Here is a 55450-nt window from a genome sequence, read left to right as displayed (position 1 = left end):
GCTATAGCCGCGCACCGCCGACGCCGCCAGCGCGTCACCCTGCTGGTCGAGCGCGCCAGCGATGGCGTTGAGCAGGCCGGCCACCCGCACCGGCGTCTGCAAGTCCGGGTATTCGATGCCGGCCACCACCTGCGCGGCAACCAGCTTGCGCACCTCGACATCGGTCTCGGCGGTCAGTCGGCGACCGCCGGCCAGGAGGCGCACATTGAGTGGAAACAGGCCGGCAAACAGCTGGCCCTCGCTATCCCCCTCAAGACCGAACACGGTGGGCTGGAAGGCGGTGGTCGCCAGCACGCTGGACTGTGCGGCGCTGCGTGCCAGGAGCTTGCCGGGCTTGTCGCTGAAATTGAGCGCCAGCAGACGGCTCGGCGTGGCCATGCCGAGCGTCACCTGCACCGAATCGCGCGGCGCGCCGAGATCGCTGGCGCGAAACTCGAAGCGATCGTCCACCCAGGCCTTGCTGCCGGCCAGAACCCGGATCTGCAGATTTTCGGGCGCGCGATTACGCGCGAGGCTGGCCAATACCTCCGATTCCGCCGCATCAAAATTGGCGCCGCCACTCAGACAGCCGCCCGCGACCCGCGCGGCATCCATGGCGGCCAGGTCAGCCAGCCTCTGCAGGTTGCGCTGCGCGTTGTAGAGACGCCCGGTGTCGATGGCCAGCGCCACCGAGGCCAGCAGCGCGATCAGCGAAATAGCGACGAATACCGCTGCGGCTCCGCGTTGTCGCTGTCGGCTAGTTGCTGCTACTGCCATTGCCGCCGCCCTGCGAGCCGCTGCTCTCACGCGGGAACTGCGCGGGGATCGGGTGCTTGAAGCTGTTGAGGTAGCGCTGATAGACCGCGTCGGCCACCTCGCCAGGCAGCGGGCGGGCGCCACCGGCGGCGGCGCTGCCGCTGGCCTGCAAGTCGATCCAGGCATGGGAGTCGGCGCCCAGCACCGGCTCGCCACTGGGCGCGGACTTGGCCGACGGCTCGCTGCCGGCATCGGCGGAGAACTGCCGCTGATCGGTCTGGGCGGCGGCCAGCGTCGCCCAGCTGCTGAGCGTCAGAGCGGCGATCAGGGACGCCAGGCCCGAAAACAAGTTGGCTGAGAGTTTCATCCGGCACCTCCGGTGCGGCTGGTGGTCTGGCTGCTGCCAGATTTAGGGGAAGTCGTGTTCTGTTTCAGACTCTGCGCCTGGGTCCGCAGGCGCGCAAGCGCGGTGGCATCGATGCCGGCCTTGTCGGCAACGCGTCGTACCGCGGCCTCGTCGCGCATCAGAATCAGCAGGATGATCAGGTTGTTGCGGGCCTTGGCTTCGTTCGGCGCCAGCTCGGCGGCGGTGGCCAGCTCGGGCTTGGCCTCGCTGTACCGGCCGGCCTGCATCAGCGCATAGCCCAGGTCGTTGCGGACGTCGACATCGGTCGGGCGCAGCAGCGAAGCCTCACGCAGATAGCGGATGGCGGTAGCGAGATCGCGGCTGGCGTAGAGCCGCCCCAGACCGTGCTTGGCCGCCCCCGCTTGCGGGCCAGTCAGCAGCCCCTTGTAAAGCGCCTCCGCCTCACGCGGCTGGCCCAGATTGCGACGGGCGTCGGCCTCCAGCAGGCGCAACTCGGAGGAGTCGCCATGGGCGCGCCGGTCTTCCTGGATGTGCGCCAGCGCCGCGTAGAACTGCCCCTGGGCCATCAAGGAGCGCACCGCATCGAGGTAGAGCGCGGCTTCGGAGCTGGCCGCCTCCGGCTTGCCGGAACCGATGGGGTTGTCGAGGGTGCGCAGGCCGCTACAGGCGGTCAGCGCCAGCAGGCAACTGCTCAGAGCCAAGCGAGCAAGGCCCAGGCCCCGCCGAGATGCCCGAGGATCAGCCACTAGCCGCCCCCGGCGACGTGGCCCATTGCCTTCATGATCGCAACCACTGCCGGCCCGGCCACAAAGATCAACAGCGCCGGGAAGAAGAACAGCACCATCACCACGGTCATCCGACCGGAAATTAGGTTGACCTTCTCACGAAGATCAAGACCTCGCCGCTCCTCGATAAGCGCCATGGCCTCAAGCAGAGGGCCACGCACTTCACCACCGTAGCGATCCATTTGCCGCAACACCGAAAGCACACCGCTGAGGTCATTGACCTCCATCGCCTCACCCAGGCTCTTCAGCACGGCCGCGGTTTCGGCGCCAGCCTCCAACTGGCGCAGCACCATCTCAAACTCCGATCCCAACTCCGGCAACACTCCTCCGCCATCACGCACGATGCTGGCAAAAGCTTGGCGTGTGGACAGTCCCGCCTCAAAGAGCAGCACCAGGAGATGCACGAACAGAGGCACTTCGCGTGCGATGCGCTCCCGCCGAGAATTCGCCGCGCCGCGCAGTACCCAACGGGGGATTAGAAAAGAAAGCGCCAGCAGCGCAAAGGCATACAGCAGGATCATGAGGCCGGGCGCCTTACCGAGCAGCCAGAGGGCGGCCAAGATCAGAACAGCCAATATCGGCATCAATGCCTGGAACACGTAGAAAACCAGCCGACGCTCGGCACCGCGCCAACCGGCCTGGGCCAGGAGCCGCGGCGTTTCGCCCTCCTTGTCCACCCACTGTTCGACGCTCTTGCCGGTGCGCGCCAGGCCCTGCACCGCAGGATTGGCGGTGGCCTCCTCGTAGTCCTCGACCGGCGCGTCCTGGCCCAACACCCGCCGCTTCAGACGGCTGTCCTGGCGTGCGCGCAGGCCCAACACGAACAGCACCGACAAGCTGATCACTGCCAGTACGATGGCGACCGCGACGATCACCCCAAAACTGGCGGCGTTCATGCGTCGGGATCCTCGGTGGCGTTCATCATGCGGAACAGGATCGCCACGCCGATCACCTGCAGCACCACAGAGGCAACCAAGAACCAACGCCCGGTGGAGTCGTCCCACATGGCCTCGTAATAGGCCCGGTTACGACTGAATATGTACAAGGACAATGACACCGGGATAATCGCCAGCACCATCGCCGAGAAGCGGGTTTCGGCGGTTAGTGCACGCAGCTCGCGGGCAGCGACGTCACGCTGGCGAATCGAGGTGATCAGGCTCTTCATCACCTGCTTGAGCGAGCCGCCATACTTGCGATTGATCGACGCCGCCAGACCGATAACCTTGAGATCACGTAAGCGGTGAATGTCGCCCGCCTCGGCCAACACCGTTTCCACCGGCGCGCCCAGACGCACCTGACGACCAATGCTGACAAATAGCGGGCGTATAGGATCAGGTGCCTCGCGAACAGCAGCGGCCAGCGACTCCTCCAGCGTATTGCCAGCGGTCAGCACGCGCATGGCCGCCTCAAGGAACATCGGCAGCTGCTCAACGATCTTTGCCCGGCGTCGGGCGGCGTTGCGGGACAGCACACCCAGCACAATAACCACGGCCAAGCCAATTGCCAGCGAACCGGCCAGAACGCCGAAGATCAGCAACAGCAAGGGGATCAGGGCGACAGCAACAATCAGCCCTTTGCCAACAGTCTCCGTCGGCAGGTCAATGCCGGCGCGCCAGAACAGACGGCTGAAGAAGCGCACCAGAAAATTGCCCTGCGCTTGGCTACGGGCAATCAGCTCCTCTGCGTTGGCGTCGTCTCCCAGTACCCGAAGCCGCAGATCAACGTCAGCGCGACGGGTACGGCTGGCGGCTCGCAGCAACAACAGTACAGCGCCACCGCCCATTAGCAGGGCCAGCCCGAAGAAGACCAGAGCCTGGATCGGCATTTAGCCCCCTCCCCGCAGATCCTGGCGCTGACCACTCACCGGATCAAAGCGGAACAGGTCACGCAGCTGCAGGTTCTCGCCCTCGAGCCCCAAAACCTCGGTAACCGCCATCAGCTTGCGCGCGCCCGTGGGCAGGCGAGCGACATGCACGAAGAGGTCGATGGAGGAGGCGATCTGGCCACGAAAAGTAGCGCCGCTGCCCTTGAAGCCGGCAAAGCCGGCCAACAGTTCCAGTCGGTGGATGGCATCGCGGGTGGAATTGGCGTGCAGGGTGGTCATCGAGCCGTCGTGGCCGGTGTTCATCGCCTGCAACATGTCCAGCACTTCGTCGCCGCGTACCTCGCCGACGATGATGCGGTCTGGGCGCATGCGCAGGGCGTTGCGCACCAGATCGCGGGCAGTCACCGCGCGCTGGCCCTCCAGATTTGGTGGCCGGGTTTCCAGCCGCACCACATGGGCGTTTTCCAGCCGCAGTTCGGCGGCGTCTTCGACCGTGATCACCCGCTCTTCGGCCGGGATCCACTGACTGATCAGATTGAGAAAGGTGGTCTTGCCGGAGCCGGTGCCACCCACCACGATCAGGTTGGCACGGTCCAGCACCCGCTTGCGCAGGTAGTCGATCTCAGCGCGGCTGACCGTGTCGGACCGCAGCAGATCGTCGGCGGTGAGCGCGGTCTTGCGAAACTTGCGGATCGACAGACAAGGTCCGTTGAGCGCGATTGGCGGGATGATGGCGTTGACGCGAGAGCCGTCGGGCAGGCGGGCGTCGACCATCGGCGTGGATTCGTCCACCCTTCGGCCGATCGGCGCCAGGATGCGCTGGATCACCCGGATCACATGATTGTCGTCGGTAAACCGCACCGGCGCGCTTTCCAGCACGCCGCCGCGCTCGACGAACACCGCGGAGGGACCATTGACGACGATGTCGTTGACGGTGTCGTCCTCAATCAGATGCTGGATCGGCCCGAAGCCGGTCAGCTCGTGGCGGGCGTCGGCGGCCAGCGCCTCGCTCTCGCGCTGGTTCACCGGCAGGCGGTTGTCGAGCACGTAGCGACGCACCTGCTCGCCGACGAAACGCTCCAGCTTCTCGTCAGCCCAGCTGGAAATGTCGAGATCGCGCTCCTCGATCTGCTGGATCAGGAAGCGGTGCAGATTGCCCTTCAGCTGCTGGTATTGATCCGAGAGCCGGAAGCGCTGGACGGGATCGACAAGGGCGGACATGAGCGTCAATCCCTTACCGGAACAAACGGCCCAGCAGACCGCCATTGGCCGCTTCCACCGGCGCGGCGGCGCCAACCAGCAGAGCGCCGGCGAGCTTGCGCACCGCATCACAGTAAGGGTCTTTGGGTGCGATCGAGAACAGCGACTCGCCGGAATTCATCGCCTGGATGCGGTTGTAGCCCTCGGTGGTCAGGGTCGCCAGTAGCGGCAAATCAAACAGTTCGGCCAGATTGGCCGGCTCCAGGCCCAGCCGGCGGCGATAGTTGTCGATCACCAGTCCGGCGCGGTCGAGGCCGACATCTTCCAGCCGCAGGGCGCGCAGCAGGTACTTGGTCTGGCGTGACTTGAGGATCGACTGGTCGGTCAGCACCAGTACCCGGTCGGACTGGCTGATGGCCCCGCGCAGGAACGGCGTGCCGCTCTGCCCATCGAGCGCCACCACCACAACCTGGAACAGGCTGCGAAGCACCCCCAGCAGGCGGCCGAAATCCTCGGCCGGCAACGCCGGTCGACCGATGCCGTCTTCCGGCAGCGAAAGCAGGTAGACGCCGCTGGAATGGCGGGTGAAGGCGGTATCCACCAGGGTCTGGTCGCAGCGGTGCACATCGGCCACCGCGTCGATCAGGCTGTAGGTGGGCGAGAGGTTGAGAAAGATCGCGCCGGCACCGGCCGGCATCGCCGCATCCACCAGCAGAACCCGCTCGCCATTGCGGGCGCGCTCGGCGAAGCACAGCGCCAGATGTGTGCTCAGAAAGGCGATCGCCTCGTAAGGCTGAGCGCCTACCACCGAATACAGCTTGCCCTGGCCAACATTAGCCGCCACCGCCACCTGGGCAGCGGCGCCGGCCCGGCGCAGCAGCTTGCCAACCTGGATGGCAAGCTTGCTGTCGTCGCGGCGAAGCACGAAGAAATCGCGGGCACCGGAGCGCATCGCGGTCAAGACCGTGGCGGCGTCCTCGCTGGAACCCATGCCGACCACCGGCAACTCCGGAAAGCGCTCGACCACCGCTTCGACCAGCAGCGCACGCTCGGCAGCGTTGTAGTCCTCAAAATCGCAGAACAGCAGGTCGACCTTGCCAGCACGCTCCAGCCGGCCAAGCAGGTCGGCGGCGTCGATCGGACGTGTGAAGCTGCAATCGACACTGGAACCCAGTGCCGTCTGCAACCAAGGCTGATAGGCCGGATCGTCGGCGATGACGAAGGCAGTGGCTTTTGAGCTCATGAAAGGGAGGGCAGGTGGCGCTACTTGCTGAAGCCGAAGGATTCCGTCTCGAACTTGCCACTCTCGAACAACATCAGCTGCCCGAACGAAGGCTTGTAGGCCTCCAGCTCGGCACCCGGCAGCGCCGGACGGCGCGCATCGCGCGCAATCGGCCGCACCAGCCGCGGCGTCACCACCATCACCAGCTCCCGCTGCTCGCGGTTGACGCTGGAGTTCTTGAAGAAGGCACCGATCACCGGCAGATCGCCCAGCCAGGGCACCTTGTCGATGCTGTTGATCATCGTATTGCTGACCAAGCCGGAAATCACGAAGCTCTCGCCATCGCCCAGCTCCACCGTGGTGTCGGTACGCCGTACCGAGAGTGCCGGCACGGTGACGCCACCGGAGGTGATGCCCGCGGAGAAATCAAGGTCGCTGACTTCCGGCGCCACCTTTAGTGCGATGCGGTCGCGCGACAGCACAGTAGGCGTCAGCGACAGGCGAATGCCGAACTCCCGGTAATTGACCGTGACACTGCCATTGGTGCCGCCCTGGCTGACTGGGATCGGGAACTCGCCGCCGGCCAGGAAGCTGGCAGTCTGGCCGCTCATCGCGGTCAGCGTCGGCTCGGCATAGGTGCGCGCCAGTCCGCGGTTCTCCAGCACACTGAGGATGCCCAGCAGGCCGTCGGCGGGATTGCCGATCACCAAGTTGAACGCATTGCTGATCGGGGACGGGACCGACAGGGAACCACCACTACCTGGAACACTGGGCGCGCTGACCGAGGAGCTGGACGAAAAAAGGCCGGCCGTTGTGTTGGACGAGTTCTTCAGGAGATTGAGCCCGAACTGTTGCAGAGCGCTGCGCTTGACCTCGACGATCTTCACCTCGGTCATCACCTGGGTGTCGAGGTCGACGCTGCTGCGGTCGGGCACGGCGGCAGACTTGCCGGTCTGGTTGAGCGCCTGCAGATCGGCGGCGATCTTGGCGCGACGGTGCGCCAACAGGCTGTCGGTGCTGCCGGTCAGACCATCCTGGGCGTCGGCCTTGGCCTTGGCGGTTTCGGGATCAACCAGCTTGGGCTTGAGCGGATCGACCACCGGCCCGACGCGCAGGCGGTACTCCTGCGCGGTAGCGGCCCCCTTGGGCCAGATCAATAGGCTGGTGATACCCACCTTCTTACCGGTGACCAGCACCTCGCGACGGTTGACCACGGTGACCTCGGCGACCGCCGGATCGCCGACCGCAACCCGGGTCACTTCCTGCGGCTGACGCAGCAGCTTGTGGACGCCGGCCTCCACCGCGATGACCCGGCTGTCGGAAGACGCCTGCGCCGTGGCGGTGGCCGTACCCAGCAACAGCATGCAGGCCATGCCGCATGCGGCGAATACCGATTGCATCGATGCGTTCCTTGCGCGTTTCATTGGGATACCTTGGTGACCTGCGAGCCCTGGATAACTTCCACCACGGCGGGCGAGCCGAACTTCCGCTCTAGAGCCGGCGGCGGCTTGACCCTGGACAGCTCGGCGGCGGTGATGGCCTTGTCCGGCACCTTCTGATCCTTGGCGGCGGTCTTGGCGGGCTCGGACAGCGGCAGCCCGCCTTCGGTCACCTCGGCAGGCGCCTCTTCGGCGGTCGCGGTCTGCTGCCCGCGCAAGGCTAGGCGGATGTCGCCCAGGCTCATACCCAGCATCACCCGAGTGGTGTCGGCATCGGGCACCGCGATCACCGCGGTGCGCTGACGGCGGCGGTTGGCATCCTGCTTCTCATCTTCCTTGAGCCCCTGAGGCCGCTCGATGATCTGCTCCTCGAAGGCCAGTACCCGGGCGTTTTCCAGCAGCACCCGCGACTGCGCATCGGTGACGCCGGAGCCGCCGCGGAAATAGACCAGCACATCGACGTTGTCGCCGGGGCGCACGAAGCCGCCGGTAGCGATCACCTCGTTGACCTCCAGGGCCAGCGCCTGGTGGCCGGGCGGAATCACCTTGGCGAGGATGTTCCCTTCCTTGAAATAGCGGTGGGTGATCGGCGCCCCGGCATCGACATCCACCAGCGGCACCCGGCCGACCACTTCATCCAGGTTGGCGTAGTAGTCGGTGGGGGTGACCGCCACCGGCACCAGGGACACATCGTCCCGGCCGATGATCTTGTAGGCGGCCAGCGGCTTGAGCGCCACTACGGCCAGCGTCTGAGGCGCCTGCTGCCCGACGACCTTGGCGGCCTCCGCCTCGGCCTTGGCGGCGCGAGTGGCGTAGTTTCGGCTCATGCTGAACCCGAGTGCGGCCAGCACCAGGGTCAACAGCACCAGGATTACCGCTGCCACTTTCAGCGCTGTGCTGCTCATGTTCTGTCGATCCCTCGAAATCCCACTGCTGGATTCTTACACGTCCGCGCCATTCTTAGGTCGTGGAGCGTGGACAACTTTAATCAAATGCGCGCCGTCGCCTGCGCCACCAAGCTATCGGGCATCGGCGGGATCGAAAAGCCACCTGGGAAGGTAATCGCCGGAAATAGATCGGGGTTTTTTAACGGCAGCTCAAGCCGTATGACGACAACATCACTCCCATCGATGACCTGGAACTGAGGCACGACTTTCTCGCCGTTCTCACCGACCACCAAGCTGCGTTGCTGCAGCCACTGCAATTGTTGGGCAGCCAGTTGCTGCACGCGGGTCTGGATGCGCGCGGTATAACTGGAAGCCGGGGTTGGATTTACGGCAACCGCCGACTCCGCCAGATGCTGGGCGGTGTAGGTGATCGCCTGCTGCAACACATAAACGTAGGAATATGCGATTACTGCATAAACCAGCGCGAACAGAACCGGGAACACCAAGGCGAATTCCACCGCAGAAGCACCGAATTGCCGCCTCCGGGAATGTCCGCTTTTGAGTTCCTTCTTATTCATGCGCCACTCCATTGAGACAGCAGCATAGCCGCAACGAACCCTCCACCGAGAGCCACCGCCGCAGGTAGGCGCAGGCCTCTCGCTCTCCGCAGGCCTAATCCCACCAGGACCAGCAGTGATATCAGCCCCAGTAACAGCGCCGAAAGCAGCAAGGCCTGCAGCACCCCCACAACTCCGAGCAGCACCCCGTGAACTGCGGCCAGTTTAACGTCGCCCGCACCCAACTTAGCGCTGAGATAGCCCGGCATCAGCAGACCGCCGCCAACGCAAGCTCCAAACAGGCTGTCGATTGGAGTCGCCCCCAGTAAACCCTCGCCGCGCACTAGCACGGCGAGGGCCGCCGGGAACAGAACCACTAGTAGAGTCCAATTTGGAACTCGTCGTTGCCGCCAGTCGAAGACGGCGACCACCACCACCCAAAGCAGCAGGGCCGCGACTACCGCATCGCGACCTTGCACGAGATCATTTGACCGTCGTGAGCTTGGCGGAAATGGTATCGAACGCGCCCGACAGACCGCCACTACCGGTAAACGCCGCCATGATGACCACCAAGGCCACGGCAATCAGACCAACCACCAGACCGTATTCGACGGCACTGGCACCTTCTTCGTCTTTGAGGAACTTCTTGATGTAGTTCAGCATGGCACTGCTCCTGGATAAGTGAGTAACCGAGTTACGAAAACTGCGGAAATTAACCCCCCAACTCCGCGAAGTCAGTATGGATCACAAATGGGGGGTGTCAAAGACGCCCGAACGTCAAAAAACCGCCGCCTGTCCGCCGCTCTCTGATCGACTATTACCCAGCAAATGAGCCACTACGCAATCGGCGACCTGCAAGGCTGCTTCGAGCCACTGCAACGCCTGTTGGACCGTCTGAATTTTGACCCCGCCAAGGACCAGCTCTGGTTCGCCGGCGACCTGGTGAATCGCGGCCCCGACTCCTTGCAGGTGTTGCGCTTTATACGCAGCCTGGGGGAGCGCGCAGTGAGCGTGCTTGGCAACCACGACCTGCACCTCCTGGCTCGCGCCTGCGGTGGCCGCGCCGGCCGCCGCGACACCCTGGATGCGCTGCTGGCCGCCCCGGATCGGCAGGAACTGCTGGACTGGCTGCGCCATCGCCCACTGCTGCATGAGCACGAACACTGGCTGCTGCTGCACGCCGGCCTGCCGCCGCAGTGGAACATCGCCCAGGCGCGCCGGGCGGCGCGGCAGGTAGAGGGCCTGCTGCAGGGGCCAGATCATGCACGCTTCCTATCCAGCATGTATGGCGACGAGCCCAGCCTCTGGAGCCCCAGCCTGCGCGGCAGCCGGCGCAGCCGCTTCATCGTCAATGCCTACACCCGGCTGCGCTACTGCGATGCCGATGGCCGCATGGACCTGCACCCCAAGGGCGCCCCCGGCAGCCAGCCCAAGGGCCTGATGCCCTGGTTTGCGGTGCCGGGACGCGCCAGCCGCAAGGCCGAGATCCTGTTCGGGCACTGGTCCACCCTGGGCCAGGTGCATTGGCCGGAGCACCGGGTCTGGGGTCTGGACACCGGGGCGGTGTGGGGCGGCCGGCTGACTGCCCTGTGCCTGGAGACCCGCAGTCTTACCCAGGTGGAATGTCCAGAGTACCGACGCCCCGGCGGCACTGACGCCGACTAAGACCCTCGACAAACGAAAGGCCACAAAAAAAGCCCGGGCAATGCCCGGGCCTTTTTATGTTCCGGCCTCAGTGACGCGGCTTGAACACCGGCTGCTCGCCGGGCGCCAGTTCCTTCGGCTTCAGCAGGAACGTGGCGATGGCCGGCAACAGCAACAGGGCGCCGAACATATTGGCGATGAACATGAACATCAGCAGCTTGCCCATATCCCGCTGGAACTGCAGCCCCGACCACAGCCAGGTCGCCACACCGAAGGCCAGCGTCAGGCCGGTGAAGGCCACGGCCTTGCCGGTCATCTTCAGCGTCTTGAAGTAGGCCTCCTTGTAGCGATAGCCGGCGGCCAGGGCGTCGGCGAAGGTCGCGTAGATGTAGATGCCGTAGTCGACGCCGACACCCGCCGCCAGCGCCACCACCGGTAGCGTCGCCGTCTTCATGCCGATACCGAGAATGGCCATGACCGCATAGGCCATCCAGCTGACCAGGGCCAGGGGCATCATGATGGCGACAATCGACTGCCACTCGAAGAAGCTCAGGAACACGCAGATCGCGATGCCGATGTAGACGATGTAGAGAATCGGCTTTTCCAGGCGATGCACCTCTTCGTTGGTCGCGGCCATCACACCCACCTGGCCGGAAGCCAGCGCGAAGTTCACCGGGCAAACCTTGTCGAAGCTCTTGTGCTTCTCGTCGGCGGCGCCGATGGCGGCGGTCAGCTCCTGGATCTTGGCGTTTTCTGCCACCTGCTCGTCGCTGATGCCCTTGTTGGACTTCCTCAGCTTCTCGGTCTGCCGTTGCAGAGCGACCTTGGCCGCACCCAGCTCGCGCCGGGCGGTGAGTTTGTCGGCGCAGTACTGGCCGTTGACGTCGTCGTGCACCTCGTAGAACTCGGTCGCGTTCTCCTGGTTGTAGATGCCCACCTCATGGACGATGCGCTCCAGCGTGGAGGCCTTGTGATCGCGGGTGAACACCATCACCGCCATCGCCGAGCAGTTGGCCGACAGCAGGCCGGACGAGGTCGGGATCGGAGTGATCGCCTGCACCATCGTGTACTGGTTGCGGGGCAGCACCTTGTACTTGGGGCTGGCTTCGGAGAAGGCCAGGTTGACCTGCCGCGCGGCCCAGGGCAGCGAGATGGTGGACTGCACGCCCTCGGTGTTGTCCATGCGCCAGCCGAAGCGGTCGATCTGATCCATCACCTCGTACTTCACGCAGGCTTCCGGCTCGGTCTCGGCGATCACCTTGATGATGTCGGTGCCGATTGCGAAGTTGGCCTGCACCGCCGCGGTGTCATTGTTGTAGCGGGAATCCGGCAGCAGTTCGGGGACGCCGGCCTGACTGTCACCTACCTGGAGTTCCTTGCCCTTCCACAGACTCCAGCCCAGGAGCAGCCCCGCGATCAGGATGGCGACGATGGCCGGCTTGGCGTTGGTCATCAGCGACAGCAGACGCCAGAGTGGATCAAAGATCGCGTCGCGCTTTTCCTGCTTCTCGGCAAAGGCCTTGGGGTCGCCGATGTCGATCCAGGTCAGCCAGATCGGCATCATCACCTTGTTGGTAACGACGATGGCCGCCATGCCCAGGCAGGCGTTGAGTGACATCTCGCGGATGATGTCGATCGGGATCAGGCCGATCAGCGCAAAGCCGACCACGCCGGTCATGATCGCCATGGTTCCGTAGATCGCCAGACGGCGCCAGGTTTCCAGCGAGGCATCGAAGCTGTTGCGCTTGTTCATCGAAATCTCGCTGACCCAGGCGTTGCAGTACTGCACGCCGTGCGAGACCGAGATCGAGAGGATCAGGAAGGGCACCAGGATGGCGAACGGGTCCAGGCCCTTGCCGAACAGCTTGAGCAGGCCGAATTCCCAGATCACCGCGGTGATCGAGCACACCAGGGGCAGTAGGGCCAGCTTGAAGCTGCCCAGGTAGGCCCAGAGCAGCAACTGGGTCAGCACCAGGGTGAGCAGGAAGAAGCCGACCACCGGCACCAGTTCCTCAATGATGTCGCCGACCACCTTCGCGAAACCAATGATGTGGACGTTGACGTCGGGGTTGTACTGCGGGTTGTCGATTTCCTCGTAGCTGGTGTGCTGGATGCCGATACGGACCAGCTGCGGCGCCTCGTCGGGACTGGGCTGGTACTTGTAGTCAAACTTGTAGAGCCGATCGAGCGCCTTGTTGAGGAAACCCTGCGGCAGGCTGAAGCGCTCGCCGACCACGGTGCCAGCCGGGATCGATTCATAGTCGCCGGTGAGCTTGTAGACGTATTTCTTCGGGCTCATGAAGCGGCCGCGCACCTTGTCTTCCAGGATGCGGGCCACCGAGCCGTAGTCGAGCTTCTCGCCACTGACCGGATCGACCTCCAGCAACTCGGAATAGATCGCCGCGCCGCGCTGGTCATTGGTGGTGTAGCGGCCGACGTGACCACCCTTGTTCACATTGCCCTTGACCAGGGCGTACATCTCGTCGGTGGGCTGGTATTCGGCCGGGATGACGTTGCCACCCTTGAAGCCGCCTTCCACTACTTCGACATAGCGCACGTCAGGGGTGAACAGCGAGGACACTCGCGAGCGGTCGACGCCTGGCAGGAAGAACACCTCATCGGTAGCGGCCTTCAGCGAGGCCAGAAACTCACCGTTGTAGATCTCGCCCTTGCCCTCCTTCTGGATCAGCGCCACCAGCACGTTGTTGGCAGAACCGAACTCGGCCTGATACTGCTTGAGCACCTTCATGTAGTCGTGCTCGAGCGGGATCGACTTGTCGTAGCCGGCGTCCGGCTTCATGGTCGAAGCCACCACCGCGAAGAACGCGGTGAGGGCCAAGAGGATGCCCATGGTCAACCAGCGGCGCGCATAGATCAGCGGCTCAATGGCCCGCAGGATCTTCTGGGACTTGGTCAAGGTTCCGTTGTCGCTCATGTATCGAAGCTCCCCGCTGATCTGCACGCGTTGGCTAACGCGCGCTGCTGTGGTCCGCCGCCGGGACCGCTATGGAATGAATACCGCCGAAACGCCAGATCGCTAGTTGATCTTGACGCTCTGCACGCCCTGCTCACCGACCACCACCAGGCGTCCGGCCCAGGCCACGGCAGCGGCGAAGCTGCCGGTCACTTCCTTGTCAGTGGTATTGCCGTTGGCGTCGGTGCGCGGCGTGGTCACCGTCACCGGTAGCACGCCGCCGCTGGCGTCGAGCTTGAGCACCTTGCCGGCCAGGCCCACCAGAGCCACACCGCCATCTGCCAGCGCCGCTCCGCCGAAGAAAGAGGACACGGTATCGACGTTGACCTGCGTCCACTGCCCGCTCTTGACGTCGTCGCTGCGGTAGACATTGCCGCGCAGGCCATAGATCAGGGCGCCGGCGCTGCCGACCGGGATGGCGCCGTAGAGCGAACCGTCGTAGGGGGAGGTCAGCTTCTCCCAGGTGCTGCCGGCATCAGTGGAGACCCCCATGGTGCCCTGCTCACCCACCACCAACAGGCTGCCATTGCCCAGCTTGCTGATGGCGTTCAGATGCAACTCGTCAGCCCGCACCGCAGGCGCGTCGGCCTCTGTCCAGGTCGCCCCGCCATCGGTGGTGCGGTACATGATGCCGTAGCCGCCAACAGCGATGACGTTGTCGGCATCCAGCGCAATCACGTCCAAGAACGGCTTTTCCAGCTCTGGCTGGAAGTTCTGTAATAGCCAGCTCTTGCCGGCATCGGTGGTCTTCAGGATCACCGCGTCGTGGCCGACGGCATAGCCGACGTTCTCGTCGGCGAAGGCAATTCCAGTCAGCGGCGAGCGCACCGGCGTCTGCACCTGTGCCCAGTCGCGGCTGTTGTTGGAAACCAGGATGGTGCCGCGATCACCGACCGCGAACAGATGTTTGCCGGAATTGGTGACATCGAGCATCAGACCCCGGGGGGCCAGGGGCGCCAACTCGGAGGGGCGTGGCTTAACCGGAGCTGCAACTGGCTCGGCGGGGGCCTCGGCGCTCTCGTCGGTCGCGGTATCGCTCGGCTCCTGAGCTATCAGCAGTCCGGCGAAAGTGGCCAGGACAACGCCGGCCAATACGGTCAGGGTCTTTTGATCCCGCTTCTTCATGTGCTCACCTTATCTTGATGAATACCTGCGGCTAGCTGCCGAGGTCTCCTCCCAGCAGGCTCGCCCTTGAGGGGCGAACGCTGCCGGAATCCTACACGGTCAAACCGGCTTTCGCTGCTCCCCCGCTCGGAATTTGCCCAGACCCGCAAGCTCAGAACTGATAGCCGAAGGACAAGAGCAGGTTGTCGCGGTCGCGCAACGGATCGCGAATGCCGCCGCCGGTGAACCAGGTGTAACGCAGTTCGCCGATGAAGCGGGACAGGTAGTCGACCCGGATGCCGGACAGAATCTGCTTGCGGCCCTCGACGAAGTTCTGACCCAGCCCCGGCCCCACGCCCTCGACATCGTGGAAGAAGGTGTTGAGGAATTCGACATTGGCGCCATACAGCGCGCTGTCGTAGCGCAGCAGGGTGACCAGGCGGTAGCCGTAGGAATCGGCAGTGCCGAAGCCGCCGGTGTCGTACCAGGCGGTGGGATTCTGCCGCACCGTCGGGTCGCCGTCGGCGGCATTGGTAGAGGGATCGTTGGGATTGGTGCGGACATCGCGCGGATTGATGCCGATGCTGCCGTCGGCGCCACTGGAGATGTGGCTGTCGGTGCCGGCGCCGTTGAACTGCAGCTCATCCAGGCCCGGCATATCGAAGACGTGCGTGTGGCCCAGTTCCAGCAGCAAGGTGATCTGCGAAGCGCCGAAGGGATTGTCGCCGCCGATGGTCTTCAGGATGTTGAGATTGGCCTGGCCGATCTTCATCGGCTCCCAGCCGCGCACATAGCTGCCGGCGGTGGGCGCCTCGCCGCGGTAGTTGGTGGCGATGAAGTCCGGCACCGCCGAGCGGCGGCCCGGCAGCACGGCTATGCCCAGATCCAGATCCTCGCTGGGGAAAGCCGGCTGCAGCAGCGCGAAGACCAGATCGGTGGAGTGGATCTGGATCGGCAGGTTGGGCCGGTAGACATACTCACCCGAGACCGCGAAGTCGCCCAAGGTGGTGTTGAACGACATGCCGTACATCTGGATGTTCTCGGGGTATTCGATGAACAGCCGGGCACTGTCCAGCGGCAGTGCCTCGCGCGGCAGGGCCAACTGGAGATTGCCCGCCGCCAACTGCGGCAGGGTCCCGGCCAGAAACTGCGCAGTAGCGGTGGGATCAGTGGGATCCAGCGCGCCGCAGCTCACCGCAATCTGCAGTAGGTTGTCCACCGGCGTTCCGAGGATGGGATCGGGCAAACAGGTGGCATCGGCGGCGAAGCCCGAGATGCTGGGAATGCGGGCGTGGTAGTTGGCGAAGTAAAAGGCCAGCTCGGTGCCGTTGTTGAAGTTTTCCAAAAAGCCCTTCAGCGCCAGACCGTACTGTCCACCACCCTGAGGCAGGCGGGCATCGGTGGCCGCGTGATCGACCAGGAGCGTGCGGCTAGAGTGAGACCCGAGGATGTAGGCGGGGTCGTCGGGATTGCGTGCCGGCTCGTAGAGCTGGCCCGGATCTTCCGGCGCCTTGGAGAACGACAGCATGGCGTAGTCGCCACCAGCGCCGACGATGTCGGAAGTGGAGAAGTAGCTACCCACTGGGTCAGGGATGACCGGCTCCCAGTCGTACTGGTAGAACAACTGAAAGCCAAGGTTGTCGATCACATCGCCTTCGAGCAGGGCCATGCCCACCGGCTGCGACAGTTCCTTCAGATCGAAGCCCGGAACGCGCAGGATGGCCTGGTCCGGCGGATTGATGGCGTTCAGCGAGTTGGGCAGCAGGAACGCACTCTCACCCCAGTTCAGCACCTGGTTGCCCAGTTTGAAGTTGAAGGCGCGGTCGGCGAACTCGAAGCGGCGGCTGACGAAGTAGTCGAGAAACTTCAGGCGCGCGCCGGTCAGTTCGCGGACGTCGTTGGGGACGTCCGTCTCGCCCGGCTGCGCGGTGGCGTCCGGGTGCCGCTCCTTGAGATTGGCGTACTGGCTGTCGAAGTAGCCGGTGGTACGGGTGAAGAAATTGAACTCGCCCAGTGAAAAGGAGATGTCCGAGGTCAGCTTGGTAGTCGCTGCCACCACGTCGTACTTGTCGAAATTGAGATTGCCGTTGTCGCCATTGGGCGAGTAAGCACCGGGCTGCGCGACAAAGAACTTGTTGGCATTGTCGTACCCATCCGCAGGCTCACCGGCATTGCAGGTATGGCCCGCGTATTCGCGGTCGTCCCCGTCGTAGCTACCCGCGGCGCGGCTGACGCAGATGCCGGGGTTCAGCGAGGATTTGCCAACCAGGGTGCTGTCGCGATCCTGCATGCGCATCAGCGCGCCGACGGTGAACAGGTTTTCCACCTTCACCGTATTCCCGGCGAGATCGAATTCGAACGCAGCGACCGGCGTGCTGAACGCGGCCAGCACGAGCAGCGCGGATAGCGAGCGGCGGCTCAAGCGCGGGACAGCTCTGACGAAATTCATGCGATGCATCTCCCCTCCAGTACGGTAATTCATGACTTATTGATGCAGGCCAGACGCCTACAGTGACCCCGTCGTCAGGTACGCCCCATGATGGCGCCCCACGAAACTAGAACTGGGGGATTGCAGCCCCGAAAGGCCGGTGTTGCCGCTTTGTATCAAAGCCGCAACAAACTGCGCAACAAGAGTTTTTACTCTGGGTCGCGCCAGATCAGGCTAACGATGCGCCCACTGCGGCCGTCGCGCCGGTGCGAGAAAAACCGCGCCGTCTGGCTGTAGGTGCATAGCCCACCGCCATACACCGCGCTGAGCCCGGCGCGGTGCAGCCTGGCCCGCGCCAAGCCGAACAGATCGGCGCGCCAGCGCTCGCCATCGGCGGTGAAATGGCGCGCGTCCTCAGGCGCGGCGGCGACAAAGGCGGCGTGCACCTCCTCACCCACCTGAAAGGCCTCGGGTCCGATCGCCGGCCCCATCCAGGCCAGCAGTTCGGCCGGCGCCACCGGCAGCGCCGCCAGTGTCGCCTCAAGCACCCCGTGGACCAGTCCGCGCCAGCCGGCATGGGCGGCGGCGACATAGCGACCGTCGCGCGAACAGAGCAGCACCGGCAGGCAGTCGGCGCTCATCACCGCACAGGGCACGCCCGCTGCGTCGGTCCAGCAGGCGTCGGCGGTCTCGCCCTGCGGCGTATCCGCATCCAGGCGCAGCACCCGCACGCCGTGCACCTGATCGAGCCAAACCGGCTCGCGCGGCAGCGCCGCCTGCTCGACCAGCCGCCGACGGTTCTCGGCCACTGCCTCGGGGCGATCCCCGACGTGGCCGCCCAGATTGAGACTGTCGTAGGGGGCGAGGCTGACGCCGCCGGCGCGCGTGCTGCTGAATGCCCGCACGCCGGGCGGTGCCGGCCAGTCGGGACGGATCAGCTCCAGACTCATACCGCCGATTCCCGCCGTAGCAGCGCCAGCAGAGCCTCGAAATCCGCAGGACGCGGCGCGGTGAAACTCAGCAACTCGCCGGTCACCGGATGCTCGAAACCCAGCGCCGTAGCGTGCAGGGCCTGCCGGCCCAGGCCGGACACCGCCGCACGCAGCTCGGCACTGGCGCCACGCGCCCGAAAGGTCTCGCCGCCGTAGACCGGATCGCCGGTCACCGGATACTTGATGTGGGCGAGGTGGACGCGGATCTGGTGGGTGCGGCCGGTCTCCAGGCGCACCCGCAGCAGCGTGTGCCAGGCGAAACGCTCGCTGACCTTGTAATGGGTGATCGCCGGCCGGCCACCCAGCACCACCGCCCGCTTGATGCGGTCACGTGGATGCCGCCCCAGAGGGGCGTCGATGGTGCCGCCGACCACCAGGCTGCCGTTGACCAGGGCGTCGTACTCGCGGCGGATCTCGCGACGCGCCATCGCCGCGGTCAGGCCGGTATGGGCGGCCTCGTCGAGCGCCACCACCATCAGGCCGGTGGTGTCCTTGTCCAGGCGGTGGATCAGCCCGGCGCGCGGCACGGTGGCGGTCTGCGGATAGTGATACAGCAGGGCGTTTTGCACGGTGCCGTCGGGCGCGCCGGCTCCGGGATGCACGGTGAGGCCGGCGGGCTTGTTGAGCACCAGCAGATGGGCATCGGCATACACCACGTTTAGCGGCAGGTTCTGTGGCGTCAGCGCGGACTCGGCACTGGCCTCGGGCCTGAGCTCCAGACGATCGCCGGCCGCCACCGCCTGGCGCGGCTTGGTGCAGGGGGTGCCGTTCAGCGCCAGCCGTCCCTGCTCGATCCAGGCTTTCAGGCGCATCCGCGAGTAGTCGGGGTAGCTCTGCGCCGCGGCCACGTCCAGGCGGCTGTCGTGCAGCTCCGCCGGGACCACCGCCAGCAGGCAGTCCTCGTCTTCTTCCAGCTCCGGGCCGGCGGCGGGGGCTGGGCTATACTGCGGGTCTGTCTTCATGCCCATTGCGCGTCATCTATGAAATCGTCTTCCGCCTTGAAGCTGGCCGCGGCCACGCTCGCCTCCATGCTCTGGCTGACGGGTTGCAGTTCCGACGCGAAGCGCGATCCCAGCGCCCGGCCGGTCAATCCATTCAAGGACCGGGACTCGCGCAGCTCGCTGAACAAGTCGCAGGTCAGCGAGCGCGAACTGAAGCTGGAGGCGGACCAATTGTACCGTGTGGCCCGCAAGTCCCTGGATTCCTCCGACTTCGGCGATGCCCAGCTGCGCTACGACACGCTGGTCGAGCGCTACCCCTTTACCGACTACGCGGTGCAGGCGGAGCTGGAGAAGATTTACGCGATGCACCGGGAATTCCGCCCGGACGAAGCGCTGGCCGCCGCCGACCGCTTCCTGCGCGAGCATCCGCGCCATGCCCGTGCCGACTACGTCCAGTATCTGAAAGGCGTGATCCAGGCCGAGCGCGACGCCGGCCTGCTCGACGCCCTGCCGCTGGACCACACCAAGGGCGACGTCGGCAGTCTGCGCAAGGCTTACGACGAGTTCTCGCTGCTGATCCAGAAATACCCCAACTCCCGCTACGGCGAAGACGCGCGGGCGCGCATGGTGGACCTGCGCAACCGCATTGCCGCCAACGAGATGCATGTGGTGCATTACTACGTGCGCCGCGGCGCGCATCTGGCCGCCGCCAAGCGCGCCGAACAGATCATCGCCCAGTACCCGGGCGCACCGGCGACGCTGGAAGCCTTGCAGACGCTGCAGAAGAGCTACACCGCGCTGGGCCTCAAGCAGCAGGCCGAAGACGCCGCGCGCCTGCTCGCAGCGCAGCCGGCAGTCAGCGCCAACACCAGCGCGGGCGCTCCGGCGCCCGCGCCGGAGCCCGGCGTGTTCTCGCGCATCGCCGGCGCCTTCTCCTTTCTGGACAGCAGCAAGCGGGAGACCACCGAGCTGGTGATCCCCACCAGCGAGGCCAAGACCACGGCGCCGCAGACCGGCGAAGGCGGGATTTCGATCAACGGCTCGCCGCTGCGGGTGTCGATCGACACCGGCGAGGAGGCAGCGGCCGCCACTCCAGCCCCGGCCGCCGCCGCACCCAGCGCGGACAAGAAGGACGCTGCCCCGGAAGAGCAGCGAGGCTTCTTCACCCGCGTGGTCGATTTCTTCTCCTTCCTCGACCCCGACCGCAAGGACGAAAAGAAGTAAGCCGCCCAGCCCACAAAAAAGCCGCGCATCGCGCGGCTTTTTTGTGGGCGCAGAGAGCACGGCTCAGATGTCACCGTAGAGCGCAGTGATCGGGTAGCGGCGCTCGCGGCCAAACGCGCAGCGGGTGATCTTCGGGCCGGGTGGCGCCTGCCGTCGTTTGTACTCGCTGCGCCGGACCAGGCCGGCGACGCGGCGCACCACGGCCTCGTCAAAACCCATGGCGACGATCTCGGGGATCGAGCGGCTGTCCTCGACATAGGCCTCCAGCACCGGGTCGAGCACCTCGTAGGGCGGCAGCGAGTCGGAATCCTTCTGGTCCGGCCGCAGCTCCGCCGAGGGCGGGCGCACGATCACCCGTTCTGGGATGACCGGCTTGCCGGCCGGCGACAGCGTGTTGCGGTAGCGCGCCAGCCGATAGACCAGGGTCTTGTAGCAGTCCTTGATCGGCGCGAAGCCGCCGCACATGTCGCCGTAGAGCGTGGCGTAGCCCACCGCCATCTCGCTCTTGTTGCCGGTGGTCAGCACCACCTGACCGAATTTGTTGGACAGCGCCATCAGCAGCACGCCACGCGAGCGCGATTGCAGATTCTCTTCGGTGAGATCGGGCTTGCGGCCGGCAAAGCTGTCGGCCAGGGTCTCGGTGAAGGCCCCGAAGGCGCGCTCGATCGGCAGTGTCGAATAGCGGATGCCCAGCGCCTCGGCTTCCAGGCGCGCATCGTCATTGGACATGTCCAGCGTGTAACGCGAGGGCATGGACACGCCCCAGACCCGCTCCGCCCCCAGCGCATCGGCGGCGATGGCGGCGACCAGGGCCGAGTCAATGCCGCCGGAGAGACCAATCAGCGCGCCGGGAAAGCCGTTGCGATCCACATAGTCGCGGGTCGCCCGCACCAGCCCCTGGTAGACCACCGCCGCCTCCGACTGCTCGGCGCGCAGCGCGCCTTCCAGCCGGCCGTTCTCCAGGCGCACCGCATGCACACCCTCCTCCCACAGCGGTGCGGCGAAGGCCAGCGAGCCATCGGCACGCAGGGCGCAGGAGTCGCCGTCGTACACCACCTCGTCCTGCCCGCCGACGCAGTTGACGTAGAGAATGGGCAGGCCGGTCTCGGCTACCCGCGAGTCCAGGGTACGGCGCCGCTGCGCCGACTTGCCGAGCTCGTAGGGGCTGGCGTTGATGTTGATGAGCAGCTCGGCGCCGGCATCGCGCGCCTGCGCCGCCGGCTGCGACAGCCAGATGTCCTCGCAGATGGTCAGGCCGATCCGGCGCCCACCCAGCTCGAACACACAAGGGCTGAAGCCTGGGCGGTAGTGGCGGCGGTCGTCGAACACGCCGTAGTTGGGCAGGTGCTGCTTGCGGTAGCGGGCTATCACCGCGCCGTCGCGCAGCACCCAGGCGGCGTTGTAGATGGCACCGTCGCGGTACTCCGGCAGGCCGACGATGAGCGTAATGCCCCGCACTTCCGCCAGCAGACGCTGCACGCCGGCCTCGATCACCGCCGGCAGGCCGGAGCGCAGCAGCAGGTCGTCGGGCGGATAGCCGATCAGGCAGAGCTCTGGGCAAGCAACCAGATCGGCCTGCAACTCGTCGCGCGCCTTGCCGGCGGCCGCGATGATCTTGCCGACATTGCCTTCGACATCGCCGACCCAGAGATTGAGCTGGGCCAGCGCCAGGGTGAGGGAGCGGTTGTTCATGCGCGCACTGTAAAGAAAAAAGCCCGCAGTCTGCGGGCTTTTTACCAAGCAGGAGGCTTACTTGAGCAGCGAGAGCATCGCCGCGCCGAGATCGGCCGGGCTGCGCACGGTCTTCACGCCCGCGGCCTCCAGCGCCTTGAACTTCTCGTCGGCGGTGCCCTTGCCGCCGGAGACGATGGCGCCGGCATGGCCCATGCGCTTGCCGGCCGGCGCGGTGACGCCGGCGATGTAGGCCACCACCGGCTTCTTGACGCTGGTCTTGATGTAGGCCGCCGCTTCTTCCTCGGAAGCGCCGCCGATCTCGCCGACCATGATGATGCCTTCGGTCTGCGGGTCGGCCTCGAACAGCTTGATGACGTCGATGAAGCCCATGCCACGCACCGGGTCGCCGCCGATGCCGACGCAGGTCGACTGGCCGAGACCGTTGGCGGTGGTCTGGTGCACGGTTTCATAGGTCAGCGTGCCCGAGCGCGACACCACGCCGATGCGACCCGGCTTGTGGATGTGGCCGGGCATGATGCCGATCTTGCACTCGCCCGGAGTGATGACGCCGGGGCAGTTGGGGCCGATCAGCACCGCGTCCGGGTACTGGTGGCGCAGAGTGGTCTTGACCTTGACCATGTCGTTCACCGGGATGCCCTCGGTGATGCAGACGATGATCTTGATGCCGGCATCGGCCGCTTCCAGGATCGCATCGGCCGCGCCCGGCGCCGGCACGTAGATCATGCTGGCGTCGGCGCCGGTTTGCTTCACCGCCTCATGGGCGGTGTTGAACACCGGCAGGTTGAGATGCTTGGTGCCGCCCTTGCCGGGCGAGATGCCGCCGACCATCTGGGTTCCGTAGGCGATGCACTGCTCGGAATGGAAGGTGCCCTGCTTGCCGGTGAAACCCTGGCAGATGAGCTTGGTGTTCTTGTTGACGAGGATGCTCATGGGTGCGGTTCCTTAGCCCTTGGCCAGCGCGACGACCGTTTTCGCGGCCTCGGTGAGATCGGAGACGGGGGTGATCTTGAGTCCGCTCTTCTCGAGCAGCTCGCGGCCCTTCTCCATATTGGTGCCCTGCAGACGGGCAACCACCGGAATCTTCAGGCCGACCTGCTTGGTGGCCTCGATGATGCCTTCGGCGATCAGATCGCAGCGGACGATGCCGCCGAAGATGTTGACGAAGATCGCCTTCACGTCCGGCGCCGAGGTGATCAGCTTGAAAGCATTGGTGACGCGCTCGGTGGTGGCACCGCCGCCGACGTCGAGGAAGTTGGCCGGCGCGCCGCCGTGCAGCTTGACGATGTCCATGGTCGCCATGGCGAGGCCAGCGCCGTTGACCATGCAGCCGATGTTGCCGTCCAGCGAAACGTAGTTGAGGTCGAACTGCTGTGCGACGCGCTCACGCTCGTCTTCCTGCGAGAGGTCGCGCTGCTCGGCGATCGCCTTCTGACGGTAGAGCGCGTTCTCGTCGAAGTTGAGCTTGGCGTCGAGGGTGAAGATGTTGCCTTCCTTGGTGACGATCATCGGATTGATCTCCACCATGGAGGCATCGCATTCGATGATGATCTTGTAGATGCCCAGCAAGGTCTTGGTGAACTGCTCGGCCTGTTCCTTGTTGAGATCCATGAAGAAGGCCAGCTCGCGGCACTGGTAGGGCTGCAGGCCGGCGGCCGGATGCACGGCGATCGACTTGATCTTCTCCGGGTGCTTCTCGGCGACTTCCTCGATATCCATGCCGCCTTCCGGGCTGGCCATGAAGATGATCTTCTCCAGCGAGCGGTCGACCAGGGCCGACACGTACAGCTCGCGGGCGATGGCGCTGGGCTTCTCGACCCAGACGCTGTTGACCGGCAGGCCCTTGGCGTCGGTCTGCTTGGTGACCAGCTTGGTGCCGATCATCTTGCGGGCGGTTTCTTCCACCGCGTCGAAACCTTCCACCAGCTTCACACCGCCGGCCTTGCCGCGACCACCGGCATGCACCTGCGCCTTGACGACAAACTTGTCGCCACCCAATTCCTTCGCCATCGCCCGGGCTTGTTCGGCGGAGGTGGCCAAGCGGCCCTCCGGGACGGCGATGCCGTAACGGGCGAAGAGGGCCTTCGCCTGGTATTCGTGCAGATTCATGACTTCTCCGGGGGAATAGGGGGAGCGAACCAGACGCTTCCTCTTTTTGAACTCGTGGATTTTCGCTTAAAACCGCCACCTGCGGCAAAGCGGCCGACGGCTTGCAGGCAGTGTATCGACCAAGGTCTAGCCGCGACTCCCTTGAGCGCGGCTTGCATTTTTTCCGCGGACTCGCCGGTCAGAACAGATCAATGGGGTCCACATCCAGCGACCAGCGCAGCCGGCGCGCCTCCGGCAAGGCCTCGATCTGGTCCAGCCAGCCGGGCAGCAGGCGGTGCAGCGGCGCCCGCTTGCCGGCCTGCAGCAAAAGCTGCGCGCGGTAACGGCCGTCGCGCCGCTCCATCGGCGCGGGCGCCGGGCCCAGGAGCTGCACCTCGCTGCCGGCACCGGGCAGCGTCAGCGCCAGATCGCGCGCGGCGCGCAGAAACACCTGCGCCTCGGTCATGTGCGCCGCCTCGGCGCGCAGCAGGGCCAGATGCCCGGAAGGCGGCAAGCCGGCCTCGGCGCGTTCGGCCAGCAATCGCTCGGCGAGCGCGCCATAGCCGGAACCCAGCAGCAGCCGCAGCTGCGGGTTCTGCGGCTCGCGGGTCTGGATCAGCACCTCCGCCGGATGCGGCGCCTGCTCGATGCGGCCGGCGCGGCCGGCAACCTGGGTGAGCAACTGCCCCAACCGCTCCATGGCACGGAAGTCGGCAGAGAACAGCGCCTGATCGGCATTGACCACGCCAACCAGACTCAGCGCCGGAAAATCATGGCCCTTGGCCAGCATCTGGGTGCCGACCAGGATCTCGACCTTGCGCGCGCGCACCTCGTCCAGCAGCCGCTCCAGCTTGTCGCCGCCGCGCAGACGCTCGGCGTCGAAGCGCTCGACGCGCCGGCCCGGGAAGCGGTTGCGCAGCGCGTCCTCCACCCGCTCGGCGCCCTCGCCCACCGGCAGCAGGCGCTGGCCGCCGCAGGAAGGACAGGCGTGCGGCGGCACTTCCTCGTGCCCGCAGTGATGGCAGACCAGCCGGCCGCGCGCGCGGTGCAGGGTCATCCGCGCGTCGCAGCGCGGACAGGGCGCCACCCAGTGGCAGACCTCGCAGAGCAGCGTCGGCGCGTAACCGCGACGGTTGATGAACAGCAGGCACTGGCCACCGGCGTGCAGATGGCGCTCGATCGTCGCCAGCAGCGGCTCGGTGAGCCCATGCCGGGCCGGATGGACATTGAGGTCGATCAGCTGCGCCGGCGGCGGCGCCCGGCCGCTGATGCGCTGCTCCAGCCGCACGTGGCGGTAGCGGCCACTGCGAGCATGGGCCAGGGATTCCAGCGCCGGCGTGGCACTGCCCAGCACTGCCATCGCCGCGCAGTCCTTGGCGCGCAGCAAGGCCAGGTCGCGGGCGTGGTAGCGAAACCCCTCCTGCTGCTTGTACGAGGTGTCGTGCTCCTCATCGACCACCACCAGGCCGAGATCGGCAAACGGCGCGAACACCGCCGAGCGAGTGCCGACCAGCACCTGCACCCGCCGCGCCGCCACCGCCAGCCAGGCGTCATTGCGCTCGACCTCGGTCATGCCGGAGTGAAAGCTGGCCACCGCCGCGCCGAAGCGCTCGGCGAAGCGGGCGCTGAGCTGGGGCGTGAGGCCGATCTCCGGCACCAGGATCAACACCTGCCGGCCGGCACGCAGCACCTGCTCGGCCAGCTGTAGGTAGAGCTCGGTCTTGCCGGAGCCGGTCACGCCCTCCAGCAGGCTTACCGAAAAACCCGCCGGCGCTGCCTGCAAGGCATCCAGGGCCTGCTGCTGGGCCCCAGTCAGTGCCGGCGCCTCGGCAATCAGCAAGGGGGGGGGCGCACCCACCTCTTCTTCCAGCACCCAGCCTAGATCCAGCGCGCGACGCAAGGTGCTCGCTTCAAAGCCGCTGGCCTCCCCGGCCGGCACCTGCCGATCGCCCAGTGCCAGTGCGGTGAGCAGGGCCTGCTGGCGATGCGCCCGCGCCGGCAGTCCGGCCAGGGCCAGCCGCCCGGCCTCGGTCAGGCGCAGCCGCCGCGGCAGCCGGCCCAGCGCCGGCCGGCCATCGCGCAAGGGCGCCGGCAGCGCGGCGGCGACCACTTCGCCGATCGGGTACTGGTAGTAGTCGGCGGCCCAGAGCAGCAGCTTCAGCCAGTCCGGCGTGGCCAGCGGCGCGGCATCCAACACTCGCGTCACCGGCTTGTAGGCATAGCCATCGCCCTCGGCGCGGCGCGGCGCCGCCACCACCAGCCCAACCAGCTGACGGCGACCGAACGGCACCTCCACACGCACGCCGGGCGGCAGGCAGGAGCACAGCTCCGGCGGCACCAGATAATCAAAACAGCGCCGCAGGGGCGCTGGTAGAGCGACTGCCACCAAGTCAAGCGCCACGAAAGGAGACCAAGCTGTGGATAACTTTGGGGATAAGGATGGAGCGGATGATCCCACAGTCCATCAAAATGACCTCGAAGCAGCTGGCACTGGTGTCACCTTGTAGACTTATTTATTTTGTTTTCAATGCCTTGTCGACTTAAACAAATGTGCCATGAGATATCCGTCTTGACCTGGGCCGCCATTTTTACCGTGGGATTTCTGTGCATAACCAAGCGGACGCTGGCTTGACAAATACCCGCCCGGGGCGCAGTTCAGGCTTGGTTCAGTGCCAAAGCTCAGTGTCGCCGCCGGTCAACCGCACCTTGCTTGTGCCGTTGCTTACTCCCTCCGGCGCGCCGGAACTTAAATCTTCACGAGGATTACAGCGATGAAACACCTTACCCGCAGCCTGCTGACTTCCAGCCTCCTGGCCCTGAGCCTGCCGAGTCTGGCCGCCGAAGCCGGCGCCAGCGCCAATGTCGGCGTCAACGCCAACATCAGCACCAACGCTGCTTCGCAGGCCTCGGGCGCGCTTGATGCCGCCACCGGCAAGGCCCAGGCCGGAGTCAGCAAGGCCGCCACCGCCAGCGCCAAGGTCGAAGCCGGCAAGGCCAATGCCGCCGCCGCGATTGACAGCAGCGGCGCTACCGCCGAGCAGGCGGCCGAGGCCGGCAAGGCCGGCGCACTGAAGGCCAAGAAGAAGATCAAGGCCGGCGCCGGCCTCGCCACTGAAACCGGCAGCCAGGCGCTCAGCAGCACCGGCGCCAGCGTGAAGAGCACCGCCAGCACCGGCGGCAAGGCAGTGACCGGTGCCGTTGGCGGCCTGCTGGGCACCGCGGCGGGTGTCGCCACTGGCACCTCGGTAAGCGCCGATGTCAACGCCGAAGTCCAGGCCGAGGGTCGCGCCAAGTAGGGCGCGCTCAGGCGCGCACTGCCCGTGGCCGAAGGGGAGACCCCCGAAGGGCTCAACGCCTTTCTGCTGCAGGCGCAGGGTCGCGCACTGCGGGTGGCGGAAATCGCCACTCGCTCGCGCGACGACGCGCTCGACGTGGTACAGGACGCGATGCTGCATCTGGCTCGCTCCTACGGGCGGCGCCCACCCGGTGAGTGGGCGCCGCTGTTTCACCGCATTCTGGAAAACAAGATCCGTGACTGGCAGCGCCGCCAGGGCGTGCGCAACCGCTTCTTTTTCTGGCGCAGCGAGCGCGAGGAAGATGAAGACGCGCCAACCATGGAAGAACGCGCTCCCGACCTCGCGATCCCCGATTCCACCGAACGGCTGATGCAGGACGAAGCCATGGCCCGCCTGAAGATCGCCCTCGTCGAACTGCCGGAACGCCAGCGCCAGGCCTTTGTGCTGCGCGTCTGGGACGGCCTGTCCACCGAGGAGACCGCCCAGGTCATGGGCTGCTCCGACGGTAGCGTCAAAACTCATCTCGCCCGCGCGCTGTCCAATCTGCGCGGAAAACTCGGCGACGCCTGGTCCAACTAGCGTGCCGCCACCCGCCGATACACAATCGGAGCCTTCGCCATGAACAGCAGCCCTGACCTCTACGCCGATCTCGCCCCCGCCGACCGCGCCTTCGCGCAGGTGGCGCAGGCGCGGCTGCGCGCCAGCGAAGTGCTGGACTACACCGAATCGGCCCGTCTCGCCGCCGCACGGCGCCGCGCAGTCGCGGCGCTGGAGGAGCACCGCTCCGGAATCGCCGGCTGGCTGCTGGCGCCGGCGGCCCTGGCCACCATCGCCCTGAGCTTTGTCCTGCTGCCCAATCGCCTCACCGCTCCGCCGGCGAGCGCTCCAGCCGTCAACGGTTTGGAGACTGCCGCGTTGGAATGGGTAGTCGACGAAGCGGGCCCGGAGTTCTACCGCGATCTCGAGTTCTACCGCTGGCTGGAACAGCAACGGCAGCTCGGACGCCTCCCGGAACCGAATGCCTAGTTCTCGTGGCTGGTTGTGGATGGTCGCGGTTGTCGCAAGCCCCCTGGCCTGCGCAGCCACGCCGCCGCAGCCGCAACAGCCGCCGACGGCGCCGGTACAACCCAACGCCGCCTTGCTGGAATTTCTTGGAGACTGGAGCCCGGAAGAGCGGGCACTACTGAACATGGACAAGCAGGCCGACAAGACTCCCGACACACCCGCGCCCGAAGCGCGTGGAGAACGTCGTGCGCCTTGATCTTCGCCCTGCCCTCGTCGCCCTGCTGCTGGCCCTGACCGGCCCGGCGCTGGCGGCCGCGCCACTGTGGCAGGCGCTGAGTCCGCAGCAGCAGGCCCTGATCGCCCCGGCGATCAAGGGTGAGGCCGCGGTTTTCGATCAGCTACCGGAGCCACGTCGCCAGCGTCTGGCCGATGGTGCCGCCCGTTGGCTGCAGATGAACCCCGAACAACGCGCCGAAGCCAGCCAGCAGCTGTCGAGCTGGCAGCGCATGAACGCCACCGAGCGCCAACAGGTGCTGGAGCGCCGCGAACAGTTCCGTCAGCTGCCGACCAGCGAACAGCGCCGGCTGCTCGACCAACACCGCCGCTTCGAGAGCCTGCCGACGCTGGAGCAGGAACGCTTGAAGGACATCTACCGGCGCAACATCGAGCAACAGGTGCTATTGCCCCCTCTGGTGCAGCCACTGGATAGTCTGCTACCTCTGCCACTGCCACCACTGCAGACCACCCCGCCGCCGACCTCGACCCCCGGCGGCTTGCTGCCGTACTAGAGGCAGCTCTGATCGGCGCCGATCGCGGCGCAACGGATGCCCGCATGAACCCTGAGGGGGGCGGCTAGGTCTTCAGCGAGAACGGCGTGAAGTCGGTGTTGCGATCGAACACCTCGATACCTTCGGCCCGTTTCAGTCGCGCCACCACCCAGTAGGTGATCGGCGTGAACAGCACCTCGATGCCGATCTTGAACAACAGGTTGAAGATCATCACCGCCAGCAGCGCATCGTGGGTCCAGATGCCGTAGAAGGCGATCGGATAGAACAGCAGCGAATCCGCCGCCTGACCGACTATGGTCGAGCCGATGGTGCGCATCCACAACCAGCGTCCGGCGGTGAGCAGCTTGAGCTTGGCAAGCACGTAGGAATTGACGAAGTCGCCCACCCAGTAGGCGGCCATGCTCGCCAGCACGATGCGCCAGGTGCTGCCGAAGGCGGTTTCCAGCGCCGGCTGCAACACCGCATTGAAGGGCTCGCCCGGTGCCGGCGGCAGATGCACGATCACCGTCGTCATGAAGCTGGCGAACAGCAAGGCGCCGAAGCCGGCCCAGATCGCCCGCCGCGCCCGGGCGTAGCCGTACACCTCGGTGAGGACGTCACCGAAGATGTAGCTGATCGGGAAGAACAGGTTGCCAGCACCGAAGCTCACCGTCCCCAGCACCGGCAGATCGAAGGCGCAGACCTTGGCCGGACCGATCAGGTTGGAGCAGAGCAGCACGGCGACCATCCCGGCCACCAGCAGATCGTAATAACGGGCTTGGGTCATGACGCCGAGCGGTATGGGACGAGGCCTCCACACTAGCAAGGACCATCACCAGACGAAATCGGCCCTGCGGATCGCCTCGACCACCTGCGAGCCGACCAAGGGTCGTTGCCGCCGCTCCGGGCCGAGCGTAATTTTCAGCCAGCAGCCTGGGGAGGCTGCCAAGGATAAAGGGAGGCGAGACAGCCGCCGGCGCTCAGCAAGCGCTGCCATCTGCGGGTCTCGCGACTCCCATCAAGGGGGTAGCCATGTCGAAACAACTCAGGCAGGTCAGCGATGCCGGACGCCGTGCCAGCTTGCGGCAGCTCACTGCCCGCAGCGGCCGAGACGAACGCTGCCGCCCTCGCCGGTTAACCGCAGCACCGACCACCACCGCGAGGCGCCCATGAACATCACCCAAACCCAGCTTGGCCGGATCATGCCCAGGAATCCGGACATCCCCACCTGGACCAGCGTGCTCAATAGCGCCATGGCCGAATTCCAGATCGCCAGCCGGGCCGATCGCATCGCCGCCTTCCTGGCGCAGATCGCCCACGAATCAGGCGAGATGCGCCGGATGGTGGAAAACCTCAACTACAGCACCGCCAAGCGCATCTGCGCGGTCTGGCCCAAGCGCTTTCCCACTGAGGCGGACGCCGCGCCCTATGTCGGCCAGCCGGAGAAACTGGCCAACCGGGTCTACGCCGGCCGCATGGGCAATGGCGACGCCAACAGCGGTGACGGTTGGCGCTTCCGCGGTCGCGGTCTGCTGCAGGTGACCGGTCGCGGCAACTACAAGGCGGTCGGCGCAGCACTGGGCCTGCCGCTCACCGTCAGCCCCGACCTACTGCTGCAAGCCGGGCCGGCGGCGCGCTCGGCCGCCTACTACTGGAAGTCGCACGGCCTCAACGAACTCGCCGACGACCGTAGCGACGACGATGACGACGAGGACTTCGTCACCATCACTGTGAAAATCAACGGCGGCAAGAACGGGCTCAGCGAGCGTCGCGCCTACTGGGCCAGCGCCAGAGCGGCGCTGAATCTTTAGAGCCCCAAAACGAAACCGGCCACGGCGCCGCGCAAGCGGGGCCGTGGCCGGGATGAGACGCTCGAGGCCTAGTGGCCACCATCCAAGGATTTCACCGCCTGAATCATCGCCACCATCACCTTCTGCGCGTCGCCGTAGACGAGGTTGCAGTTGTCAGCGAAGAACAGCTCGTTCTCGACGCCCGAGTAACCCTTACCCTGACCGCGCTTGACCACGTAGACCTGCTTGGCCTGGTCGACGTTGAGGATGGGCATGCCGTAGATCGGGCTGGACTTGTTGGTGCGCGCTGCCGGGTTCACGGTGTCGTTGGCGCCGATGACGATGGCGACGTCGGCCTCCTTGAACTCGCCGTTGACGTCTTCCATGTCGAAGATCATGTCGTAGGGCACGCCGGCTTCGGCGAGCAGCACGTTCATGTGGCCGGGCATGCGGCCCGCCACCGGGTGGATGGCGAACTTCACCTCGACCCCGGCATCGGTCAACAGCTTCACGAACTCGAATAGCTTGTGCTGCGCCTGGGCGACGGCGAGGCCGTAGCCGGGGGCGATGATCACCTTGGACGCGTAGCGCATGTTGATCGCCGCGTCGCCGGCCTCGGCCGGCTTCTGGCTGCCCTTGATCTCGCCCTGCACCTCGTCACCCGCCGGCCCGAAGTTGGAGAAGATCACATTGGCGACGCTGCGGTTCATGGCCTTGGCCATCAGCAGGGTCAGCAGGGTGCCGGCGGAGCCGACCACCATGCCGGCGATCATCAGCGCCGGGTTCTGCAGCACATAGCCCTCGAAACCGACCGCGAGGCCGGTGAAGGCGTTGTAGAGCGAGATCACCACCGGCATGTCGGCGCCGCCGATCGGCATGGTCATCAGCACGCCGAAGATCAACGCCAGCGCGAAGAAGGCGCCGGTGACGGCCGGGCTGGCATGGCCGTGCGCGACCAGGGCGATGTAGAGGCCGAGCACCAGCGTCGCCAGGAACACCGAGCCGTTGAGCAGCTGCTGGCCCTTGATGCGCCAGGTGCCGTTGATGCGGCCGTCGAGCTTGGCCCAGGCGATCAGCGAGCCGGACAGCGAGATCGCGCCGATCAGCGAACCGATGATGGTCACCACCAGCGGCAGCGCGCCGTGGTGGCCGCTGGTCTTGAGCAGTTCCACCGCGCCGATGGCGGCGGCGGCACCGCCGCCCATGCCGTTGTAGAGCGCGACCATCTGCGGCATCGAGGTCATCGCGACCTTCTTGCCGCTCCACCAGGCCCAGCCGACGCCGATGCCGAGGGCGGTGGCGGCGAGGATGGTGTTGGTGGTCAGGTGCGGCTTGGCCGCCTCCGAGACGCCGAAGTAGTAGAGGAAGGCCGCCAGCACCGCGACCAGCATGCCGACGCCGGCAACGACGATGCCGCTGCGCGCGGTCACCGGCGAGGACATGCGCTTCAGGCCGTAGATGAACAGGAACGACGCCAGCAGCGCCGAGATGTCGATGAGGAGTTGTGGGCTCATGGCTTGGCTCCGCTTAGCTCTTCTTCTTGTCGCTGGGCTTGAACATTTCCAGCATGCGCTCGGTGACGACATAGCCGCCGGCGGCGTTACCCGCACCCAGCAGCACGCCGAAGAAACCGATGGCCTGCTCCAGCACCGTGGTGGCATTGAGCAGCGCATACATCGCGCCGACCACGACGATGCCGTGCACGAAGTTGCTGCCGGACATCAGCGGCGTGTGCAGGATCGCCGGCACCCGGCCGATGATCTCGTAGCCGGTGAAGGCCGCGAGCATGAAGATGTAGAGGGCGACGAAGCCCGTGATGACAGTTGTCGGTTCCATGGTCTGCCTCGCTTAGCCTTCCACCGCTTTCTTCGCGGCCTCGTTCTTGATCTCGCCGGCGTGCGTGAGGCAGGCTTTGGCCAGCACCTCGTCGCTCCAGTCGATGTTGATCGCCTTGTCCTTGACGAACAGTTCGATCAGGTTGAGCTGGTTCTTGGCGTACAGCTCGCTGGCGTGCTCGCCCAGCATCGAGGGCACATTGAGCGGGCCGACCACGCTGACCTGGCCGACCTGCACGGTCTCGCCGGGCTGGGTGTACTCACAGTTGCCGCCGCCCTCGGCGGCGAGGTCGATGATCACCGCGCCGGCCTTCATGCCGTCGACCTGGGCCTTGCTGATCAGCTTTGGCGAAGGGCGGCCGGGGATGGCGGCGGTGGTGATGATGATGTCGGCGGACTGGATGTGCTTGGTGACGACGGCGGCGATCTTGTCCTTTTCTTCCTGGGTCAGCTCGCGGGCGTAGCCGCCGGCACCGCGGGCATCGACGCCGGTATCGACAAACTTCGCACCCAGGGACTCGGCCTGCTCCTTGGTTTCGGGACGCACGTCATAGCCTTCGGTCATCGCGCCCAGGCGGCGCGCGGTAGCGAGCGCCTGCAGGCCCGCCACACCCAGCCCCATGACTAGGCACTTGGCCGGACGGATCGAACCCACCGCCGTGGTCATCATCGGCAGGATGCGGGCGAGATGGGTGGCGCCCATCAGCGCCGCGTAGTAGCCGGCGAGCGCCGCCTGCGAGGACAGCGCGTCCATCGCCTGCGCGCGGGTGATGCGCGGCACCAGCTCCATGGCAAAGCAGGTGATCTTCTTGTCACGCAGCTTCTTGACCAGCTCGACTTCCTTGTGGGCGTAGACGAAGGAGATCAGGATCGCGCCCTCCTTCATCGCCTCCACGACTTCCAGGGAAGGCGGCTGCACACTGCAAACGATGTCGGCGTCGCCGACCATCCCCTGCGGGTTGGCGATGGCGTGGACGTTCTTGTACGCGCTGTCGGCCAGCTTCACCGCTTCGCCGGCGCCGGCCTGGAGCGAAAGCTCCAGACCCAGCTTGTTGAGCTTGTCGGCGACGACGGGGACGAGGGCGACACGGCGTTCGTTCGCGCGCGTTTCTTTGAGCACGGCAAGTTTGACCGGCATGGACGCTCCAGCAAGGTTGTGATTCGATGGCAAGATCACGCCCCCTCCAACCAAAGGCGATCTTGCAAGTCGCCGGAGTCTAGCCCATGCCTTTCATGCCGGCATCGAAAATTTCGCTATTGATCGGATTCCTTTCGGTCATGCCAATCGGCCACGCCGCCCCCTTCGACCCGGGGGCCGCGATCCGCTTTGGCGACTGGACCCTGGCCCGTCCGGCACAGGCAGCGACCCCCAGCGTACTCACCGGCCAGGTCTACAAGCTGGTGCCGGAGAAGGACAAGGCCGAAGAGCTGTTCCTGTACTACAAGGACGGCCAGGAGCGCGCCCTGCTATTGCGCTTCGAAGCCGAGGGCAAGGACGACCGCGCGGTGCTGCGCACCGACTGGCTGTCGGAGCGCCTGAATGGCTGCCGCTACGGCGTGCCGGCCCGGCTGCCACCGCTGCTGACTGTGCTCGGCCTGAAGAAGATGCCCGCCGGCGATCTGCCGGAGCTGCCCGACGACAGCCTGCTGCGCATCGGCAACGAGGGCGACCGCGGACTGCGCCGGGTGGGCGAGGAACTGGTGGCCGACCTCGGCCGCTTCCGCGTGCGGCTGATCGCCGACAGCCCGACCGTGCACGTCGGCGAACCCAGCAGCGGCGATTTCTGCCGATTTGAATCGAAGGCGGCATCTGAACCGGAACTCGCCCCGTAACTAGGGGGGCTTGACCCCCCCAAAATTTCGAGGAGATTCCGATGAACCGTTTTCGCTTGCAGCCCGTCGTGGCTGCAGCCTTGCTGTCGGTGGCCGGCAGCGCCGCGGCATCGAGCCACCGTGAGGCCCCCGCCATCACCGAGTCGCCGAAAGTCGATGGCACCGACTTCTACATGTTCCGCAGCTACGAAGAAGGCCGCACCGGGTTCACCACGCTGATCGCCAACTACCTGCCGCTGCAGGACAGCTACGGCGGTCCCAACTACTTCTTCATGGATCCGGACGCGCTCTACGAGATCCATCTCGACAACAACGGCGACGCCAAGGAAGACCTGACCTTCCAGTTCCGCTTCAGCAACAAGTTCGGCCAGGCCAACATCCCCAGCCTGGGTGTGGTCAACGGCAACCTGGTGATCGGCGGCAACAGCGTGCAGGTGCCGCTGATCAACCTCGGCGGCGGCAGCGGCAGCAGCCCGGGCGCGCTCAATGTCACCGAGAGCTACAGCCTGACCCTGGTGCGCGGCGATCGTCGCACCGGCGCTGCCTCGGCGGTGACCAAGCCCGACGGCAGCACCAGCTTCGACAAGCCGGTCGACAACATCGGCAACAAGTCGATCCCCGACTACCCCGGCTATGCAGAGAAGTTCGTCTACGACATCAAGCTGCCGGGCTGCGCCACCAACGGTCGTGTGTTCGTCGGCCAGCGCCGCGAGGGCTTCGTGGTCAACCTCGGCCAGGTGTTCGACCAGGTCAACCTCAATCCGCTGGGTGCGCGCGACTCGGCCGGCAACACCATCGGCGACAAGAACATCACCTCGCTGGCGCTGGAACTGCCGACCGCCTGCCTCACCAACGGTAATGACCCGGTGATCGGTGGCTGGACCACCGCTAGCCTGCGTCAGAGCCGCCTGCTCAACCCGGTGCCGACCGGCCCGGTCGGCACCGGCAACCAGCGCGGCCCGGCAGTCGAAGGCGGCGCCTGGACCCAGGTCTCGCGCCTGGGCTCGCCGCTGGTCAACGAGGTGGTGATCGGCATCACCGACAAGGACAAGTTCAACGCCAGCGTGCCGGCCAACGACGTCGCCAACTTCGGCAAGTACGTGCTCACCCCGACCCTGCCGGTACTGGTCCAGGTGCTGTTCGGCGTGGAGCCGCCGGCCACGCCGCGCAACGACCTGCTGGCCGTGTTCGTCACCGGCGTGACTGCCAACGTCAACGGCACTGCCTTCAAGTACACGGCGCCGGCCAACCAGACCGTGCCGGGCGAGATGCTGCGCCTGAACACCGCGCTGGCGCCGACCGCGGTGGCTGATCAGAAGCAGCTGGGCTTCCTGGACTGCGACCTGGGCGGCTTCCCCAACGGCCGCCGGCCGATCGACGACGTGGTCGACATCGCGCTGACCGTCGCCGAGGGCGCGCTCACTGGCACCAACGGTCTGCAGACCTGCGATGTCTCCGGCGCGGCTCCGGTGGTGAAGAATGCCGGCGCGGTGGTCAACGACGGCGCCATGCCCTCGGCCGACGAGTATCTGACCGCCTTCCCCTACCTGGCTCCGCCGCTCGCCGGTTCGGCGCTGGCCAGCCGCAAGTAAGGGGAGCGACGCGCCATGATCCGACGCCTTCTGCTTTCCACAGTGCTGGCCCTAGGGCTGGCCGCCTGCGGCGACGATGGTTCGCCGCAGGGGGCCATGCCAACCGTCAACAGCATCCTGGAGTTCGCCAAGTCTCTGATCGGCACCCAGAGCTGCGAGACCAGCCAGCCGGTCAGCCTCAACGGCCGTGAGCTGCTCGACAGCGAAACCGCCGCCGGCGACCTCAATAGCGTCAGCATCGGCTGCACCCCGAGCTGAGTCGTTCTTCGCTTTCCCTTAAGGCCCCTCACGGGGCCTATTTTTTTGCCCGGCGGCGAGGATGCTCGCCGGGCTTGGCTCAGATCGGCAGCGGCCAGTTCATCGCAAACAGCCGGTCGATCAGCCACACCAGGCCAGCGGCGGCGACCAGCCAGGAGCCTGGCCGCAGCAGCCAGCGCCGATAGCCTGGCCGCTCGCGCAGGGCATAGCCCAGAGGCACCAGCAGCAGAACCAGGCTCAGCTGCGCCAGCTCGACGCCCAGGTTGAAACCCAGCAGGGCCGAGACCCGCCCTTGCAGGGGCAGCCCCAGTTCCAGCAGCGCGCCGGCGATGGCAGCACCATGAATCAACCCGAAACCGGCCGCCAGCCAGTGCAGTCGCCGCTGCACCATCGGCCAGAGATTGTTGAGCCCGGCGAACAGCACCGAGGCCGCCACCGCCGATTCCACCCAGCGCGATGGCAGGCGGAAGGCCTCCAGCGCCACCAGGCAAAGTGTCAGGGCATGCGCCAGGGTGAAGGCGGTGACCAGGGCGGCGCTGTGCAGCAGCACCGGCTTCAATCCCGATACCGGCTGCCAGCGCCCACCCGACCAGCGCAGGGCCGCGGGCAGGAACAGCGCCAGCAGGAACAGCAGATGGTCCCAGCCGCCGAGGACATGCTCGATGCCCTCGACCAGGTACTGGCCGAGCGGCCCGAACACTCCGGGCTCGGCGCCGAAGCGCAGCTGCGGGCGGTCGGGCGCGAAGCTGCCGCTCTGGCTGTCCTGCCCGTCGCTGCCGTAGCGCAGCCGCAGCAGGCCCCGGTGCGAGGCGTCGAGATCGAACAACGCCTGGTAGCCCAGCAACAGTTGCCCGGGCCGGCGCGGACACGCGGCTCGCAGTTGGAGCACGGCATAGCGGCCGTCGCGGCGGTCGGCGATCTGCAGCCCGGGGTCGACCCGCAGCACGCAGGCCTGACCGTCGGCCGCCACGCTCAGCCGGGAACCGGCGTAGCCGCGAATCGCCGCCTGCATCGCCCGCACCTCGCCCCAGCGGATCTCGCCGTCGCCATCGGCATCTAGCCCCAGCGCCAGGTCGAGATCGCGCAGCGCGAGGTCCCAGCGTAGATTCAGACCGGCGCCCTCGACCTGGGCGAACAGGTAGGCGGTGCTGCCAGCATGGGCAGCGACCGGCGGCGTCGGCAACAGCAGGGCCAGCAGGCACAGCCAGAGACCGGTGCTGCGGCCCATCAGAAAAGCGGTCATGGCGACTCCAGGCCGGCGAGGCGGCGCAGCGCCGGATCTTCCAGACCGGTGCTGCGTAGCCAGGCCCGCACCGGCTCGGCCGCTTCTGGACGGCCGGCGGCGATGGCCGACTCCAGCAGCAGGCGGGCATCGGCCGGCTCGCGCTGCAGCTGCCAGTTCCGCTCGCTGTGGCGCAAGGCCTGCAGCGGATCGTCACGCAGCGCCAGCGCCAGCAGAGCCTCCTCGCGGCCGTGTCCGCTCTCGCCACGCTGGCGGGCAAGCTCGAAGCGTGCTTCAAGCTCCTCGGCGTGCGCCTGCCAGCGCGACCGGAACACGGGCCGGCCGGCCTCGGCCAGTCGGCGCTCGGCGATGGCCAGGCGAAGCAGGGTGAGATCGCTGCGGGTGCGGCGCAGACCGCGCTCGACCCGCGCGGCATCACCCAGCGCCAGCTGGAAATCCGCCCAGGAGGCTTGCAGGTACACGTCCTCGACCTGCGCCTGGCTGGCCAGCGCCAGGGCCTCGGCGTAATAGCGCGAGGCCAGCGCCGGACGCTGCAGGCGCACCGCCAGTTCGGCGGCGACGGTCAGCGCCCAGCGCCGTTCCTCGGCGCCGGCATCGAGGCCGGCCGGCGATTGCAGCTGGCCCTCGAGCGCCGCCAGCATCGGCGCCGCCTGCCCGAGCAGGCCTCGGGCGTTGGCCAGACAGGTGGTGGCGAGCAGCAGGCTGCTGGCGCCGATCAGGCGCAGGCAGTCGGCCTGCGCCTGCTGCGGCCGGCCCTGCACCGCGTGGATGACCGCGCGGACCAGCCGCGCCTGGCGGTCGTCCGGATCGGCCCGCAAAAGGGCGTCGAGATCGGAGAGCGCGCCGGCGAAATCGTGCCGCCGCTGGCGCAGCACCGCGCGCAGCCGCTGGATCGCCGGCGGTGGAGTCGGCGCCGATTCCCAGGCCTGCAGGGCGGCCTCGGCGACGCCGAACCAGCGCGGATCGGCGCGTGCCCTGCCCAGCTCCAAGGCCTGCTCGGCGAGACGCAAAGCCTGCTCGGCAGACTCGGCGGCGGATGGCTTGAAGGCTGCCGCCGCGCTGGTTGCGGCCAAACTGCGCAGGGGGGTGGCGGCGGACAGTGCCTGTCGGTCGTCGGCGGGTGTATACGGCGTCTGCGCGACAGCGGCCGTCGCCAGCAACAGCAGTACGCAGGCGAATCGGCGAGGGAACGGGACCGCAAACCCGCTACGGCGGTCAGCCTGCATGAAACCTTCCGGGACGTGGGAGCACGCCCCTGCTTACGCGGCCGGCGCGGTGCCGGACGCAATCACGCTTCAGCCGAAGTGGCAGACGTAGTGCAGCGCGTCCAGGGTTTCGATCTCGAAGCTGGAATTGCCGGGCACGCTGAACGACTCGCCGGCGCGGTAGTCCTTGCTGGTCGCCTCGCCTTTCAGGCGCACGCGGCAATGGCCGGCGATGATCTCCATCACTTCCGGCGCGCCGGTGCTGAAGCTGAGCTGGCTGGGCAGAATCACGCCGATGCTCTTCTTGCTGCCATCGGGCAGCAGCACGGTGTGGCTGATGCACTGGCCGCCGAAGTAGACATTGGCCTTTTTGATGACGCTGACGTTATCGAACTGGGTCATGACAGGAACTGGACAGGAATGAGAGGCTGGCCACCGCGACTACGCCGCGACAGCCAGGCTGGACGCCACGCCATCAGCGGCGGCGGCGACTAGTCTTCGACCAGCTCGAAATCTGCCTTGGAGGCGCCGCAGTCCGGGCAAGACCAGCTGGCCGGTACGTCCTCCCACTTGGTGCCGGGGGCGATGCCCTCGTCCGGCCAACCCTGGGCCTCGTCGTACACGAAATCGCAGACCAGGCAGCGCCACTTCTTCATACAGTTTCTCTAAACAGGCGGTGAATGAGGCGCGAATCCTAGCCGAAGAGCCGCGCCTTTTGCCTCCCCGGAGTCTCAGCTCCGGGGAGAGCAATGCATTTTTTAGGCCGCAGGCGAATAGCGGGCGATCACCTGTTCGCGGATCGAGGGCTTGATGTTGGCCTTGCGCATGTCGCCGCCGTGATGGGCCACTACCTTGGGGTCCATCAGCCAGAACCAGAGCGGCGGGATGTAGGCGAACAGGATCATCGCCGCATAGCCGGAGGGCAGCCGCGGCACGTTGTCGAAGTTGCGCAGGGTCTGGTAGGAGCGGGTCGGGTTGGCGTGGTGGTCGCTGTGCCGCTGCAGGTGGTAGAGCAGCACATTGGTGACCACGTGGTTGCTGTTCCAGGAGTGATGCGGCTGGCAGCGTTCGTAGCTGCCGTCGGCGCGCTTCTGGCGCATCAGGCCGTAGTGCTCCAGGTAGTTCACCACCTCCAGCAGGCTACCGCCGTAGACCGCGGCGATGATCAGCACCGGCAGCGCCACCCAGCCCAGCCAGGCGATCATCGCGCCCCAGAGCAGGGCGGTCAGCGCCCAGGACTGCAGGTTGTCATTGCTCCAGTGCCAGACGCTCTTGCCCTCGCGCGCCAAGCGCTTCTTCTCGATTTCCCAGGCCGACTTGAAGGAGCCGTAGACGCAGCGCGGCAGGAACTCGTAGAAGGTCTCGCCGAAGCGCGAGGAGGCGGGATCTTCCGGCGTGGCGACGCGGATGTGGTGGCCGCGGTTGTGCTCGACGTAGAAGTGCCCGTAGAAGCCCGGCGCCAGCGTCAGCTTGGCCAGGAAGCGCTCCAGCGGCGAGGTCTGATGACCCAGTTCGTGGCCGATGTTGATCGCCAGGCCGCAGCCAACGCCCAGCGACAGCACCGCGCCCAGCCAGCCGTACCAAGGCAGGGGCTGGCTGGTGATGAACCAGATCATGTAGGCCCACATGCCCAGATAGACCGGCACCGAGATGAACAGCGCCCAGCGGTAATAGCCGTCGCTGGCGAGCGCAGTCATCGCCGAGTCCGGCGGATTGGAGTCGTCCTCGCCGAGCAGGCGGTCGGCGATCGGGATCAGGCCGTAGAGGATGAAGAAACCAAACCAGAGCGTGATCGACCAGCCGGTGTACTGGTAGGCGATGGTGCCCGCCAGCGGCAGGAACATCACCAGCGCGCCGAGCGGCCAGAGATAGCGCTTGTTGTCCGTCCAACTGCCCGGGGCGGGCAGGCTTGCAGTAGTCATGATGTCTCCTCCGAAATCGGCTCTAAAACGACCGTTTAATTAGAATCTAGGTCCGCGCCCGGAAAGTCAACCACCATTCGCCGGGCCAGCCTTCAGCGGGTTTCGACGTCGGCGGACGGCCCCGGGTTCTGCGCCGGCCGCCGGCGCTTGCGCCGACTCCAAGCCCACCGCCCAGCCCTCGGCCCAACTGGAAAGCTGCAGCAGCCGCTCGCCCAGCGCGCGGCCTTCGGCGGTCAGCCGGTAGCCCTCCTCCGAGACCTCCAGCAGGCGCGCCGCGCGCAACTCGGCCAGGCGGGTATTGAGCACGCTGGGCGACACCTCGTCGCAGCGCGACTGCAGGCTGCGGAAGCTGCCCGGCGCCTCGCTGAGCTCCCAGAGGACGCGCAGACACCAGCGCCGCCCAAGCAGGTCGAGCAGGGCCATGATCGGCCGGCCGCTGCGGGAACCACGGACCGGACGGCCGGGCACTGGAGTCATGGGCGCTACCTCGAAGCTGGGCTTGTGCTACGGAAATGATAGCGGTAGCGTTGCGCTACGTTTTCAGTAGCAATGGAGCCCCGCCATGCACGCCCGCATCGCCCCGCTGCAAGCCCCCTACCCGGCCGCCATCGAGGCCGCCATCGCCCGCATCATGCCGCCCGGCCTGCCGCCGCTAATGATCTTCCGCACCGCCGCGCGCAGTCCGCGCATCCTCGACAAGATGATGGCCGGCAATCTGCTGGACCGCGGCAGCCTGGAGCGCCAAGACCGCGAGCTGGTGATCCTGCGCGCCTGTGCGCTCTGCGGCGCCGAATACGAATGGGGCGTGCATGTCGCCGCCTTCGCCGCCAAGGTCGGGCTGAATGCGGCCCAGGTGGCGGACAGCACCCGCGCCGACTTCGATGCCACGCTCTGGAGCCCGCGCCAGCAACGGCTGTTGCGGCTGGTCGACAGCCTGCACGCGAACTACCGCATCGATGCCGGGCTGTGGATGGAACTGGCCGCCGAGTTCAGCGAGGAGCAGCTGCTGGAGCTCCTGATGCTCTGCGGCCAGTACCACCAGATCGCGATGCTGGTGAACGCGCTGGAGCTGCCGCCGGAGCCGATGGCGCCGCGCTTTCCGGCCGCCGCCAGCTAGCGCCCGGCCAGGCGTTCGGCACGGCGCTTCTGCTGCAAGGCGCAGTCCAGCGGCAGCAGCGAGCACAGCGCCGACTCCGAGGGCCTCAGGGCCAGTCGCTTGGCCTCCGCCTCGCGCACCAGCGCCCGCGCCTCGGCATCGGCACCGTCCTCACCGTGCTGGGCGGCCAGATCCATGCTCAGCCAGCCGTACTGGAGCACTCCCAGCGCCCACCAGTCGCCACGCCGTTCTCCGGCCGGCGGGTGGCTGGCGACATAGCGCAGGCATTCCGAGTAGTCCGGCGCGCCATCGTGCAAGCGCTCCTGACAGGCCTGGGCGGCGCTGGCGCCGCCTTTCAGCGCCGCGTAGTCGGCAGGCGCGGTGCCGGTGCAGGCCGCTAGCAAAGTTCCACTGACACCGAACCGCAACGCCGCGATCACGCCGCGGCAAATGCCATGCAAAGTCGGGCCGCTAGCGTCACGCATGTCACCCCCCACCAAGGAAGACCATGCGTCAGCTTGCCCTGCCCATATTGCTGTCTCTCGCGCTCTGCGCCTGCAGCAACGACAACAACAGCCCGACCAGCACTCCGGAAGTCCCCAAGACCGCCAGCATCAAGGTGATCGGCTTCAACGACTTTCACGGCGCCCTCAACACCACCGGCACCGCCAACCTGCCGGACCCGGCCGCCGCCGGCACCACCAAGTCGGTGCCGCTGGGCGGCGTCGCCTACCTCGCCAGCCTGGTCAAGCAGGCCAAGGCCAAGAACCCGCTCAATGTCGTGGTCGGCGCCGGCGACCTGATCGGCGCCACGCCGCTGGTATCGGCCCTGTTCCATGACGAGCCCAGCATCCTGGCGCTCAGCCAGCTCGGCCTGGAATTCAGCTCGGTCGGCAATCACGAGTTCGACGACGGCAAGGTCGAGCTGCAGCGCATGCAGAACGGCGGCTGCTTCCCCGGCGGCAGTGTCGGCCAGGAAACCTGCCTGGAGGCCGGCGGCAGCTTCCCCGGCGCCAGCTTCAAGTACCTGGCCGCCAACGTCGTCGACAGCAGCACCGGCAAGCCGCTGTTCCCGGGTTTCGCGGTCAAGGAATTCGAGGTCGGCGGCGGCAAGAAGATCGGCGTCGCCTTCATCGGCCTGGTGCTGCGCGAAACCCCGACCATCGTCACTCCGCAGGGCGTCGCCGGCCTGGACTTCATCGACGAGGCCTACGCGGTCAACACCCTGGTGCCGCAGATCAAGGCGCAGGGCATCAAGGCCATCGTCGTGCTGGTCCACCAGGGCGCGTTCATGACCAGCGCCTTCAACGACTCAAGCTGCGCCGGCGTCAACGGCGACCTCCTGAAGATCCTGACCAAGCTCGACACCGAGGTCGATCTGGTGGTGGCCGGCCATACCCACAGCACGCTGCTGTGCAAGGGCAAGGTCGCGGCCAATCCCAAGCTCGCCTTCACCAGCGCCGGCGCCAACGGCCGCTTCCTGACCGAGATCGACCTCACCGTCGATACCGCCAGCGCCGACGTCACCGACATCGCCGTGGCCAACAGCGCCGTGGTCAACGATAGCCTCGCCAACCCGCTGCCCGCCGCCTACCCGAGCCTGGTCGCCGACGCCGGCCTCAAGGCCCTGGTCGATCGCTACAACACCGCGGTCGCGCCGCTGCAGAACCGCATCATCGGCAGCATCAGCGCCGACCTGGCCCGCGCCCAGAACAGCGCCGGCGAATCCTCGCTGGGCGACATCATCGCCGACTCGCAACTGGCCGCCACCCAGGGCGGCAGCCAGCAGGCGGTGGTGGCGTTCATGAATCCGGGTGGCATCCGTGCCGACTTCCAGGCGGCGCAGATCAGCGGCGGCGAGGCGGCCGGCGAGATCACCTATGGCGAGGCCTTCACCGTGCAGCCCTTCGGCAACAGCCTGGTGACCCTGAGCCTGACCGGCGCCCAGATCGACGAGCTGCTGGAGCAGCAGTGGAAAGGCCAGACCAGCCCGCGCTTCCTGCAGGTGTCGAACGGCTTCAGCTACACCTGGGACATGGCGGCGGCGGTGGGCGAGCGGGTCAACATCAACAGCATCGCCATCAACGGCACGCCGGTGCTGGCGGACCAGAAGTACCGCGTCACGGTCAACAACTTCCTGGCCGGCGGCGGCGACAACTTCGTGATTCTCACCCAGGGCAGCAACCTGGTCGGCGGCGCGCAGGACATTGACGCGCTGGAAGCCTATTTCCAGGCCCACTCGCCGGTCGCGCCCGGCCCGCAGAACCGCATCACCCGCCTCAACTGAGAGTTTCTTGGTGGCACCGTGGCCGGCACTGGTTGCCGGCCTTTTTTATTCGTGGCGGAGCGCAGTGATCGGGTCCAGCCGCGAGGCTCTGAGCGCCGGGTAGAGACCGAAGGCGACACCCACCAGGGCCGAGAAGCCCACTGCCAGACCCACTACTGCCGGCGAGATCAGCAGGCTCCAGCCGAACTGCTTGGCCAGATAGTCGGCGGAAACCACCCCCAGCAGCACGCCCAGCACGCCGCCGAAGGCGGAGAGCATCGAGGCCTCGGCCAGAAACTGCGCGAGGATGTCCGCCGGCCGCGCACCCAAGGCCATGCGCAGGCCGATCTCGCGGGTGCGCTCGGTAACCGACACCAGCATGATGTTCATCACCCCGATGCCGCCGACCAGCAAGGACACCCCGGCCACCGCCGCCAGCAGGGTGCTGAAGGTCTTGGTCGACTCGCTGCGCGCCTCGGCCATCTCGGTGAGGTTGCGGATGTTGAAGTCGTCGGCCTTGGCGCCCAGGCGGTGGCGCTCGCGCAGCAATTCGGCAATCGCGGTCTGTGCCTGCTCCAACTGACCGTCCTGCGCGCGCACCTGGATGGCGCCGGCGATGTAGTTGGCCAGCCCGGCGCTGAACTTGGTGCGATAGGCGCTGGTGGGAATGAAGGCGGCGTCGTCGTAATCCTGGCCCATCGCCGACTGGCCTTTCTTGGCCAGCACGCCGAGCACGGTGAACGGGGTGTTGCTGATGCGCACCGTCTGCCCAACCGGCGAGGCCTCGCCGAACAGGTTCTCGGCCACCGTCGCGCCCAGCACCACCACCTTGCGGGTGGCGTCGAGATCGCTCTGGCTGAACAGCGCGCCATCGGCGATGGCCCAGTCGCGGATCACGAAGAACTCCGGCGAGGTGCCGGTGATCTGGGTGGTCCAGTTGCCGGACTCGGCGATCAGATTGCCGTTGGCGCGCAACTGCGGCGCCGCCGCCAGCACCGAGTCGACCTGGGTCTGGATCGCCTTGAGATCGGCCCAGGTCAGCGTCGGCTGGCTGCCAAAGCCGCCGCGCACGCCGCCGGACTGCGAGGAGCCGGACAGCACCACCAGCAGATTGGTGCCCATCGAGGCGAAAGCCGCGTCGACCTTGGCGCGCGCGCCGGAGCCGATCGCCACCATCGCGATCACCGCCGCCACGCCGATGACGATGCCCAGCGCGGTGAGCGCCGAGCGCAGGGTGTTGCGCGCCAGCGCGGTGAGCGCGGTGTAGAGGGTTTCCAGCGGATTCATGCCGGCGCTCCGCTGGCGAGGGCGAGCGGGGTCTGGCGCACATCGCTGAGCACCTGGCCGTCGCGCAGGGTGATGACTCGGGCCGCATGGGCGGCGATGTCGGGTTCATGAGTGACCATGACGATGGTCTGCCCGGCCTGCCAGAGCCGTTGCAGCAGCTCGATCACCGCCGTGCTGGTGGCGCTATCGAGATTGCCGGTGGGCTCGTCGGCGAACAACACCTGCGGCTCGGTGACCAGCCCACGGGCGATGGCGACGCGCTGCTGCTGGCCGCCGGAGAGCTGGCCCGGGGTGTTGCGCAGCTTGTCGCCCAGGCCGACCCGCTCCAGCGCCTGCCGGGCACGGCGCAGGCGCTCCTTGCGCGGCACCCGCGCATAGGCGAGAGGCAGCGCGACGTTGTCCAGCGCCGACACCCGCGGCAGCAGATTGAAGTTCTGGAACACGAAGCCGATCAGCCGGCTGCGGATCTGCGCCAGCCGCGCCCTGGGCAAGGCCGACACCCGCTCGCCGGCCAGCCGGTATTCGCCGGCGCTGGGCGTATCGAGACAGCCAAGGATGTTCATCAGCGTCGACTTGCCGGAACCCGATTGCCCCATGATCGCGACGAACTCGCCCTGCTCGATGCGCAGCGAGACGCCGCGCAGCGCCAGGAAATCCTCACCGCCCAGACGATAGCTGCGAACGATGCCGTCCAGCTCGATCAGCGCCATCAGAACGGCCCCGGCGGAGCCATGCTGCTCTTGCCGCTGGCGGCGCCATTGACGCCGCCGGCGCCGGTCACCAGCAGATCGCCGGCCGCCAGCGCGCCCTCACGCAGCGGGGTGATCTCGGAGACCGCGCCATCACTCACGCCCACCCGCACCGGCACCGGCTCCGGGGTGGCGCCCTTCGCGCCCTGTTTCCAGACCCGCTTGATCGTCGGGTCGCGCGGGCGCTCGCCGCCATTGCCATTGCCGTTGCCACCATTGGCAGCAGCGGGCGCGGCAGCGCCGGCTGTTTCGCGCGCCGCCTTGGCGGCATCCAGCCAGGCCTGCGGCGGCTTGAAGCGCAGCGCCGCGTTGGCGACCTTCAGCACGTCCTTGGCCTCGGCGGTGCGGAAGCTGACATTGGCGGTCATGCCCGGCTTCAGCTCCAGCGCGGGGTTTTCGACATCCACCACCGCGTCGTAGGTGACCACGTTCTGCACCGTGGTCGGCGACACCCGTACCTGCGAAACCTGGCCCTGGAACTTGCGGGTCGGATAGGCGTCGACGCTGAACTCCGCCGCCATGCCCTCCTTGAGCTGGCCGACATCGGACTCGGCGACGCTGGTATGCACCTGCATCTTCTTCAAGTCCTGGGCGATGGTGAACAGCACCGGCGCCTGCAGCGAGGCGGCGACGGTCTGGCCGACATCGACGCTGCGGGTCACCACCATGCCGTCGGTGGGCGAGCGGATCACCGTGTAGTCGAGATTGACCAAGGCCTCTGAATACGCCGCCTGCGCCTGCGCCAGCGCGCCGCGCTGCGCCGCCACCTCGGCTTGGGCCTGCTCCAGCGCGGTCGCCAGGGTGTCGATCTCCGCCTGCGAGACATAGCCCTGGGGCAGCAGCTCGCGCGCGCGCCGCAGCTGGCGCTCGGCATCGACCTGCGCCGCCTGGCTCTTGGCCAGATTGCCCTTGGCGGCGGCGACATTGGCCTCGGTGCGGCGCACCGCCGCCTGCTGCTGCAAGGGGTCGATGCGGGCGACCACATCGCCCTTCTTGACGATGCTGTTGTAGTCGGCCTCCAGGCTGGCGATGCGGCCCGAGACTTGCGAGCCGACCTGCACCGTCACCAGCGCCTGCAGGGTGCCGCCGGCGGTGACCGCCGCCGCCACATCGCCGCGTTCCACCGCCACCGTGGTGATTTGCGGCGCATCGGATTCGCTCTTGCTGCTGCAAGCGGCAAGAGTCAGCACACACAGCAGAGGCAGCAGCAGAGGGCGCATGGCTTTGGGCAAGGTTGGCGAAACCGCGGTGGAAGACTCTAGTGAACTGGATGCTGGCGAGCGCTTTTGCGTCGCGTCCGTGGTCATCCCAACATAGACTGAGCCGATGCGCATTGAGTTTCGTCAGCTACGTTCCTTCCTGGCGGTGGCGGAAGAAAAGAGCTTCCGCCGCGCGGCGGAGCGCATCTTCCTGACCCAGCCGGCCCTGTCGCAGCAGATCTCCGCCCTGGAGCAGGCGCTGGAAGTGAAACTGTTCGAGCGCGAAGCGCGCGGCGTGCGCCTGACCGCCGCCGGCGAGGCCTTTCGCGCCGGCGCCACCCACACTCTGCGCGCCCTGGACGAGGCCAGCGTCGCCGCCCGCTCCGCCGCTGGCCTGGCCGATCGCAAGCTCACCCTGGGCTACACCGAATACCTCAATCTGCCGTTCGTGGCGCCGGCGATCCGCGCGCTGCTTGCGGAGTTTCCCAACCTGCGCTTCGAGCGCCTGGAACTGGCCTCGCCGCGCCAGCTGGAGGCACTGCCCAGCCACAGCATCGACCTCGGCATCGGCTATCTGCGCGGCGAGCCGCCGGAGGCGCTGAGCTTCACGCCCCTGGTCAGCGGCCGCTGGCTGATCGTGCTGCCGCAGGAACATCCGCTGGCGCAGCAGGACGCAGTGTCGGTCGCCGCCCTGCGCGGCGAGCGCATCGTGCTGTTCGCCCGCATGATCAATCCGCAGCTGCACGACGCGGTGCTGGGCCTGATGCGCGCCCACGGCCTGGAGCCGAACCTGATCGAAACCACCCAGACCAATGCCGGCCCCGGCCTGGTGCGCGAGGGCCTGGGGCTGTTCTGGGTGATGAGCTATGTGCTGGGCGCAGTGCCCGAGGGCCTGGTGGCGCGGCCGCTGGCGCTGCCCGCCGACACCCAGCTCACCATCGGCGCGCTCAGCCGCAAGGACGAAACCTCGCTGCCGGCGCAGCGCCTGCTGGCCCTGCTGAAAGAGCAGGCCCGCGCCGTCTACCCGGACTGCGGCTAGCTGCAACCTTTTGGCGCCCTAAACCACGGCGCCGAACCAGCGGCCGATGCCGGCGGTGAGCGCCATCGCCAGCGCGCCCCAGAACGCCACGCGCACGGCGCCGCGCAGCACCGGCGCGCCGCCGGCGCGGGCGGCGATGCCGCCCAGAACCAGCAAGGTCGCCAGCGCGGTCGCCGAGCTGACTTCTGCCAACCGCGCGGCCGGCGCCAGCAGCACCGTCGCCAAGGGCACCAGGGCCCCGACCACGAACGAGGCCGCCGAGGCCAGCGCCGCCTGCACCGGCCGCGCCCGCAGGGTTTCGGTGATGCCCAGCTCGTCGCGGGCATGGGCTTGCAGCGCATCGTGGGCCATCAGCTGCTCGGCCACCTGCCGCGCCAGCGCCGGGCTCAGGCCGCGCTGGACGTAGATGCTGCTGAGCTCCGCCAGCTCGCGCTCCGGCTGGGTCTCCAGCTCCGACTTCTCGCGGCGCAGGTCGGCATGCTCGGTATCGGCCTGCGACTGCACCGACACGTACTCGCCGGCCGCCATCGACATTGCCCCGGCGACCAGACCGGCGACGCCGGTCAGCAGCACGTCGGAGGGCGCCGTGCCCGCCGCCGCCACGCCGACCACCAGGCTCGCCACCGAGATGGTGCCGTCGTTGGCGCCCAGCACCGCCGCGCGCAGCCAGCCGATGCGTTCGGCGCGATGGAATTCCCGGTGGGTCGAGGGCATGAGGTAGATCTCCGGCAAAGACTTTATGGACTCAGGACTGCGCCGCAACTTAGCCGCTGCGGCAGGGACGCGCCAAAATCCGGCGATCCATCCGCCCGCTGCTGGATCAGGAAGAACCGCAGAAGCCGCGCGCCAGCTCCCGGGTCAGCTCGGCGGCGGCAATCTCGCGACAGCCGCTGACATTCTGCCCGGCCCAGAGCGGCGAGAAATCGCCGCTGCCGACGGCTTCGGCCCTCGCGCGCAAGGGCGCGACCGCGGTGGTGGCGAGCGGAAAAGCCGGCGCCAGCGCGCTGAGCGAACCCAGCTCGCGCATCAGCCGGTTGACGATGCCGCGCGCCGGCCGCCCGGAATAGAGATTGGTGAGCGCGGTGTGCCGCGCATCGGGCGCGCGCAGCGCGGCACGGTGGACCGCACTGGTGGCGGCCTCGGGGCAGAGCAGGTAGGCGGTGCCGACCTGCACCCCGACCGCACCCAGCGCCATCGCGGCGGCGACGCCGCGCGCATCGGCGATGCCGCCCGCAGCGATCACCGGCACCCGCAGCGCGGCAACCAGCTGCGGCAGCAGCGCGAAGCTTCCCAGCTGCTCGCTGAGATCGGCAGACAGGAAATGCCCGCGATGACCACCCGCCTCCAGGCCCTGGGCGATCACCGCGTCGACGCCGCGCGCCTGCAGCCATAGCGCCTCGGCGAGCGTGGTCGCCGAGGCCAGTACCCGCGCCCCGCTGGCGCGCACCCGCGCCAGCAGCTCGGGCTCCGGCAGGCCGAAGTGGAAGCTCACCACGGGGGGGCGCAGCGCCTCGACCAGCGCGGCGGACTCCGCCGTGAACGGCGCGCGGCCGGGGCCGGCGGTGATGCCGGCGGGGTCGATGCCGAACTCCGCATAATACGGCGCCAGCGCCGCGCGCCAGGCCGCCTCGCGCGCCGCCTCCGGCGTCGGCGGCTGATGGCAGAAGAAATTGAGGTTGAAGCTAGTCAGGCCGGCGGCGCGCAGGGCCGCCACCTCGCTAGCGATCTGCTCGGCGCTGAGCATGGCGCAGGGCAGCGAGCCCAGACCGCCGGCGCGGCCGACGGCAATGGCGAGCGCGCTGCCCTGGGCGCCGGCCATCGGCGCCTGGATCAGCGGCAGCGCGCTACCCAGCAATTCGTTAAGGCTCATCGCGGCCCTCCTCGCAGTGGCGGCGCATTCTGAGGCACTACCGCGGCGATCTGCCCCGCCTGCGGCGGCGAGCGCTCAGCTCTTTGCCGCCGGCTTCGCCGGCTCGGTCTTGGCCGCCTGGGCGATCACGGTCTGGCCGTCACGCAGGGTGTCGGGCGGGTTGAGCACCACCCGCGCGCCGGCGGACAAGCCTTCCAGCACTTCCAGCTGCTTGCCGAGATCGCGGCCCAGGCGCACCGGCAGCAGCTTGAGCGTGCTATCGGCCTGCACGCTGGCGACCTGATTGCCCTTGCCATTGACGATCAGTGCGTTGGCCGGGATCAGCAGCGCCGGCTGCGCGTTGGGCAGCTTGAGGCTGACATCGACCGAGGCGCCGGCCAGCAGACGACCGTCGTGGTTGTCGATGCGGATCTCGGTGGTGAGCGTGCGCGCGGCGTCGAGCACGCCGGCACTGCGGCTGACGGTGCCGCTGAAGACCTGCCCTGGCAGCTCGCGCAGGCTGATCTGCGCCGGCAGGCCCGCCGTCACGCCCGGCGCGGAAGCCTGCGGCACCTGCACGCTGACCCGCAGCTGGCGGGTTTCGGCCAGCTGGAACAGCACCTCGCTGCCGCTCACCAGCATGCCGGGCTCGGCATTGCGGGCGGTGATGCGGCCGGCGAAGGGCGCGGTGACGCACTTGAAGCCGCTCAGCTCGTTGAGCCGGCCCAGCTGCGCCTTGGCGTTGTTGACGCTGGCCTCGCCGGCGGCGACCGCGGTGGCGCGCTGATCGGCTTCCAGCCTGGAGACCGCGCCCTGACGCACCAGCTCCTGGTAGCGGTCGTTGGTGCTCTTCGCTAGCGCCAGCTCGGCCTCGGCCTGGGCCAGTTGCGCGCGGGCGGCGATGCGGTCCTGATCGAGGTCGGGCGTCTCGATTTCTGCCAGCAACTGGCCGGCCTGCACCGTGTCGCCGAGGTCGACCAGATAGCGCTTGAGGTAGCCGGCGGCGCGGGCGTGGAGGGCGGTGTCCTGCCAGGCGCGCAGCGTGCCGGGCAGGGTCAGCCCGCTTTCGCCGGGGGCGGCCTGCACCTCGACCACGCTCAGCGTCGGCGCCTCGGCCGCCACCGCCGCGGGCTTGCCGGCATCGGCATGCAGACGCGGCGCCAGGCCGATGGCGGCGAAGGCACTGAGCGTCAGCGCGGTGACACCGAGATAGAGATAGGATTTTTTCTGGGACATGCGGAGACTCCGCTGAACATCAATGAGTTGGGGCCGGCGCGAGCGCGCCGGGCACTACGCCACGCCGCAGCGTCGCGTAGACCACCGGCACGAACAGCAGGGTGCCGAAGGTGGCGAATGACAGACCGCCGATCACCGCCCGGCCCAGCGGCGCGTTCTGTTCGCCGCCCTCGCCCAGGCCTAGCGCCATCGGCAGCATGCCGATCAGCATCGCGCCGGCGGTCATCAGCACCGGCCGCAGGCGGGTGGCGCCGGCATCGAGCGCGGCGGCGAAGCTGTCCAGGCCCTCGGCCATGCGCTGGTTGGCGAACGTCACCAGCAGAATGGAGTTCGCAGTGGCCAGACCGATGGTCATGATCGCGCCCATCAAGGCCGGCACGCTGAAATAGGTATGGCTCAGCCACAGGCCCCAGACCACGCCGCTGCCAGCCGCCGGCAGCGCGGTGAGCACGATGAAGGGATCGCGCCAGGACTGGAAGTTGACCACCATCAGCAGGTACACCAGCACCGCCGCGCCGAGCAGGCCGAAACCCAGACGCGAGAAGGCCTCGCGCATGGCGGTGACGCTGCCGCGCAGCTCGATGCGGTTGCCGGGCTGCAGCTCCTTGCGCGCCGCGTCCAGCACGCCGTCGAGGTCGGCCGCCACCGCGCCGAGATCGCGGCCGGCGACGCTAACGAACAGGTCATAGCTGGGCTGCACGTTGTAGTGGCTGATCACCGCCGGCGCCAGGCCGCGCTCGATGCTGGCGAGATTGCTGAGCAACTGCGGCTCACCGACCGCCACCGACACCGGCGTGTTGAGCAGCTGGGCGACCGAGCTCATCTCGCGCTCCGGCAGCTGCACCGCGACGCGATAGGGGTTGCCGGTCACCGGGTCCATCCAGAAATTCGGCTGCACGGTGCCGGAGCCGGACAGCGTCACCAAGAGGTCGTTGGCGACATCGCGCTGGGTGACGCCCAGCTCCAGCGCGCGGGCGCGGTCCACATCCAGCTTCAGCGTCGGCAGGTCGTTGCTCTGGTGCAGGGTCACATCCACCGCGCCGGGGATGGCGGCGATGCGCTGCTGGAGCTGCTGCGCCAGCGCGAAATTGTCGGCGCGCTTGAAGCCAATCACCTTCACATTGATCTGCGCCGGAAGACCGAAGTTGAGGATCTGGCTGACGATGTCGGCGGGCTGGAAGTAGAAGTCGAGATCGGGGAACTTGCCCGGCAACTGCTCGCGCAGCAGCTGCATCCACTCCGGCGCGGTCTTGCTCCGCTCGTGCGCCAGCGCGATCAGTACCTCGCCATCGTGGGTGCCGGTGGTCACCGAGTCACCGAAGGCCATTGAATACTTCACCGCCGGCTGGCCGATGTTGTCGACGATCAGGGCCACGTCCTTGCCCAGCAGGCGGCGGATCTCGTCCTCCACCGCAGAGTAGATCTGCTCGGTGCGCTCGATGCGGGTGCCGGTGGGCGCGCGCACGTGCAGGCGGATCTGCCCGCCATCGACGGTGGGGAAGAATTCGCGACCGACGAAGGGCAGCACCACCGCCGTCGCGGCCACCACCATCAGCATCGCCAGCAGTGCGGTCAGCCGGTGCGCCAAAGTCCAGTCCAGAGCCAGCGTATAGCGCGCGCGCAGCGCCTCGAAGCCGGCATTGAAGCGGTGGTGCACATGGCCGAAGAAGCCCTTGGGCGCCGCACCATGCGCGTCGTGCGGCTCGCCGCGCAGCAGCCAGTTGGCGAGCGCCGGGGTGAGCGTGCGCGACAGCACGTAGGAGCTGAGGATGGCGAACACCACCGCCAGCGCCAGCGGGATGAACAGGTAGCGCGCCACGCCGCCGAGCAGCCCCACCGGGATGAACACGATGGTCAGCACCAGCGCCGAGACCAGCGCCGGGAAGGCGATTTCCGCCGAGCCGTCGAGGATGGACTCGGTGAGCTCCTTGCCCATGCCGCGATGGCGGTGGATGTTCTCGATGGTGATGGTCGCCTCGTCCACCAGGATGCCGATCGCCAGCGCCAGGCCGCCCAGGGTCATCAGGTTGAGGGTGTGACCCAGCGCGGTGAGCAGGGCAATGGAGGCCAGCACCGATAGCGGGATGGAGATGGCGACGATCAGCGTCGAGCGCCAGCTGCCGAGGAACAGCAGGATGAAGGTGGCAGTGAGCAGCGCGGCGATCAGACCTTCCACCGCCACGCCGGCGATGGCGCCGCGCACGAACTGGCTCTGGTCGAAGCGCAGTTCGATCTGCATGCCCGGCGGCGCCGCGTCGCGGATGCTCGGCAGCAGGCCTTTCACGCCCTCGACGATGTCCAGCGTCGAGGCATTGCCGTTCTTGAGGATCTGCACCAGCACGCTGCGCTTGCCATCGACGCGCACGATGTTGATCTGCGGCTCCTGGCCGTCGTGGACGCTGGCGACATCGCGCAGGTAGACCATGCTGCCGCCGACCTCGCGCACCGGCAGGTCGTTGAGCTGCTGGAGCACCGCCGGCGAGCTGTTGAGCTGCACCGCGTACTGGGTGTCGCCGATCTTCGCCGAACCGGCCGGCAGGGTCAGGTTCTGCAGGCTCACCGCCTCGGCGACATCGCGCGCCGACAGGCCGCGCGCGCGCAGCGCCGCCGGGTCTATATCGACGTTCACCAGGCGCGCCGCGCCGCCGTAGGGCGCCGGCATGGTCACGCCCTGCAGCGCGGCAATGGCCGGACGGATGCGGGTATTGGCGTAGTCGAAGATCTGCGCCTCGCTCATGCTCTCGCTGGACAGCGCCAGCTGGATCAGCGGCACCGAGTCGGCGCGGTAGCGGACCAGGATCGGCGGCGTCACGCCGGTCGGCATGATGCGCTGGATGGTCTGGCTGATCGCGGTGGCCTGTGCCAGTGCCACCTCCGACTTGGCGCCGGGATGGAAGTACACCCGGATCAGACCGACGCCCTCGGTAGTCTGGCTCTCGATGTGCTCGATGTCGTTGACGTTGGCGCTGAGCGAGTTCTCCGAGTACTGGGTGATGCGCCGCTCGAAGTCGAAGGCGGCCAGGCCCGGATAAGTCCAGATCACCGAGATCACCGGAATCTCGATGTTGGGGAAGATGTCCTTCTGCACGCTGCGCGCCGCCAGCCCGCCGCCCAGCAGGATGACGATGGCTAGGACCGCGAAGGTGTACGGGCGCCGTAGCGCGAGCTGGATCAGCCACATGGACGGGGTTCGACCGGAGAGGAGCGTCGATAAGATAGTTACCGGTCAGTAACAATTCCAATTAAATTCCGCGCGGCAGCGATCAGCCTGGCTTATCGCTGGCAATAACCGCGACCCCAGCGCGGCGCCGCAAGCGGCCACAAAAAAGCCCCGCCAGCGGGCGGGGCTCTTGGTTTTGCTCGGGCTCCGGCTTAGACGAACTTCATCAGCAGCCGCACCATCTTCTTCATGAAGCCGGAGTATGGCGGGAAGAACATCTTGGCCATCATGAAACGGGTGCGAATCACCGCGCGCTCGTGGCTGAAGGCCTTGAAGCCGTAGATGCCGTGGGCATTGCCAATGCCGGAGTTGTTGACGCCACCGAACGGCAGATTGCCGTGCAGGTAGTGCACCACGGTGTGGTTGATGCAGGCGCCGCCGGAGCTGGTTTCCTTCATCACCTTCTGGATGTTGGCCTCGTTGCGGCTCCAGACGTAGAGCGCCAGCGGCTTGGGGTTGGCGTTGATCTCGTCGACCACGCTCTGCAGCTGGGTGTAGCCAATGATCGGCAGCAGCGGCCCGAAGATTTCCTCGGACATGATCTTGGCGTCCTTGGGGATGTTGGTGATCAGCGTCGGGGCGACCCACTGGTCGGCGACGTTGACGCCACCGCCGGCGACTACCGTCGCGCCACGGCTCTTGGCGTCTTCCAAGAGGCC

53 protein-coding genes (2 of these 53 only partly in view) are annotated in these 55450 nt (G+C 67.1%); 13 read left to right on the top strand and 40 right to left on the bottom strand.

What is annotated here, in order from left to right:
- The 12 genes from AC3WT6_RS05285 to AC3WT6_RS05230 all read right to left on the bottom strand — a co-directional run.
- Nucleotides 1-756: the beginning of a pilus assembly protein TadG-related protein gene (locus AC3WT6_RS05285; protein ID WP_492652512.1), read on the bottom strand. Its footprint begins 1062 nt before the window's first position; 756 of the gene's 1818 nt are visible here — the first part of the coding sequence; the start codon lies at nucleotides 754-756; its stop codon lies beyond the left edge, outside the window.
- Nucleotides 737-1102, bottom strand: a complete 366-nt coding sequence (locus AC3WT6_RS05280) for a DUF3613 domain-containing protein (protein ID WP_492652511.1) — start codon at nucleotides 1100-1102, stop codon at nucleotides 737-739. The genes AC3WT6_RS05285 and AC3WT6_RS05280 overlap by 20 nt, the downstream gene beginning before the upstream one ends.
- A complete protein-coding gene (locus AC3WT6_RS05275) occupies nucleotides 1099-1803 on the bottom strand; it encodes a tetratricopeptide repeat protein (RefSeq protein WP_492652510.1) in 705 nt (234 codons plus the stop codon). Before AC3WT6_RS05275 ends, AC3WT6_RS05280 begins: the two co-directional genes overlap by 4 nt.
- A gap of 44 nt (nucleotides 1804-1847) precedes the next feature.
- Nucleotides 1848-2783 (bottom strand): type II secretion system F family protein, encoded by a 936-nt coding sequence (locus tag AC3WT6_RS05270; protein WP_492652509.1) that lies wholly within the window; start codon nucleotides 2781-2783, stop codon nucleotides 1848-1850.
- Nucleotides 2780-3712, bottom strand: a complete 933-nt coding sequence (locus AC3WT6_RS05265; protein WP_492652508.1) for a type II secretion system F family protein — start codon at nucleotides 3710-3712, stop codon at nucleotides 2780-2782. The genes AC3WT6_RS05270 and AC3WT6_RS05265 overlap by 4 nt, the downstream gene beginning before the upstream one ends.
- Nucleotides 3713-4933 (bottom strand): TadA family conjugal transfer-associated ATPase, encoded by a 1221-nt coding sequence (locus AC3WT6_RS05260; protein WP_492652507.1) that lies wholly within the window; start codon nucleotides 4931-4933, stop codon nucleotides 3713-3715.
- A gap of 13 nt (nucleotides 4934-4946) precedes the next feature.
- Nucleotides 4947-6155 (bottom strand): CpaE/TadZ family protein, encoded by a 1209-nt coding sequence (locus AC3WT6_RS05255; RefSeq protein ID WP_492652506.1) that lies wholly within the window; start codon nucleotides 6153-6155, stop codon nucleotides 4947-4949.
- 20 nt (nucleotides 6156-6175) lie between these two features.
- A complete protein-coding gene (locus AC3WT6_RS05250; RefSeq protein WP_492652505.1) occupies nucleotides 6176-7534 on the bottom strand; it encodes a type II and III secretion system protein family protein in 1359 nt (452 codons plus the stop codon).
- 20 nt (nucleotides 7535-7554) lie between these two features.
- Complete coding sequence (cpaB, locus tag AC3WT6_RS05245) at nucleotides 7555-8478, bottom strand: Flp pilus assembly protein CpaB (protein ID WP_492652504.1); 924 nt, start codon at nucleotides 8476-8478, stop codon at nucleotides 7555-7557.
- Between the two features lie 83 nt (nucleotides 8479-8561).
- Nucleotides 8562-9038, bottom strand: a complete 477-nt coding sequence (locus AC3WT6_RS05240; protein ID WP_492652503.1) for a TadE/TadG family type IV pilus assembly protein — start codon at nucleotides 9036-9038, stop codon at nucleotides 8562-8564.
- Entirely contained in the window at nucleotides 9035-9496 is a 462-nt protein-coding gene (locus AC3WT6_RS05235; protein WP_492652502.1) for an A24 family peptidase, read from the bottom strand. The genes AC3WT6_RS05240 and AC3WT6_RS05235 overlap by 4 nt, the downstream gene beginning before the upstream one ends.
- A 4-nt stretch (nucleotides 9497-9500) precedes the next feature.
- Nucleotides 9501-9680, bottom strand: coding sequence for a Flp family type IVb pilin (locus tag AC3WT6_RS05230; protein ID WP_492652501.1), 180 nt, complete (start codon nucleotides 9678-9680; stop codon nucleotides 9501-9503).
- Nucleotides 9681-9845: 165 nt separating this feature from the next.
- On the opposite strand from AC3WT6_RS05230, the gene AC3WT6_RS05225 reads away from it, so the two are divergent.
- Entirely contained in the window at nucleotides 9846-10682 is an 837-nt protein-coding gene (locus AC3WT6_RS05225; protein ID WP_492652500.1) for a symmetrical bis(5'-nucleosyl)-tetraphosphatase, read from the top strand.
- 67 nt (nucleotides 10683-10749) lie between these two features.
- Here the strand turns inward: AC3WT6_RS05225 and AC3WT6_RS05220 are convergent, their stop codons facing one another.
- The 5 genes from AC3WT6_RS05220 to rluD form a co-directional block, all read right to left on the bottom strand.
- Nucleotides 10750-13596, bottom strand: coding sequence for an efflux RND transporter permease subunit (locus tag AC3WT6_RS05220; protein ID WP_492652499.1), 2847 nt, complete (start codon nucleotides 13594-13596; stop codon nucleotides 10750-10752).
- A gap of 102 nt (nucleotides 13597-13698) precedes the next feature.
- Entirely contained in the window at nucleotides 13699-14760 is a 1062-nt protein-coding gene (locus AC3WT6_RS05215) for a WD40/YVTN/BNR-like repeat-containing protein (protein ID WP_492652498.1), read from the bottom strand.
- 151 nt (nucleotides 14761-14911) lie between these two features.
- Entirely contained in the window at nucleotides 14912-17188 is a 2277-nt protein-coding gene (locus AC3WT6_RS05210) for a DUF1302 domain-containing protein (RefSeq protein WP_492652497.1), read from the bottom strand.
- 188 nt (nucleotides 17189-17376) lie between these two features.
- A complete protein-coding gene (pgeF, locus tag AC3WT6_RS05205; protein WP_492652496.1) occupies nucleotides 17377-18117 on the bottom strand; it encodes a peptidoglycan editing factor PgeF in 741 nt (246 codons plus the stop codon).
- Nucleotides 18114-19127: a 23S rRNA pseudouridine(1911/1915/1917) synthase RluD gene (gene rluD / locus AC3WT6_RS05200; protein ID WP_492652495.1), complete on the bottom strand. Its 1014-nt coding sequence runs from the start codon at nucleotides 19125-19127 to the stop codon at nucleotides 18114-18116. The genes pgeF and rluD overlap by 4 nt, the downstream gene beginning before the upstream one ends.
- 12 nt (nucleotides 19128-19139) lie before the next feature.
- Between rluD and AC3WT6_RS05195 the strand changes: the two genes are divergently transcribed.
- A complete protein-coding gene (locus AC3WT6_RS05195; RefSeq protein WP_492652494.1) occupies nucleotides 19140-20324 on the top strand; it encodes an outer membrane protein assembly factor BamD in 1185 nt (394 codons plus the stop codon).
- A gap of 63 nt (nucleotides 20325-20387) precedes the next feature.
- Here the strand turns inward: AC3WT6_RS05195 and AC3WT6_RS05190 are convergent, their stop codons facing one another.
- From AC3WT6_RS05190 to AC3WT6_RS05175, 4 genes are all read right to left on the bottom strand, one after another.
- Nucleotides 20388-22016, bottom strand: a complete 1629-nt coding sequence (locus AC3WT6_RS05190; protein WP_492652493.1) for an NAD+ synthase — start codon at nucleotides 22014-22016, stop codon at nucleotides 20388-20390.
- Between the two features lie 57 nt (nucleotides 22017-22073).
- Nucleotides 22074-22949: a succinate--CoA ligase subunit alpha gene (gene sucD / locus AC3WT6_RS05185; RefSeq protein ID WP_492652492.1), complete on the bottom strand. Its 876-nt coding sequence runs from the start codon at nucleotides 22947-22949 to the stop codon at nucleotides 22074-22076.
- 12 nt (nucleotides 22950-22961) lie between these two features.
- Entirely contained in the window at nucleotides 22962-24125 is a 1164-nt protein-coding gene (sucC, locus tag AC3WT6_RS05180) for an ADP-forming succinate--CoA ligase subunit beta (RefSeq protein WP_492652491.1), read from the bottom strand.
- Between the two features lie 178 nt (nucleotides 24126-24303).
- On the bottom strand, nucleotides 24304-26490 hold the full coding sequence (locus AC3WT6_RS05175; RefSeq protein ID WP_492652490.1) for a primosomal protein N': 2187 nt from the start codon (nucleotides 26488-26490) through the stop codon (nucleotides 24304-24306).
- A gap of 385 nt (nucleotides 26491-26875) precedes the next feature.
- Here AC3WT6_RS05175 and AC3WT6_RS05170 point away from each other — a divergent pair, with 385 nt between their 5' ends.
- The 4 genes from AC3WT6_RS05170 (at nucleotide 26876) to AC3WT6_RS05155 (ending at nucleotide 29193) form a co-directional block, all read left to right on the top strand.
- Nucleotides 26876-27400, top strand: coding sequence for a hypothetical protein (locus AC3WT6_RS05170; RefSeq protein ID WP_492652489.1), 525 nt, complete (start codon nucleotides 26876-26878; stop codon nucleotides 27398-27400).
- Nucleotides 27401-27424: 24 nt separating this feature from the next.
- Complete coding sequence (locus AC3WT6_RS05165) at nucleotides 27425-27979, top strand: RNA polymerase sigma factor (RefSeq protein ID WP_492652488.1); 555 nt, start codon at nucleotides 27425-27427, stop codon at nucleotides 27977-27979.
- Nucleotides 27980-28018: 39 nt separating this feature from the next.
- On the top strand, nucleotides 28019-28426 hold the full coding sequence (locus AC3WT6_RS05160) for a hypothetical protein (RefSeq protein ID WP_492652487.1): 408 nt from the start codon (nucleotides 28019-28021) through the stop codon (nucleotides 28424-28426).
- Between the two features lie 224 nt (nucleotides 28427-28650).
- Nucleotides 28651-29193, top strand: a complete 543-nt coding sequence (locus tag AC3WT6_RS05155; protein ID WP_492652486.1) for a DUF3106 domain-containing protein — start codon at nucleotides 28651-28653, stop codon at nucleotides 29191-29193.
- Nucleotides 29194-29257: 64 nt separating this feature from the next.
- Here AC3WT6_RS05155 and AC3WT6_RS05150 read toward each other — a convergent pair whose 3' ends face one another.
- Nucleotides 29258-29959: a queuosine precursor transporter gene (locus AC3WT6_RS05150; RefSeq protein WP_492652485.1), complete on the bottom strand. Its 702-nt coding sequence runs from the start codon at nucleotides 29957-29959 to the stop codon at nucleotides 29258-29260.
- A gap of 382 nt (nucleotides 29960-30341) precedes the next feature.
- On the opposite strand from AC3WT6_RS05150, the gene AC3WT6_RS05145 reads away from it, so the two are divergent.
- A complete protein-coding gene (locus AC3WT6_RS05145; protein WP_492652484.1) occupies nucleotides 30342-30983 on the top strand; it encodes a glycoside hydrolase family 19 protein in 642 nt (213 codons plus the stop codon).
- 68 nt (nucleotides 30984-31051) lie between these two features.
- Here AC3WT6_RS05145 and AC3WT6_RS05140 read toward each other — a convergent pair whose 3' ends face one another.
- Genes AC3WT6_RS05140 through AC3WT6_RS05130 form a run of 3 tightly spaced genes read right to left on the bottom strand, consistent with a single transcriptional unit; the run spans nucleotide 31052 to nucleotide 33935 of the window.
- Nucleotides 31052-32476, bottom strand: a complete 1425-nt coding sequence (locus tag AC3WT6_RS05140; RefSeq protein ID WP_492652483.1) for an NAD(P)(+) transhydrogenase (Re/Si-specific) subunit beta — start codon at nucleotides 32474-32476, stop codon at nucleotides 31052-31054.
- A 13-nt stretch (nucleotides 32477-32489) separates the two neighbouring features.
- Entirely contained in the window at nucleotides 32490-32798 is a 309-nt protein-coding gene (locus AC3WT6_RS05135) for an NAD(P) transhydrogenase subunit alpha part 2 (RefSeq protein ID WP_492652482.1), read from the bottom strand.
- Between the two features lie 12 nt (nucleotides 32799-32810).
- On the bottom strand, nucleotides 32811-33935 hold the full coding sequence (locus AC3WT6_RS05130; protein ID WP_492652481.1) for an NAD(P) transhydrogenase subunit alpha: 1125 nt from the start codon (nucleotides 33933-33935) through the stop codon (nucleotides 32811-32813).
- 140 nt (nucleotides 33936-34075) lie between these two features.
- Here AC3WT6_RS05130 and AC3WT6_RS05125 point away from each other — a divergent pair, with 140 nt between their 5' ends.
- The 3 genes from AC3WT6_RS05125 to AC3WT6_RS05115 are packed head-to-tail and all read left to right on the top strand — an operon-like array spanning nucleotide 34076 to nucleotide 36480.
- Nucleotides 34076-34630 (top strand): hypothetical protein, encoded by a 555-nt coding sequence (locus tag AC3WT6_RS05125; protein ID WP_492652480.1) that lies wholly within the window; start codon nucleotides 34076-34078, stop codon nucleotides 34628-34630.
- A gap of 41 nt (nucleotides 34631-34671) precedes the next feature.
- Nucleotides 34672-36222, top strand: a complete 1551-nt coding sequence (locus AC3WT6_RS05120; RefSeq protein WP_492652479.1) for a DUF4331 domain-containing protein — start codon at nucleotides 34672-34674, stop codon at nucleotides 36220-36222.
- Nucleotides 36223-36237: 15 nt separating this feature from the next.
- Nucleotides 36238-36480 carry a hypothetical protein gene (locus tag AC3WT6_RS05115; RefSeq protein WP_492652478.1) on the top strand — a complete coding sequence of 81 codons (243 nt, stop codon included), beginning with the start codon at nucleotides 36238-36240 and terminating at the stop codon, nucleotides 36478-36480.
- Between the two features lie 79 nt (nucleotides 36481-36559).
- Here the strand turns inward: AC3WT6_RS05115 and AC3WT6_RS05110 are convergent, their stop codons facing one another.
- The 6 genes from AC3WT6_RS05110 to AC3WT6_RS05085 all read right to left on the bottom strand — a co-directional run bounded on the left by AC3WT6_RS05110 (nucleotide 36560) and on the right by AC3WT6_RS05085 (nucleotide 41327).
- A complete protein-coding gene (locus tag AC3WT6_RS05110) occupies nucleotides 36560-37723 on the bottom strand; it encodes a HupE/UreJ family protein (protein WP_492652477.1) in 1164 nt (387 codons plus the stop codon).
- Nucleotides 37720-38796 carry a hypothetical protein gene (locus AC3WT6_RS05105; RefSeq protein WP_492652476.1) on the bottom strand — a complete coding sequence of 359 codons (1077 nt, stop codon included), beginning with the start codon at nucleotides 38794-38796 and terminating at the stop codon, nucleotides 37720-37722. Before AC3WT6_RS05105 ends, AC3WT6_RS05110 begins: the two co-directional genes overlap by 4 nt.
- Before the next feature lie 222 nt (nucleotides 38797-39018).
- Entirely contained in the window at nucleotides 39019-39330 is a 312-nt protein-coding gene (gene ppnP / locus AC3WT6_RS05100; RefSeq protein ID WP_492652475.1) for a pyrimidine/purine nucleoside phosphorylase, read from the bottom strand.
- A gap of 89 nt (nucleotides 39331-39419) precedes the next feature.
- Entirely contained in the window at nucleotides 39420-39584 is a 165-nt protein-coding gene (locus AC3WT6_RS05095) for a rubredoxin (RefSeq protein WP_492652474.1), read from the bottom strand.
- A gap of 102 nt (nucleotides 39585-39686) precedes the next feature.
- Nucleotides 39687-40850, bottom strand: a complete 1164-nt coding sequence (locus AC3WT6_RS05090) for an alkane 1-monooxygenase (protein WP_492652473.1) — start codon at nucleotides 40848-40850, stop codon at nucleotides 39687-39689.
- Between the two features lie 66 nt (nucleotides 40851-40916).
- Nucleotides 40917-41327 (bottom strand): winged helix-turn-helix transcriptional regulator, encoded by a 411-nt coding sequence (locus tag AC3WT6_RS05085; RefSeq protein ID WP_492652472.1) that lies wholly within the window; start codon nucleotides 41325-41327, stop codon nucleotides 40917-40919.
- Between the two features lie 85 nt (nucleotides 41328-41412).
- On the opposite strand from AC3WT6_RS05085, the gene AC3WT6_RS05080 reads away from it, so the two are divergent.
- On the top strand, nucleotides 41413-41967 hold the full coding sequence (locus AC3WT6_RS05080; protein WP_492652471.1) for a carboxymuconolactone decarboxylase family protein: 555 nt from the start codon (nucleotides 41413-41415) through the stop codon (nucleotides 41965-41967).
- On the opposite strand, the gene AC3WT6_RS05075 is transcribed toward AC3WT6_RS05080, so the two are convergent.
- Complete coding sequence (locus AC3WT6_RS05075; RefSeq protein ID WP_492652470.1) at nucleotides 41964-42431, bottom strand: hypothetical protein; 468 nt, start codon at nucleotides 42429-42431, stop codon at nucleotides 41964-41966. The genes AC3WT6_RS05080 and AC3WT6_RS05075 overlap by 4 nt on opposite strands.
- 23 nt (nucleotides 42432-42454) lie before the next feature.
- Between AC3WT6_RS05075 and AC3WT6_RS05070 the strand changes: the two genes are divergently transcribed.
- Entirely contained in the window at nucleotides 42455-44233 is a 1779-nt protein-coding gene (locus tag AC3WT6_RS05070; protein WP_492652469.1) for a bifunctional metallophosphatase/5'-nucleotidase, read from the top strand.
- A 45-nt stretch (nucleotides 44234-44278) separates the two neighbouring features.
- Here AC3WT6_RS05070 and AC3WT6_RS05065 read toward each other — a convergent pair whose 3' ends face one another.
- Genes AC3WT6_RS05065 through AC3WT6_RS05055 form a run of 3 tightly spaced genes read right to left on the bottom strand, consistent with a single transcriptional unit; the run spans nucleotide 44279 to nucleotide 47468 of the window.
- Nucleotides 44279-45499: an ABC transporter permease gene (locus AC3WT6_RS05065; protein ID WP_492652468.1), complete on the bottom strand. Its 1221-nt coding sequence runs from the start codon at nucleotides 45497-45499 to the stop codon at nucleotides 44279-44281.
- Entirely contained in the window at nucleotides 45496-46209 is a 714-nt protein-coding gene (locus AC3WT6_RS05060) for an ABC transporter ATP-binding protein (protein ID WP_492652467.1), read from the bottom strand. Before AC3WT6_RS05060 ends, AC3WT6_RS05065 begins: the two co-directional genes overlap by 4 nt.
- A complete protein-coding gene (locus tag AC3WT6_RS05055; protein WP_492652466.1) occupies nucleotides 46209-47468 on the bottom strand; it encodes an efflux RND transporter periplasmic adaptor subunit in 1260 nt (419 codons plus the stop codon). The genes AC3WT6_RS05060 and AC3WT6_RS05055 overlap by 1 nt, the downstream gene beginning before the upstream one ends.
- A gap of 106 nt (nucleotides 47469-47574) precedes the next feature.
- Here AC3WT6_RS05055 and AC3WT6_RS05050 point away from each other — a divergent pair, with 106 nt between their 5' ends.
- Nucleotides 47575-48486, top strand: coding sequence for a LysR family transcriptional regulator (locus AC3WT6_RS05050; protein WP_492652465.1), 912 nt, complete (start codon nucleotides 47575-47577; stop codon nucleotides 48484-48486).
- An 18-nt stretch (nucleotides 48487-48504) separates the two neighbouring features.
- Here the strand turns inward: AC3WT6_RS05050 and AC3WT6_RS05045 are convergent, their stop codons facing one another.
- From AC3WT6_RS05045 to AC3WT6_RS05025, 5 genes are all read right to left on the bottom strand, one after another.
- Complete coding sequence (locus tag AC3WT6_RS05045; RefSeq protein ID WP_492652464.1) at nucleotides 48505-49200, bottom strand: VIT1/CCC1 transporter family protein; 696 nt, start codon at nucleotides 49198-49200, stop codon at nucleotides 48505-48507.
- Between the two features lie 106 nt (nucleotides 49201-49306).
- Nucleotides 49307-50356 carry an NAD(P)H-dependent flavin oxidoreductase gene (locus AC3WT6_RS05040; protein ID WP_492652463.1) on the bottom strand — a complete coding sequence of 350 codons (1050 nt, stop codon included), beginning with the start codon at nucleotides 50354-50356 and terminating at the stop codon, nucleotides 49307-49309.
- Between the two features lie 75 nt (nucleotides 50357-50431).
- Nucleotides 50432-51571 carry an efflux RND transporter periplasmic adaptor subunit gene (locus AC3WT6_RS05035; RefSeq protein WP_492652462.1) on the bottom strand — a complete coding sequence of 380 codons (1140 nt, stop codon included), beginning with the start codon at nucleotides 51569-51571 and terminating at the stop codon, nucleotides 50432-50434.
- Between the two features lie 19 nt (nucleotides 51572-51590).
- Nucleotides 51591-54752, bottom strand: coding sequence for an efflux RND transporter permease subunit (locus AC3WT6_RS05030; RefSeq protein ID WP_492652461.1), 3162 nt, complete (start codon nucleotides 54750-54752; stop codon nucleotides 51591-51593).
- Between the two features lie 191 nt (nucleotides 54753-54943).
- Nucleotides 54944-55450, bottom strand: the final stretch of a protein-coding gene (locus tag AC3WT6_RS05025) for an aldehyde dehydrogenase family protein (RefSeq protein ID WP_492652460.1). The gene runs 936 nt beyond the window's last position; the window shows 507 of its 1443 coding nt (coding positions 937-1443); its start codon lies off the right edge, out of view; it ends in the stop codon at nucleotides 54944-54946.

The organism is Stagnimonas sp. FW305-C-60, assembly GCF_058782965.1.
Note: the sequence above shows the minus strand (reverse complement) of the source record. Positions and strands in the feature narration are given on the sequence as shown.

What these genes read in the sequence shown, in the direction of transcription:
- ppnP (WP_492652475.1), bottom strand. Translation starts at nt 39,330, where the DNA reads ATGACCCAGTTCGATAACGTCAGCGTCATCAAAAAGGCCAATGTCTAC.
- AC3WT6_RS05060 (WP_492652467.1), bottom strand. Translation starts at nt 46,209, where the DNA reads ATGGCGCTGATCGAGCTGGACGGCATCGTTCGCAGCTATCGTCTGGGC.
- AC3WT6_RS05265 (WP_492652508.1), bottom strand. Translation starts at nt 3,712, where the DNA reads ATGCCGATCCAGGCTCTGGTCTTCTTCGGGCTGGCCCTGCTAATGGGC.
- AC3WT6_RS05240 (WP_492652503.1), bottom strand. Translation starts at nt 9,038, where the DNA reads ATGAATAAGAAGGAACTCAAAAGCGGACATTCCCGGAGGCGGCAATTC.
- AC3WT6_RS05115 (WP_492652478.1), top strand. Translation starts at nt 36,238, where the DNA reads ATGATCCGACGCCTTCTGCTTTCCACAGTGCTGGCCCTAGGGCTGGCC.
- AC3WT6_RS05050 (WP_492652465.1), top strand. Translation starts at nt 47,575, where the DNA reads ATGCGCATTGAGTTTCGTCAGCTACGTTCCTTCCTGGCGGTGGCGGAA.
- AC3WT6_RS05145 (WP_492652484.1), top strand. Translation starts at nt 30,342, where the DNA reads ATGAACATCACCCAAACCCAGCTTGGCCGGATCATGCCCAGGAATCCG.
- AC3WT6_RS05085 (WP_492652472.1), bottom strand. Translation starts at nt 41,327, where the DNA reads ATGACTCCAGTGCCCGGCCGTCCGGTCCGTGGTTCCCGCAGCGGCCGG.
- AC3WT6_RS05210 (WP_492652497.1), bottom strand. Translation starts at nt 17,188, where the DNA reads ATGAATTTCGTCAGAGCTGTCCCGCGCTTGAGCCGCCGCTCGCTATCC.
- AC3WT6_RS05065 (WP_492652468.1), bottom strand. Translation starts at nt 45,499, where the DNA reads ATGAATCCGCTGGAAACCCTCTACACCGCGCTCACCGCGCTGGCGCGC.
- AC3WT6_RS05260 (WP_492652507.1), bottom strand. Translation starts at nt 4,933, where the DNA reads ATGTCCGCCCTTGTCGATCCCGTCCAGCGCTTCCGGCTCTCGGATCAA.
- cpaB (WP_492652504.1), bottom strand. Translation starts at nt 8,478, where the DNA reads ATGAGCAGCACAGCGCTGAAAGTGGCAGCGGTAATCCTGGTGCTGTTG.
- AC3WT6_RS05075 (WP_492652470.1), bottom strand. Translation starts at nt 42,431, where the DNA reads ATGCGTGACGCTAGCGGCCCGACTTTGCATGGCATTTGCCGCGGCGTG.
- AC3WT6_RS05255 (WP_492652506.1), bottom strand. Translation starts at nt 6,155, where the DNA reads ATGAGCTCAAAAGCCACTGCCTTCGTCATCGCCGACGATCCGGCCTAT.
- AC3WT6_RS05230 (WP_492652501.1), bottom strand. Translation starts at nt 9,680, where the DNA reads ATGCTGAACTACATCAAGAAGTTCCTCAAAGACGAAGAAGGTGCCAGT.
- AC3WT6_RS05120 (WP_492652479.1), top strand. Translation starts at nt 34,672, where the DNA reads ATGAACCGTTTTCGCTTGCAGCCCGTCGTGGCTGCAGCCTTGCTGTCG.
- AC3WT6_RS05215 (WP_492652498.1), bottom strand. Translation starts at nt 14,760, where the DNA reads ATGAAGAAGCGGGATCAAAAGACCCTGACCGTATTGGCCGGCGTTGTC.
- AC3WT6_RS05035 (WP_492652462.1), bottom strand. Translation starts at nt 51,571, where the DNA reads ATGTCCCAGAAAAAATCCTATCTCTATCTCGGTGTCACCGCGCTGACG.
- rluD (WP_492652495.1), bottom strand. Translation starts at nt 19,127, where the DNA reads ATGGGCATGAAGACAGACCCGCAGTATAGCCCAGCCCCCGCCGCCGGC.
- AC3WT6_RS05055 (WP_492652466.1), bottom strand. Translation starts at nt 47,468, where the DNA reads ATGCGCCCTCTGCTGCTGCCTCTGCTGTGTGTGCTGACTCTTGCCGCT.
- AC3WT6_RS05150 (WP_492652485.1), bottom strand. Translation starts at nt 29,959, where the DNA reads ATGACCCAAGCCCGTTATTACGATCTGCTGGTGGCCGGGATGGTCGCC.
- AC3WT6_RS05125 (WP_492652480.1), top strand. Translation starts at nt 34,076, where the DNA reads ATGCCAATCGGCCACGCCGCCCCCTTCGACCCGGGGGCCGCGATCCGC.
- AC3WT6_RS05040 (WP_492652463.1), bottom strand. Translation starts at nt 50,356, where the DNA reads ATGAGCCTTAACGAATTGCTGGGTAGCGCGCTGCCGCTGATCCAGGCG.
- AC3WT6_RS05270 (WP_492652509.1), bottom strand. Translation starts at nt 2,783, where the DNA reads ATGAACGCCGCCAGTTTTGGGGTGATCGTCGCGGTCGCCATCGTACTG.
- AC3WT6_RS05090 (WP_492652473.1), bottom strand. Translation starts at nt 40,850, where the DNA reads ATGACTACTGCAAGCCTGCCCGCCCCGGGCAGTTGGACGGACAACAAG.
- sucC (WP_492652491.1), bottom strand. Translation starts at nt 24,125, where the DNA reads ATGAATCTGCACGAATACCAGGCGAAGGCCCTCTTCGCCCGTTACGGC.
- AC3WT6_RS05170 (WP_492652489.1), top strand. Translation starts at nt 26,876, where the DNA reads ATGAAACACCTTACCCGCAGCCTGCTGACTTCCAGCCTCCTGGCCCTG.
- AC3WT6_RS05110 (WP_492652477.1), bottom strand. Translation starts at nt 37,723, where the DNA reads ATGACCGCTTTTCTGATGGGCCGCAGCACCGGTCTCTGGCTGTGCCTG.
- AC3WT6_RS05030 (WP_492652461.1), bottom strand. Translation starts at nt 54,752, where the DNA reads ATGTGGCTGATCCAGCTCGCGCTACGGCGCCCGTACACCTTCGCGGTC.
- AC3WT6_RS05160 (WP_492652487.1), top strand. Translation starts at nt 28,019, where the DNA reads ATGAACAGCAGCCCTGACCTCTACGCCGATCTCGCCCCCGCCGACCGC.
- AC3WT6_RS05220 (WP_492652499.1), bottom strand. Translation starts at nt 13,596, where the DNA reads ATGAGCGACAACGGAACCTTGACCAAGTCCCAGAAGATCCTGCGGGCC.
- AC3WT6_RS05280 (WP_492652511.1), bottom strand. Translation starts at nt 1,102, where the DNA reads ATGAAACTCTCAGCCAACTTGTTTTCGGGCCTGGCGTCCCTGATCGCC.
- AC3WT6_RS05225 (WP_492652500.1), top strand. Translation starts at nt 9,846, where the DNA reads ATGAGCCACTACGCAATCGGCGACCTGCAAGGCTGCTTCGAGCCACTG.
- AC3WT6_RS05140 (WP_492652483.1), bottom strand. Translation starts at nt 32,476, where the DNA reads ATGAGCCCACAACTCCTCATCGACATCTCGGCGCTGCTGGCGTCGTTC.
- pgeF (WP_492652496.1), bottom strand. Translation starts at nt 18,117, where the DNA reads ATGAGTCTGGAGCTGATCCGTCCCGACTGGCCGGCACCGCCCGGCGTG.
- AC3WT6_RS05250 (WP_492652505.1), bottom strand. Translation starts at nt 7,534, where the DNA reads ATGCAATCGGTATTCGCCGCATGCGGCATGGCCTGCATGCTGTTGCTG.
- sucD (WP_492652492.1), bottom strand. Translation starts at nt 22,949, where the DNA reads ATGAGCATCCTCGTCAACAAGAACACCAAGCTCATCTGCCAGGGTTTC.
- AC3WT6_RS05190 (WP_492652493.1), bottom strand. Translation starts at nt 22,016, where the DNA reads ATGAACAACCGCTCCCTCACCCTGGCGCTGGCCCAGCTCAATCTCTGG.
- AC3WT6_RS05130 (WP_492652481.1), bottom strand. Translation starts at nt 33,935, where the DNA reads ATGCCGGTCAAACTTGCCGTGCTCAAAGAAACGCGCGCGAACGAACGC.
- AC3WT6_RS05095 (WP_492652474.1), bottom strand. Translation starts at nt 39,584, where the DNA reads ATGAAGAAGTGGCGCTGCCTGGTCTGCGATTTCGTGTACGACGAGGCC.
- AC3WT6_RS05080 (WP_492652471.1), top strand. Translation starts at nt 41,413, where the DNA reads ATGCACGCCCGCATCGCCCCGCTGCAAGCCCCCTACCCGGCCGCCATC.
- AC3WT6_RS05195 (WP_492652494.1), top strand. Translation starts at nt 19,140, where the DNA reads ATGAAATCGTCTTCCGCCTTGAAGCTGGCCGCGGCCACGCTCGCCTCC.
- AC3WT6_RS05135 (WP_492652482.1), bottom strand. Translation starts at nt 32,798, where the DNA reads ATGGAACCGACAACTGTCATCACGGGCTTCGTCGCCCTCTACATCTTC.
- AC3WT6_RS05045 (WP_492652464.1), bottom strand. Translation starts at nt 49,200, where the DNA reads ATGCCCTCGACCCACCGGGAATTCCATCGCGCCGAACGCATCGGCTGG.
- AC3WT6_RS05070 (WP_492652469.1), top strand. Translation starts at nt 42,455, where the DNA reads ATGCGTCAGCTTGCCCTGCCCATATTGCTGTCTCTCGCGCTCTGCGCC.